This is a genomic window from Leclercia sp., assembly GCF_036780805.1.
In the GTDB taxonomy this organism is placed as follows: domain Bacteria; phylum Pseudomonadota; class Gammaproteobacteria; order Enterobacterales; family Enterobacteriaceae; genus Enterobacter.
The window spans coordinates 1-51,428 of record NZ_DAIQCE010000019.1; the positions used below are offsets into that span (position 1 = coordinate 1).

Annotated in this window: 40 protein-coding genes, 1 other RNA gene and 1 other annotated feature; of the genes, 18 read left to right on the top strand and 23 right to left on the bottom strand. The window is 57.9% G+C overall.

The window, feature by feature from the left end; genetic code table 11:
• Positions 1 to 301: 301 nt before the first annotated feature.
• The 3 genes from clpB to rluD form a co-directional block, all read right to left on the bottom strand.
• Positions 302 to 2,875, bottom strand: coding sequence for an ATP-dependent chaperone ClpB (gene clpB, locus V7Q49_RS22555; RefSeq protein WP_333855407.1), 2,574 nt, complete (start codon positions 2,873 to 2,875; stop codon positions 302 to 304).
• A gap of 129 nt (positions 2,876 to 3,004) precedes the next feature.
• Entirely contained in the window at positions 3,005 to 3,736 is a 732-nt protein-coding gene (yfiH, locus tag V7Q49_RS22560; RefSeq protein ID WP_333855409.1) for a purine nucleoside phosphorylase YfiH, read from the bottom strand.
• The gene (gene rluD, locus V7Q49_RS22565) at positions 3,733 to 4,713 is read right to left on the bottom strand and encodes a 23S rRNA pseudouridine(1911/1915/1917) synthase RluD (protein ID WP_231313846.1); all 981 of its coding nucleotides are present in this window, start codon (positions 4,711 to 4,713) and stop codon (positions 3,733 to 3,735) included. The genes yfiH and rluD overlap by 4 nt, the downstream gene beginning before the upstream one ends.
• 130 nt (positions 4,714 to 4,843) lie before the next feature.
• Between rluD and bamD the strand changes: the two genes are divergently transcribed.
• The 4 genes from bamD (at position 4,844) to pheA (ending at position 7,621) form a co-directional block, all read left to right on the top strand.
• Positions 4,844 to 5,581: an outer membrane protein assembly factor BamD gene (gene bamD, locus V7Q49_RS22570; RefSeq protein ID WP_333855412.1), complete on the top strand. Its 738-nt coding sequence runs from the start codon at positions 4,844 to 4,846 to the stop codon at positions 5,579 to 5,581.
• Between the two features lie 271 nt (positions 5,582 to 5,852).
• Positions 5,853 to 6,194 carry a ribosome-associated translation inhibitor RaiA gene (gene raiA / locus V7Q49_RS22575; protein WP_032613238.1) on the top strand — a complete coding sequence of 114 codons (342 nt, stop codon included), beginning with the start codon at positions 5,853 to 5,855 and terminating at the stop codon, positions 6,192 to 6,194.
• Positions 6,195 to 6,304: 110 nt separating this feature from the next.
• Positions 6,305 to 6,430 (top strand) — a sequence feature (Phe leader region).
• Positions 6,306 to 6,353: a hypothetical protein gene (locus V7Q49_RS22580; RefSeq protein ID WP_193767862.1), complete on the top strand. Its 48-nt coding sequence runs from the start codon at positions 6,306 to 6,308 to the stop codon at positions 6,351 to 6,353. Its footprint overlaps the feature before it by 48 nt.
• Positions 6,431 to 6,460: 30 nt before the next feature.
• Positions 6,461 to 7,621 (top strand): bifunctional chorismate mutase/prephenate dehydratase, encoded by a 1,161-nt coding sequence (pheA, locus tag V7Q49_RS22585; RefSeq protein WP_333855415.1) that lies wholly within the window; start codon positions 6,461 to 6,463, stop codon positions 7,619 to 7,621.
• Here pheA and V7Q49_RS22590 read toward each other — a convergent pair.
• Genes V7Q49_RS22590 through aroF form a run of 3 tightly spaced genes read right to left on the bottom strand, consistent with a single transcriptional unit; the run spans position 7,618 to position 10,753 of the window.
• Complete coding sequence (locus V7Q49_RS22590; protein ID WP_333855417.1) at positions 7,618 to 8,490, bottom strand: SMP-30/gluconolactonase/LRE family protein; 873 nt, start codon at positions 8,488 to 8,490, stop codon at positions 7,618 to 7,620. The genes pheA and V7Q49_RS22590 overlap by 4 nt on opposite strands.
• A 60-nt stretch (positions 8,491 to 8,550) precedes the next feature.
• Positions 8,551 to 9,672, bottom strand: a complete 1,122-nt coding sequence (gene tyrA / locus V7Q49_RS22595) for a bifunctional chorismate mutase/prephenate dehydrogenase (RefSeq protein ID WP_106995035.1) — start codon at positions 9,670 to 9,672, stop codon at positions 8,551 to 8,553.
• A gap of 10 nt (positions 9,673 to 9,682) precedes the next feature.
• Complete coding sequence (aroF, locus tag V7Q49_RS22600) at positions 9,683 to 10,753, bottom strand: 3-deoxy-7-phosphoheptulonate synthase AroF (protein WP_142486760.1); 1,071 nt, start codon at positions 10,751 to 10,753, stop codon at positions 9,683 to 9,685.
• A 556-nt stretch (positions 10,754 to 11,309) separates the two neighbouring features.
• Between aroF and V7Q49_RS22605 the strand changes: the two genes are divergently transcribed.
• Together V7Q49_RS22605 and V7Q49_RS22610 are read left to right on the top strand one after the other, a co-directional pair.
• The gene (locus V7Q49_RS22605) at positions 11,310 to 11,705 is read left to right on the top strand and encodes a DUF2382 domain-containing protein (RefSeq protein ID WP_333855420.1); all 396 of its coding nucleotides are present in this window, start codon (positions 11,310 to 11,312) and stop codon (positions 11,703 to 11,705) included.
• Between the two features lie 34 nt (positions 11,706 to 11,739).
• The gene (locus tag V7Q49_RS22610) at positions 11,740 to 12,753 is read left to right on the top strand and encodes a YsnF/AvaK domain-containing protein (protein WP_333855422.1); all 1,014 of its coding nucleotides are present in this window, start codon (positions 11,740 to 11,742) and stop codon (positions 12,751 to 12,753) included.
• 136 nt (positions 12,754 to 12,889) lie between these two features.
• On the opposite strand, the gene V7Q49_RS22615 is transcribed toward V7Q49_RS22610, so the two are convergent.
• The 7 genes from V7Q49_RS22615 to ffh all read right to left on the bottom strand — a co-directional run bounded on the left by V7Q49_RS22615 (position 12,890) and on the right by ffh (position 18,464).
• Positions 12,890 to 14,227 carry a PepSY-associated TM helix domain-containing protein gene (locus V7Q49_RS22615; protein ID WP_333855424.1) on the bottom strand — a complete coding sequence of 446 codons (1,338 nt, stop codon included), beginning with the start codon at positions 14,225 to 14,227 and terminating at the stop codon, positions 12,890 to 12,892.
• 60 nt (positions 14,228 to 14,287) lie between these two features.
• Positions 14,288 to 14,701 carry a DUF2946 domain-containing protein gene (locus V7Q49_RS22620; RefSeq protein WP_333855426.1) on the bottom strand — a complete coding sequence of 138 codons (414 nt, stop codon included), beginning with the start codon at positions 14,699 to 14,701 and terminating at the stop codon, positions 14,288 to 14,290.
• Between the two features lie 105 nt (positions 14,702 to 14,806).
• A complete protein-coding gene (gene rplS, locus V7Q49_RS22625) occupies positions 14,807 to 15,154 on the bottom strand; it encodes a 50S ribosomal protein L19 (RefSeq protein WP_006178051.1) in 348 nt (115 codons plus the stop codon).
• Positions 15,155 to 15,195: 41 nt separating this feature from the next.
• A complete protein-coding gene (gene trmD / locus V7Q49_RS22630) occupies positions 15,196 to 15,963 on the bottom strand; it encodes a tRNA (guanosine(37)-N1)-methyltransferase TrmD (protein ID WP_106994998.1) in 768 nt (255 codons plus the stop codon).
• A 30-nt stretch (positions 15,964 to 15,993) separates the two neighbouring features.
• Positions 15,994 to 16,530 carry a ribosome maturation factor RimM gene (rimM, locus tag V7Q49_RS22635; protein ID WP_404527133.1) on the bottom strand — a complete coding sequence of 179 codons (537 nt, stop codon included), beginning with the start codon at positions 16,528 to 16,530 and terminating at the stop codon, positions 15,994 to 15,996.
• A gap of 15 nt (positions 16,531 to 16,545) precedes the next feature.
• Complete coding sequence (gene rpsP / locus V7Q49_RS22640; protein WP_003863133.1) at positions 16,546 to 16,794, bottom strand: 30S ribosomal protein S16; 249 nt, start codon at positions 16,792 to 16,794, stop codon at positions 16,546 to 16,548.
• Between the two features lie 308 nt (positions 16,795 to 17,102).
• Complete coding sequence (gene ffh, locus V7Q49_RS22645) at positions 17,103 to 18,464, bottom strand: signal recognition particle protein (RefSeq protein WP_333855441.1); 1,362 nt, start codon at positions 18,462 to 18,464, stop codon at positions 17,103 to 17,105.
• Between the two features lie 166 nt (positions 18,465 to 18,630).
• On the opposite strand from ffh, the gene V7Q49_RS22650 reads away from it, so the two are divergent.
• Together V7Q49_RS22650 and V7Q49_RS22655 are read left to right on the top strand one after the other, a co-directional pair.
• The gene (locus V7Q49_RS22650) at positions 18,631 to 19,422 is read left to right on the top strand and encodes a cytochrome C assembly family protein (RefSeq protein ID WP_333855443.1); all 792 of its coding nucleotides are present in this window, start codon (positions 18,631 to 18,633) and stop codon (positions 19,420 to 19,422) included.
• A gap of 18 nt (positions 19,423 to 19,440) precedes the next feature.
• Positions 19,441 to 20,727, top strand: coding sequence for an HlyC/CorC family transporter (locus V7Q49_RS22655; protein WP_333855478.1), 1,287 nt, complete (start codon positions 19,441 to 19,443; stop codon positions 20,725 to 20,727).
• Between the two features lie 53 nt (positions 20,728 to 20,780).
• On the opposite strand, the gene grpE is transcribed toward V7Q49_RS22655, so the two are convergent.
• Positions 20,781 to 21,374 carry a nucleotide exchange factor GrpE gene (grpE, locus tag V7Q49_RS22660; RefSeq protein WP_333855445.1) on the bottom strand — a complete coding sequence of 198 codons (594 nt, stop codon included), beginning with the start codon at positions 21,372 to 21,374 and terminating at the stop codon, positions 20,781 to 20,783.
• Between the two features lie 121 nt (positions 21,375 to 21,495).
• Between grpE and nadK the strand changes: the two genes are divergently transcribed.
• The 3 genes from nadK to bamE all read left to right on the top strand — a co-directional run bounded on the left by nadK (position 21,496) and on the right by bamE (position 24,614).
• Entirely contained in the window at positions 21,496 to 22,374 is an 879-nt protein-coding gene (nadK, locus tag V7Q49_RS22665; protein WP_077227861.1) for an NAD(+) kinase, read from the top strand.
• A gap of 85 nt (positions 22,375 to 22,459) precedes the next feature.
• Complete coding sequence (recN, locus tag V7Q49_RS22670; RefSeq protein ID WP_333855448.1) at positions 22,460 to 24,121, top strand: DNA repair protein RecN; 1,662 nt, start codon at positions 22,460 to 22,462, stop codon at positions 24,119 to 24,121.
• Between the two features lie 151 nt (positions 24,122 to 24,272).
• Positions 24,273 to 24,614, top strand: coding sequence for an outer membrane protein assembly factor BamE (gene bamE, locus V7Q49_RS22675; protein ID WP_333855450.1), 342 nt, complete (start codon positions 24,273 to 24,275; stop codon positions 24,612 to 24,614).
• Between the two features lie 55 nt (positions 24,615 to 24,669).
• Here the strand turns inward: bamE and V7Q49_RS22680 are convergent, their stop codons facing one another.
• Entirely contained in the window at positions 24,670 to 24,957 is a 288-nt protein-coding gene (locus V7Q49_RS22680; protein ID WP_333855452.1) for an RnfH family protein, read from the bottom strand.
• Entirely contained in the window at positions 24,947 to 25,384 is a 438-nt protein-coding gene (locus V7Q49_RS22685) for a type II toxin-antitoxin system RatA family toxin (RefSeq protein ID WP_333855454.1), read from the bottom strand. Before V7Q49_RS22685 ends, V7Q49_RS22680 begins: the two co-directional genes overlap by 11 nt.
• A 156-nt stretch (positions 25,385 to 25,540) precedes the next feature.
• On the opposite strand from V7Q49_RS22685, the gene smpB reads away from it, so the two are divergent.
• Positions 25,541 to 26,023 carry an SsrA-binding protein SmpB gene (smpB, locus tag V7Q49_RS22690; protein ID WP_039030084.1) on the top strand — a complete coding sequence of 161 codons (483 nt, stop codon included), beginning with the start codon at positions 25,541 to 25,543 and terminating at the stop codon, positions 26,021 to 26,023.
• Positions 26,024 to 26,113: 90 nt separating this feature from the next.
• Positions 26,114 to 26,477: a transfer-messenger RNA gene (gene ssrA / locus V7Q49_RS22695) on the top strand.
• Between the two features lie 115 nt (positions 26,478 to 26,592).
• On the opposite strand, the gene V7Q49_RS22700 is transcribed toward ssrA, so the two are convergent.
• Positions 26,593 to 27,594, bottom strand: a complete 1,002-nt coding sequence (locus tag V7Q49_RS22700; RefSeq protein ID WP_333855457.1) for a zinc-binding alcohol dehydrogenase family protein — start codon at positions 27,592 to 27,594, stop codon at positions 26,593 to 26,595.
• A gap of 108 nt (positions 27,595 to 27,702) precedes the next feature.
• Here V7Q49_RS22700 and V7Q49_RS22705 point away from each other — a divergent pair, with 108 nt between their 5' ends.
• Both V7Q49_RS22705 and V7Q49_RS22710 read left to right on the top strand, forming a co-directional pair.
• Positions 27,703 to 28,605 (top strand): LysR family transcriptional regulator, encoded by a 903-nt coding sequence (locus tag V7Q49_RS22705; protein ID WP_333855459.1) that lies wholly within the window; start codon positions 27,703 to 27,705, stop codon positions 28,603 to 28,605.
• 69 nt (positions 28,606 to 28,674) lie between these two features.
• A complete protein-coding gene (locus V7Q49_RS22710; protein ID WP_333855461.1) occupies positions 28,675 to 29,529 on the top strand; it encodes a PA4780 family RIO1-like protein kinase in 855 nt (284 codons plus the stop codon).
• Between the two features lie 131 nt (positions 29,530 to 29,660).
• Here V7Q49_RS22710 and V7Q49_RS22715 read toward each other — a convergent pair whose 3' ends face one another.
• From V7Q49_RS22715 to V7Q49_RS22725, 3 genes are all read right to left on the bottom strand, one after another.
• The gene (locus V7Q49_RS22715) at positions 29,661 to 30,311 is read right to left on the bottom strand and encodes a LysE family translocator (RefSeq protein ID WP_333855463.1); all 651 of its coding nucleotides are present in this window, start codon (positions 30,309 to 30,311) and stop codon (positions 29,661 to 29,663) included.
• A 241-nt stretch (positions 30,312 to 30,552) separates the two neighbouring features.
• A complete protein-coding gene (locus V7Q49_RS22720; RefSeq protein ID WP_333855464.1) occupies positions 30,553 to 31,401 on the bottom strand; it encodes an HNH endonuclease signature motif containing protein in 849 nt (282 codons plus the stop codon).
• A gap of 378 nt (positions 31,402 to 31,779) precedes the next feature.
• The gene (locus V7Q49_RS22725; protein ID WP_333855465.1) at positions 31,780 to 32,190 is read right to left on the bottom strand and encodes an ASCH domain-containing protein; all 411 of its coding nucleotides are present in this window, start codon (positions 32,188 to 32,190) and stop codon (positions 31,780 to 31,782) included.
• A 145-nt stretch (positions 32,191 to 32,335) separates the two neighbouring features.
• On the opposite strand from V7Q49_RS22725, the gene V7Q49_RS22730 reads away from it, so the two are divergent.
• The gene (locus V7Q49_RS22730; RefSeq protein WP_333855467.1) at positions 32,336 to 32,896 is read left to right on the top strand and encodes a YceI family protein; all 561 of its coding nucleotides are present in this window, start codon (positions 32,336 to 32,338) and stop codon (positions 32,894 to 32,896) included.
• Here the strand turns inward: V7Q49_RS22730 and V7Q49_RS22735 are convergent.
• Genes V7Q49_RS22735 through V7Q49_RS22745 form a run of 3 tightly spaced genes read right to left on the bottom strand, consistent with a single transcriptional unit; the run spans position 32,891 to position 34,750 of the window.
• Positions 32,891 to 33,691, bottom strand: a complete 801-nt coding sequence (locus V7Q49_RS22735) for an anti-sigma factor family protein (protein WP_333855469.1) — start codon at positions 33,689 to 33,691, stop codon at positions 32,891 to 32,893. The genes V7Q49_RS22730 and V7Q49_RS22735 overlap by 6 nt on opposite strands.
• Entirely contained in the window at positions 33,688 to 34,239 is a 552-nt protein-coding gene (locus V7Q49_RS22740; RefSeq protein WP_333855480.1) for a sigma-70 family RNA polymerase sigma factor, read from the bottom strand. The genes V7Q49_RS22735 and V7Q49_RS22740 overlap by 4 nt, the downstream gene beginning before the upstream one ends.
• A complete protein-coding gene (locus V7Q49_RS22745; RefSeq protein ID WP_333855471.1) occupies positions 34,226 to 34,750 on the bottom strand; it encodes a tetratricopeptide repeat protein in 525 nt (174 codons plus the stop codon). The genes V7Q49_RS22740 and V7Q49_RS22745 overlap by 14 nt, the downstream gene beginning before the upstream one ends.
• A gap of 741 nt (positions 34,751 to 35,491) precedes the next feature.
• Between V7Q49_RS22745 and V7Q49_RS22750 the strand changes: the two genes are divergently transcribed.
• Both V7Q49_RS22750 and V7Q49_RS22755 read left to right on the top strand, forming a co-directional pair.
• Complete coding sequence (locus V7Q49_RS22750) at positions 35,492 to 38,293, top strand: Ig-like domain-containing protein (RefSeq protein ID WP_333855472.1); 2,802 nt, start codon at positions 35,492 to 35,494, stop codon at positions 38,291 to 38,293.
• An 834-nt stretch (positions 38,294 to 39,127) separates the two neighbouring features.
• Positions 39,128 to 51,428, top strand: a 12,301-nt coding sequence (locus V7Q49_RS22755; protein ID WP_333855474.1) for an Ig-like domain-containing protein, incomplete at its 3' end; no start/stop codon positions are given.

The following is a 51,428-nucleotide window of genomic DNA, read 5'->3' on the forward strand; positions in this document are numbered from 1 at the left end:
ATTGTTAAAGAGCAGTGCAACGCGGCTTTCGCTCACCGTTGCGAGGTGGCGTATAATACGCTTTCCTCTTTCAGAGTCAAGCGATTATTTTCGCTTTTCTCTGCTGACCCGGCGGCTTGTCTGCCGTTGTTCCGTGTCAGTGGAGGCGCATTATAGGCAGTTCTTTTGGGCTGGCAAGTCTAAACGTGAAAATTATTTACTGACCGCTCACTTTCCAGGCAATTCCGCATCCAAACCTCTATTTTTGCCTGGTTTTTAAACAAAAACGAGCCCGTGGGGGCTCGTTTTTGCCTTTTGTGACTTACTGCACTGCCACGATCTGGTCTTCTTTTTTCACCAGCTGTATCGTTTTGCCCGGGACCAGCTTCCCGGAAAGGATTTGCTGAGCCAGCGGGTTTTCAATCTGTTGCTGAATAGCGCGTTTTAGAGGACGAGCGCCGTACACCGGATCGTACCCATTTGCACTCAACAGTTGCAGCGCGTCATCCGCAATCTGCATTTCATACCCGCGCTCTTCCAGACGTTTATACAGACGCTGCAGCTGAATGCGGGCAATCGACGCAATGTGTTTTTCACCCAGCGGATGGAAGACCACCACTTCATCGATACGGTTGATGAATTCAGGACGGAAGCTGTGGCTAACCACTCCCAGCACCAGATCCTTCATATGACCGTAATCCAGTTCGCCGAAACGTTCCTGAATCAAATCGGAACCGAGGTTCGAGGTCATAATGACAACCGTATTACGGAAATCGACCGTTCTCCCCTGCCCGTCCGTCAGGCGTCCGTCATCCAGCACCTGCAGCAGAATATTGAACACATCCGGATGCGCCTTCTCCACTTCATCCAGCAGGATGACGGAATAAGGACGACGACGAACCGCTTCTGTCAGATACCCGCCCTCTTCATAGCCGACATAGCCCGGAGGTGCCCCCACGAGACGCGACACGGAATGCTTTTCCATAAACTCGGACATGTCGATGCGCACCATCGCATCATCACTGTCGAACATAAAGTTCGCCAGTGCCTTACAGAGTTCAGTTTTACCTACACCGGTCGGCCCCAGGAACAGGAAGGAACCAATCGGACGGTTAGGATCTGACAAACCCGCACGGCTACGGCGAATGGCGTTCGATACGGCTTCTACCGCCTCATCCTGGCCAATCACGCGATGATGAAGGTCTTCTTCCATACGCAGTAATTTGTCGCGCTCACTCTCCATCATTCTGGCAACCGGGATCCCGGTCCAGCGCGCCAGTACCTCAGCAATCTCCGCATCCGTCACTTTATTACGTAACAGACGCATGGTTTTGCCTTCCGCCTGAGTTGCCGCCGCCAGCTGTTTTTCCAGCTCCGGAATTTTGCCGTACTGCAGTTCAGACATTTGCGCCAGATCGCCTACGCGACGCGCCTGCTCGATGGCAATCTTCGCCTGCTCCAGCTCGGCTTTAATAGTCTGAGTGCCGGAAAGGGATGCTTTCTCCGCTTTCCACTCCTCTTCTAAGCCGGAATATTGACGCTCTTTATCTGCAAGCTCTTCATTAAGCATATCCAGGCGCTTCTTACTCGCTTCATCTGACTCTTTCTTCAGCGCCTGCTGCTCAAGCTTGAGCTGAATGATTCGCCGATCGAGCCTGTCCAGCTCCTCGGGTTTCGAGTCAATCTGCATACGAATACTGGAAGCCGCTTCGTCGATAAGATCGATCGCTTTGTCAGGCAGCTGCCGATCGGCAATATAACGATGCGAAAGCGTCGCTGCCGCCACGATGGCCGGGTCGGTGATCTGCACATGGTGGTGCAGTTCATAGCGCTCTTTCAGGCCACGCAAAATGGCGATGGTATCTTCCACTGTCGGTTCAGCCACAAACACTTTCTGGAAGCGGCGTTCCAGAGCGGCATCTTTTTCAATGTACTGACGATACTCATCAAGCGTAGTGGCCCCAACGCAGTGCAGTTCACCACGCGCCAGCGCCGGTTTCAGCATATTCCCGGCATCCATGGCACCGTCCGCTTTACCGGCACCCACCATGGTGTGCAGCTCATCAATAAACAGGATGACGTTGCCTTCCTGTTTCGCCAGATCGTTGAGCACGCCTTTCAGACGCTCTTCGAACTCTCCGCGGTATTTCGCACCGGCCACCAGCGCGCCCATATCCAGCGCGAGTACGCGACGGCCTTTCAAACCTTCCGGGACTTCACCATTAACGATACGCTGCGCTAAGCCTTCGACAATGGCGGTTTTACCGACACCCGGCTCACCGATCAGTACCGGGTTATTTTTGGTCCGGCGCTGCAGCACCTGAATCGTACGGCGGATCTCTTCGTCACGGCCAATAACCGGGTCAAGCTTGCCCTGCTCGGCGCGCTCGGTCAGGTCGACCGTATATTTTTTTAATGCCTGACGCTGGTCCTCGGCCCCCTGATCGTTCACGCTTTCCCCTCCGCGCATCTGTGCAATCGCCTGCGTCACGTTGGCGGTGGTTGCGCCGGCCGTTTTCAGCAGGTCGGTCAATGTGCCGCGTGATTCAAGCGCCGCCAGAACAAAGAGCTCTGACGAAATAAAGTTGTCGCCGCGTTTCTGCGCCAGTTTGTCGCAAAGATTTAATACGCGAACCAGATCCTGGGACGGTTGTACATCGCCGCCCGTGCCCTCTACCTGGGGTAGACGGCTCAAGGCCTGATCGATGGCGGTACGTAACTGGCCCGCATTAATGCCGGCAGACGTAAGTAAAGGACGAACCGATCCCCCTTCCTGATTCAGTAAGGCGCTCATGAGATGAAGAGGTTCGATAAATTGGTTGTCGTGCCCCAGTGCGAGTGACTGGGCATCAGCGAGAGCAAGCTGGAATTTATTAGTAAGACGATCCAGACGCATAACTCCTCCCATAACAGGTCAAAATTGCTACTGGAGATTAAATGAGGTCATCCCTCAATTATTCAAGGTGAATGACCTGAATTATGCGAAAAGAAAACGGCGCGTGCCGGATCGTCTTGATTCTATAGGTTATATCAGCCAGATGAAACTTGCCATACGCCCGGTCGTCTTGTCGCGGCGGTAAGAAAAGAAATCACCCTTTTCGGTGAAGGTGCAGCGATCGCCGCCATAGATCTGGCTAATACCGAGATGGGTCAGGCGTTGACGGGCAAGCTGATAGATATCAGCCATGTACTTCTCCCCCGCAGGGCGAAAAGCACTCTCTGCCTGCGGATCGTGCGCCATAAAAGCTTCACGCACTTCCGGCCCCACTTCAAAGGCCTGCGGACCAATCGCCGGGCCGAGCCAGGCAAGAATGTTGTCCGTGCTATCCGCAAAGCAGGCCACGGTCTCTTCAAGCACGCCGGCACACAATCCACGCCAGCCAGCATGGGCGGCGGCCACTTCGGTGCCCGCACGGTTGCAGAAAAGTACCGGCAGGCAGTCGGCGGTCATAACGGCGCAGACTGTGCCCGGAGTATTGCTGTAAGAGGCATCCGCGCGTTTCGAGGTGTAGGGTTCGCCGGTAAGACTGAGAACAGCCGTACCATGAACCTGCTCAAGCCAGACCGGTTTCGACGGCAACTGGCCTGCAGCAAACAACCGCTTGCGATTCTCTTCGACATGGTTGAGATCGTCGCCACAGTGTGCGCCCAGGTTTAATGACTCCCAAGCCCCCTCACTCACGCCACCCCTGCGGGTGGAACTGCAGGCCGCCACGCCTTTCGGCGCTGGCCACTCCGGGACAATCAGTTTGGTCATAACCAGTCCACGTCGTCCTTATGCTCTTCGAAGTCGGCGCGCATGGCGTCGATAAGATCCACCATATCCTGTGGGATTGGCGCATGCCACTCCATCTCGATGCCGGTGATCGGATGATAGAGACGCAGCATGGTCGCATGCAGCGCCTGGCGGTCGAATTTACGCAGCATCGCGATAAATTCCTCGGAGGCTCCTTTCGGCGGACGCGGACGACCACCGTACAGCTGATCGCCCACCAGCGGATGGGTGATATGTGACATATGCACACGGATCTGGTGAGTACGACCGGTTTCCAGACGCAGACGCAAACGCGTATGGATGCGGAAATGTTCCATGATGCGATAGTGCGTGACCGCCGGTTTGCCCATCGGATGAACGGACATATGGGTACGCTTGGTCGGGTGGCGGCTGATAGGTTGTTCAACCGTGCCCCCGGAGGTCATATGACCGATCGCCACCGCTTCGTACTCACGGGTGATCTCACGCAGCTGCAGTGACTCAACCAGACGCGTTTGCGCCGGAATAGTCTTCGCAACAACCATCAGGCCGGTGGTGTCTTTATCCAGACGGTGAACGATCCCCGCACGCGGTACGTCGGCGATGGGCGGATAGTAGTGCAGCAGCGCATTCAGCACTGTGCCATCAGGATTGCCTGCCCCAGGGTGGACAACAAAGTCACGTGGCTTGTTGATCACCAGAATGTCGTCATCTTCGTAGACGATATTTAGCGGGATATCCTGAGGTTCGAAACGGACTTCTTCTTCGATATCAGCATTGATGGCGACCACTTCCCCACCCAACACTTTCTCTTTTGGCTTGTCCCAGATCTTGCCGTTTACCAGCACGCGCTGGTCAAGAATCCATTCTTTTATGCGTGAACGCGAATAATCAGGGAACATTTCGGCCAAAGCCTGATCTAAGCGTTGTCCGAGCTGTTTTTCGGAGACTGTTGCGGTGAGTTCTACTCGTTGTGCCATAGACTGCTTCTTCGTTTAACGTTGGGTTTTACGGCTTTGCCGTTTAATATAGTGTGCTATTGTAGCTGGTCTTAATCGGGAGCAGGAAAGAGATTCTCCCGGACAAACATTTGAGGAAAGTCAAAACGTCATGACGCGCATGAAATATCTGGTGGCAGCGGCCACGTTGAGCCTGGCTTTGGTAGGCTGCTCCGGTTCGAATGAACAGGTCCCTGACAATCCGCCGAATGAAATCTATGCGACTGCTCAGCAAAAGCTGCAGGACGGTAACTGGAAACAGGCGATAACGCAACTGGAAGCGCTGGATAATCGTTATCCATTTGGCCCGTATTCCCAGCAGGTACAGTTGGATCTGATCTACGCCTACTATAAAAATGCCGATCTGCCACTGGCCCAGGCGACTATCGATCGCTTCATGCGTCTGAATCCGACCCATCCTAATATTGATTACGTCATGTATATGCGCGGCCTGACCAACATGGCCCTGGATGACAGTGCGCTGCAGGGCTTCTTTGGTGTTGACCGTTCAGACCGTGACCCTCAGCACGCCCGCGATGCGTTCAATGACTTCTCCAAACTGGTACGTGGCTATCCGAACAGTCAGTACGTGACGGATGCCAGCAAACGCCTGGTGTTCCTGAAAGACCGTCTGGCGAAATACGAATACTCCGTCGCGGAATACTATACCCGCCGCGGCGCATACGTTGCCGTCGTGAACCGCGTGGAAGGCATGCTGCGTGATTATCCTGATACTCAGGCAACACGCGATGGTCTGAAGCTGATGGAAAATGCCTACCGCGAGCTGCAGATGACATCCCAGGCTGACAAAGTCGCGAAGATCATTGCCGCTAACAGCAGCAGCTCCTGATCCTTCAGTAAGATGCAAAACGGCAGCCCCAGGGCTGCCGTTTTTTTATTCGTTTTCGGACTAAGCTGAACCGGTTTAGCCCGCACCAATCCTATCAACTATGGCTGCAATTTCTGCCGGCGACAAGGTAAAAGTTACTTCTTCCTGTCCTGCCTCACAAAAAGAATCCGTTGACAAAAATGGACATTAAAATGTGATTTAGATCACACAAATTGACATTGAGAACGGTATGCTGGAATCACCAAGACGGGAAAGACAAGAGGTAAAATTTATGACAATGAACATTACCAGTAAACAAATGGAAATTACTCCGGCAATCCGCCAGCACGTCGCAGACCGTCTCGCCAAACTGGATAAATGGCAAACACACCTGATTAACCCACATATCATTCTCTCTAAGGAGCCACAGGGTTTCATCGCTGACGCAACTATCAATACTCCAAACGGCCACCTGGTCGCCAGCGCGAAACATGAGGATATGTACACCGCAATCAACGATTTGATTAACAAGCTGGAACGGCAGCTCAATAAAGTGCAACACAAAGGTGAAGCCCGTCGCGCCACAACATCGGTGAAAGACGCCAGCTTCGCAGAAGAAGTTGAAGATGAATAATCCTTTACATTGAGTCTATCGCCAACGCGCCTTCGGGCGCGTTTTTTGTTTTTTATTGACAGGGTGAAAACAGTACGGGTACTTTAAGTCTGTCTTCTGAAGGAATCATCCATGACCGTTAAACCGTTTTTCTTCGCATTCTTTTTTACCTTCCCCTGATTGGGAGGCGTTTCGTCGTGTGATAAAGAATGCGAAGACGAACAACAAGGCCTCCCACACCGGGGGGCCTTTTTTATTGATAACGATAATATGATTAAGGCAACGCTATGACACCGGAAAACCCGTTACTGGATCTGCGCGATAAGATCAGCGCTCTGGATGAAAAATTACTTTCGCTGCTGGCCGAACGCCGTGCGCTGGCCGTCGAGGTAGGAAAAGCAAAGCTCGCGTCGCATCGTCCGGTACGCGATATCGATCGGGAGCGCGATCTGCTGGAACGCCTGATTAGCCTCGGCAAAACGCACCATCTGGACGCACACTACATCACCCGCCTGTTCCAGCTGATCATTGAAGATTCCGTCCTGACGCAGCAGGCATTGCTGCAGCAGCATCTGAACAAGACCAACCCGCACTCGGCGCGTATTGCCTTCCTTGGGCCGAAGGGTTCCTATTCCCACCTTGCCGCGCGTCAGTACGCTGCCCGTCACTTCGAAGAGTTTATTGAGAGCGGCTGCGCGAAATTCGCGGATATCTTTAATCAGGTAGAGACCGGGCAGGCGGATTACGCTGTCGTGCCGATCGAGAACACCAGTTCGGGCGCCATCAACGACGTATACGATTTGCTTCAGCACACCACCCTGTCGCTGGTTGGCGAGATGACGGTCCCCATCGACCACTGCGTGCTGGTATCCGGCACCACAGACCTCGACAAAATCGAGACCGTCTACAGCCACCCGCAACCCTTCCAGCAGTGCAGCCAGTTCCTGAACCGCTATCCAGGCTGGAAAATTGAGTATACCGAGAGCACTTCGGCGGCCATGGAAAAGGTCGCGCAGGCCAACTCCCCAACCGTGGCCGCACTGGGCAGCGAAGCCGGCGGCGCGCTGTATGGCTTACAGGTGCTGGAACGTAACCTGGCGAACCAGACGCAAAACATCACCCGTTTCATCGTCCTGGCGCGTAAGGCGATCAACGTTTCCGATCAGGTTCCGGCCAAAACCACGCTGCTGATGGCGACCGGTCAGCAGGCCGGTGCGCTGGTAGAAGCCCTGCTGGTGCTGCGCAATCACAATCTGATTATGACCAAACTGGAATCGCGCCCGATCCATGGCAACCCGTGGGAAGAGATGTTCTATCTCGATATCCAGGCCAACCTGGAGTCTGCATCCCTGCAGAAAGCCCTGCGCGAACTGGGTGAAATCACCCGTTCGATGAAGGTCCTGGGCTGCTATCCGAGCGAAAACGTGGTCCCGGTTGATCCAGTTTAACGCGCAATAAACGGGCCCTTTTTCACGCCTGCCACGCTGACGGGCAGGGTGAAAATGGCGCCGGAAAGAGGATATGCCGCCACTTCCTCCGGCTCCATATTCTCGCGGGTGGTGGTGATAAACAGTGTTTGCATATCATCGCCACCGAAACAGACCATCGTCGGGTAGCGCACCGGCAACCGGTACTCTTCCAGCTGTTCGCCCTGCGGTGAAAAACGGGCGATCCGCCAGCCGTCGAACAGCGCACTCCAGTAGCATCCTTCTACGTCCACTGCCGCACCATCCGGGATCCCCTCCCCCGGCTGGAACCGACGAAAGACCTCCCGTTTACCCGGCTCGCCCTGCTCATCCAGCGGCGTGCGGTAGATCACCGCATTAGGAGTATCGGAGGTGTACATCCAGCGCCTGTCGTCGCTGAATGCCAGACCGTTATGGCCGTGGATATCACACTGGATCACCTCCGGCGTCAGGTCGTTATCGATCCGCATCAGCAGAGCGCCGTTGTAGTCTCCCGGCGCCCAGAAGGTGCCTGCATAGAAGCGGCCAAAGTGATCGGTTCCCCCATCATTAAAACGCGCCAGCTGCGGGTTCGACGGATTATCACAGACTTTGCGTTGCAGCAGCCCGTGCTTATCCGCCAGCCAGATGCCCGTGCGCATGGCGACAATAAAGCCCCCACCCTCACGCAGCGCAAAGCAGCCTACCTCTTCATGGAAGGATAAAACCGTATGTTCACCGGTGGGCAGATGGTAGCGGTGGATCTCACCCTCCAGAATATCCGCCCAGTAGAGGGCGCTTTCCGCATCGCTCCAGGTCGGGCACTCAGGTAAGTACCCCGTATAGTCAAACAAGACGCGTGGTTCAGCCATGACAGATCCCCAAAATAAAAAAAGCCAGCAGTGCTGGCTTTCAGTATATACATCATCAGATTACTGGCGACTGTCATTCGCCTGTCGCAGCAGAATGCGACTCTCGCTCTGGAAGCGCTGGGCATAATCGCCAAACCAGTGCTCCACCTTACGGAAGCTGTCGATAAACGCCTGTTTATCGCCGTGCTCCAGCAGAGTGATCGCCTCACCAAAACGCTGGTAGTAACGCTTGATCAGCGCCAGATTATTGCCCGAAGACATAATGATATCTGCATACAGCTGCGGATCCTGAGCAAACAGTCGACCGACCATCGCCAGTTCGAGGCGATAGATAGGTGACGACAGCGACAGCAGCTGCTCCAGCTGAACATTCTCCTCCGCCAGGTGCAGGCCATACGCGAAGGTCGCGAAGTGGCGCAGCGCCTGGATAAATGCCATGTTCTGGTCATGTTCGACGGCGCTGATGCGGTGCAACCGCGCGCCCCACACCTGAATCTGCTCCAGGAACCACTGATAGGCTTCCGGCTGACGGCCATCACAGTAGACAACCACCTGCTTCGCCAGGCTGCCGCTGTCCGGGCCGAACATCGGGTGCAGCCCCAGCACCGGGCCGTTATGCGCGGCCAGCATTGCCTGCAGCGGGCCATTTTTTACCGAGGCCAGATCGACCAGAATGCAGTCTTCCGGCAGCGGTGGCAGTTTTGCAATAATCTCTTCAGTGACATGGATCGGAACGCTGACAATGACCATGCCCGCATCGGCAACCATCGTCTGCGCCTGCGCCCAGTCCTCTTTTTCGAGGATGCGCACCTGGTAGCCAGAGAGCGTCAGCATCTTCTCAAACAGACGCCCCATCTGCCCGCCGCCGCCGACAATCACTACAGGGCGCAGGGTCGGACAGAGGGTTTTGAAGCCTTTGTCGTTTTCGCTGGAGTAAGACTCACGCATCACCCGGCGCAGTACATCTTCAATCAGATCCGGCGAGACGCCCAGCGCCTGGGCCTCTTTACGCCGGGACGCCAGCATAGAAGCCTCGCGCTCCGGGACGTAAATCGGCAGGCCGTATTTACTTTTCACTTCGCCAACTTCAGCGACCAGCGCCATCCGGCGCGCCAGCAGATCCAGCAGCGCCTTATCCACCTCGTCAATTTGATCGCGCAAGGCGGTCAATTCAGCAACCATAACAAACCTCTTAAGCCAGACGCGTCGCCAGCTGGCCGTTCAAATCTTTGTGGATCTCACGCAGCAGCGCGTCGGTGGTTTCCCAGCTAATGCAGGCATCCGTCACGGAAACCCCATGCTTCATGGCGCTGCGCGGCTGTTCAGATGACTGATTGCCTTCATGGATGTTGCTTTCAATCATCAGGCCAATAATAGAACGGTTGCCATCTTTAATCTGCGCAACGACGGATTCCGCCACCGCAGGCTGACGACGGTAATCTTTATTCGAATTACCATGACTGCAATCTACCATCAGTGCCGGGCGCAGTCCTGCCTGTTCCATCTCTTTTTCACACTGGGCCACATCTGCCGGGCTGTAGTTAGGCGCTTTGCCGCCGCGCAGGATGACGTGACCATCCGGGTTGCCCTGGGTCTGCAGCAGGCAGACCTGGCCGGCCTGGTTGATGCCGACAAAACGGTGCGGCATGGCGGCGGCACGCATAGCGTTGATGGCGGTCGCCAGGCTACCGTCGGTACCGTTTTTGAAGCCAACCGGCATAGAGAGGCCCGAGGCCATCTCGCGGTGGGTCTGCGATTCGGTGGTGCGTGCGCCGATGGCGGACCAGCTGAACAGATCGCCCAGGTATTGCGGGCTGTTCGGATCCAGCGCTTCCGTTGCCAGCGGCAGCCCCATATTCACCAGCTCTACCAGAAGATTACGCGCAATCTTCAGGCCAGCTTCCACATCAAACGAGCCATCCATGTGCGGATCGTTAATTAACCCTTTCCAGCCGACAGTGGTGCGGGGTTTTTCAAAATAGACGCGCATGACCAGGTAGAGGCTATCGCTGACCTCCTCGGCCAGAGCTTTAAAACGGTGCGCATATTCGATGGCAGTTTCTGGATCATGAATGGAGCACGGACCACATACCACCAGCAGACGCGGATCGCGCCCGGCAATAATGTCGGAGATGGTCTGGCGGGAGTGCGCGATTTGCGCCTCTTGCTCAACGCTCAGCGGGAATTCCGCTTTCAGTTGATCCGGAGTGATCAGAACATGTTCATCACTAATATGTACGTTATTCAGCGCGTCTTTTTGCATGATTGCGATCCTGGAAGCTCGTTTGCGATAGTTGTGTCCTCGATGAGGAAGCCCAACGATACCACACAGAGTAAAGATTGCAATCCACATTCCGTAAATATTACGTTACACAGCCACAAAAAGACGCATAAAAAGGTAAAATCGTAAACATAACATTACACATAGTTGGTTGACCTGTTAAATTTAAGCTCGCCCTTTTGCTCATAAAAAAGTACTACGTTACACAACAGAGATCCGTTCACATTATTGATTGTTTTTAATGAAAGAAATCCTGCGAACATTATCCACCTGTCGTTAATAGTGACAAATACCAATAAGATACTTGCGATATATAGCAACCTTCTGGCGAGGAAAATTTACGGAATATTCTTATGCCAGTTACGTAAATTAGATCCCGTCGCATAAATTTACTTATGTTAACAATTTACCTGGACTTTTTTCGGGCCCAGTTTTTTTTTGATCTATGCTTAATTAAGATTGGTAAATACTTTCATAAGCCTACCTTGGTTAATCCTGTTTAAGGCTTTTATTTTAATAGTAATGTCTTGGGTAAAACATGACGGATAAATACGATGACGAAAAAAAGCGGGACACAGTTACCCTCGCAGAAGAGCGTGTTGAGCTGAGTACCAAGAAAGTTGTAGATCGACGCGTCCGTATCACCCGCGCCACGCGGGTCGACGAGAAAAACATTACCGCCGAATTGACGCAGCAGAATGCGGACATCAAGCGCATCGCCAAAAACGAAGTGGTGGAAGCGCAAAATATTCCTCAGATCCGGCAGGAAGGCGATGTAACAATCATCCCAATTATTGAAGAGCGTGTTGAAATAATTAAACATTACGTTCTTACCGAAGAAATCCACGTTATTAAGAAACGCAGCACCGAGAGACATCAGGAAATTATCACATTGCGTTCGCAGGAAATTATTATTTCAACGGAAGATGAATGACATCCTTTACGACTTAACATGAGGAATATGAAATATGGCACATGAAAAAATCGTTACGGCGTTCACCCAACCGCAGCAGGCGGAAGTTGCTAAACAGAAACTTATTGCCGAAGGTATTCCAGAGGATGACATCGATATTATTGCGGGCGAAAGATTACATGTTGAAGACAAAGAGATTCGCCATCCAAGCTTCTGGCAGCGTCTGTTCGGTGATGATGTCGATGATAACTATGCAGCGGAATACAGCAAAGCCATCCAGGCAGGTGGGGTACTGCTGACGGCTCGGGTTGATCAGGATGACGCAGGCAGAATTGAAAACCTGCTGGATAACTATTCAAATGATTACGCTGTAAACAGCGGCTCAGGTAGTGATCTCTATGGTAAAAATTTCCTCGGTGAAACGAATGATGTGGGTAACCGCACTTCAGGACAGTCTGGGGTGAACACGGCCGATCCTCTTTTAGATGAAGATATCGAGACCAACAGACCGCTGCCTGGCGATGCTGACTATGTCAGCGGAGGCACTGCTTCATCGGATGTCGCAGGACGTGTCTCAGATACGACCTCAAGAGATTACGCGGCGTCAACGGATTATCCGGAGCGTGTTTCAGATGATATCCAGGCTAATCCGTCTTACAGAGAAGATGATAGCCGTGAAACGCTGAAGCTGGCCGAAGAGCAGATCGACGTGAGTAAACGCCGTGTGAGCGATGGTAAAGTTCGTCTGCGCCGCTATACGGTTGAAGATGAGGTCTCGAGAGATATCTCCCTTACCGCCCAGCATGCCAGCGTTTTCCGTTCTGCCATTAACGAACCGGGTTACCTTAACGATGTGGACTGGTCCGAGAAGACGCTTGAAGTCGAAGAGTCCCATGAAGAGCCGGTGGTGGATAAAACCACTCATGTCCGCGAAGAAGTCGGCTTGCGTACAGAAACCACAGAGCGTGCTGAAACGGTGAAAGACACGGTTCGTCGACAGGAAGTTGAAGTCGATAAAAACGACCTTGAAAGCGATCTCAATAAAACAAAGTACCCGCCAAAAGAGTAATACCTGGAAGGCGCGTTAACTGGGTTTCATTACCCAATGGATGACCTGGAAAATACGCTACAAAAAAGGGGGTTAGCATGATGCTAACCCCCTTTTATCTACACGTTTTCTGATGTTGTGAAAGGACGGTAGTCGTTCAGACGCGCTTTAATACGAGCACGTCAGCAATAACGAACAGCAGCAGGCTGCAACCCATCACCGGCATTGACAGCCCCAACAGAATGCTAACGGCAACGCACACAGCGCGGCCCCATACTGGCAACGCCAGCCAGCTCTGACACAGCGTCTTCGCTGGATCTATTGCCATCTGTCGGGGCCTGCGCATCCACCACATCCGGTAGCCCCACACAATCATGACGCACAGCGCGAGACCAAAGGCGATCAGCAGCAGCTGGTTTGGCAGGCCAAACAGCACGCCCATGTGGAAATCCACTCCCCAGCGGGTCAATTTGGCCATCAGCGGGTAATCGACAAACCGGGTGCGATCGACCACGGTCAGGGTCGCGGGGTCCACAGCAACGGCATCAACCTGCGTCGGCCAGCTGCGATCGATCTCCGTCACCGTCCACGCCATTGCCTCACGCTTTGCCGGGCGTATCTCCAGCTTCGTGGCATCAATCCCCGCCGCATTGGCCGCCTGTAGCACACCGTCATAGAGGGCAAGGTCAGGTTTCATCTCCGGCATGGACATGGTCATGTGATGACCGTGGTGCTCAGCATGCGGATCGGCTTTTTCGGCCGGGCCCTGCAGCTGCGTGTTCACCTGCGGCGTGAGCCAGTTCATCTCTGCCCGCAGTTTATCCACATTACCGCCCGCCCACTGGGACCAGGTCAGGCCGGTCGCCGAGAAGAGCAGCATGCCCACCAGCAGGGTCCAGCCGAGGGAAACGTGCAGACGTCGGCGGTTCTGAAAACGGTTGTTGATGCGCCGTTTTGGCCGGGTATAGAACCACAGGGCAATCCCGCCCAGCGCGGCGATCCACATCCAGGACGCGGCCAGCTCGCTGTAAAGTCGTCCCACATCCCCCAGCAGCAAAGACTGATGCAGATAATCGATTTTCTGACGCAACGGCAGGATACCGCTGGTGCCGTAGACGGTCATATCTCCGCGCACCTCAAGGCTGACCGGATCGATAAAGATGGCCCGGTTCTCCGAGGCTTTCAGCGCCGGGTCAATGTACATCACCCGGGTGGTGTCCCCTGCGGTCAGCCCCGGACGTACCGCTTGCAGCCGCAGCTCCCCGCCGGTGACGTTTTCCGCCACCGCGATCTGCTCGGCAAGCGGGCGCGCTGTGCCCTGAGTCTCGCTGAACAGCGCGTGGTGATAAAGCGCGTTTTCCAGCTGCGGCGTGGCGACATACAGCGTCCCGGAGAACGCGGCGATAAAGATAAACGGCCCGACAAACAGACCAATATAGAAGTGAAGACGACGCAGCAGGTTGCCCCAGGCTGCGCGCGGAGTGCAGGTAGTCATGCTTTCCCTTTTTAAGGCAAAAGTTATCGATACACCGGGGTGTACGTTTTTTTACGTGGATTAAGCAGACAGGTGCGGCGGCGCGCGGGTATCGGGACAGAGCCAGGGGAAGAAATGCCAGTGGTATACGGCCGGTCGCGGCGGCGTGAGGCGCTGTCGGAGTAGGACCGCGCATAGCAGCAGCACCAGCGCCAGGATCACCCCCGGCACGTGAGCCAACAGCACGCAGTAACCGCAGGCTTCGGCATGGTCGACCGGCATACTTTCTGGCGGTGAAGGGTGGTGCTCCGCCATCATGCTCATGTCGTGATGCATGCCGGGCATCGCATTCATGGGATCTTTTTGCAACGAGACAGAGACCAGTGGCGCAAAGACGATCATCAGGATCGCAAATAACGCGAGGCCTGCCGCGATACGTTGCCACTGTGCCTGATGCTGTTTAGTCGTCACTTCCCCTCCGTCAGAGCGGGGCATTGTAAACGATTTATGACGGATACGTTAATGTGCAGCGCACTCGGGGATAAAAAAAGGGCCAGCCTTTCGGCCAGCCCTTTTTACAGGATGTTGCTTAAGCGAATCTTAGTTCAGACGCTCTTTGATACGAGCAGACTTACCAGTACGCTCACGCAGGTAGTACAGTTTAGCTTTACGTACAGCACCACGACGTTTAACAGCAATGCTGTCAACTACCGGAGAGTGAGTCTGGAAGACACGCTCAACGCCTTCGCCGTTGGAAATTTTACGAACAGTGAATGCAGAGTGCAGACCGCGGTTACGAATAGCGATAACCACGCCCTCGAATGCCTGCAGACGTTTTTTGGAACCTTCAACAACCCATACTTTCACTTCCACGGTATCACCCGGACGGAAGGAAGGTACGTCCTGCTTCATCTGCTCTTGTTCAATTTGCTTAATAATGTTGCTCATAATTTAATCTCTTATCCTGGGTAAACTGATATTCGGGGGCCTCAGGCCATCCCATCATGTTTCTGCTGCTGGTGCGCGTGTTCTTTTTTGAACTCGGCCAGCAACTTTGCTTGCTCTTCAGTCAGAGCCAGGTTTTCCAGAAGTTCAGGTCTTCTAAGCCAGGTACGGCCCAGCGACTGCTTCAGGCGCCAGCGACGAATCTCGGCATGGTTTCCCGACAGTAATACCGGCGGTACCTCCATCCCTTCTAACACTTCAGGACGGGTATAGTGTGGACAGTCCAGCAATCCGTCAGCAAAAGAGTCTTCTGTTGCTGATGCTTCATGGCCCAGAACTCCCGGAATGAACCGGGAAACGGAGTCAATCAGCGTCATTGCCGGTAACTCACCACCGCTGAGAACGTAATCGCCGATAGACCATTCTTCGTCAATCTCGGTTTGGATTACGCGCTCATCTATCCCTTCATAGCGACCGCACACCAGAATCAGCTTTTGATTCGTTGCCAGTTCGCTGACGCCCGCTTGATCAAGCTTGCGTCCCTGAGGTGACAGATAAATCACCTTTGCGCCTTCACCTGCCGCGGCTTTTGCTGCTGCGATGGCATCCCGCAAGGGTTGTACCATCATGAGCATCCCCGGTCCGCCGCCGTAAGGACGTTCGTCCACGGTACGGTGCCGGTCGTGGGTGAAGTCACGTGGACTCCAGCTCTCGATGCTCAGCAGGCCATTTTTTACTGCCCGGCCAGTTACCCCGTAATCAGTAATCGCGCGGAACATTTCAGGAAACAGGCTAATAATGCCAATCCACATAGCGCCGTCTTTTACCGTTTTCAGGAGAATTTAAAAACCAGGATCCCAATCTACTTCGATAGTTCGAGTAGCGAGATCGACTTTCTTGATAACCTGCCCATCGAGGAACGGAACCAGCCGCTCCTTGATACCGAACGCATCTTTCAGGTTTGCCTTAATGACGAGAACGTCATTGGATCCGGTTTCCATCATATCGATGACTTTCCCCAGACCGTAACCTTCGGTAGTGACTACCTGGCAACCGATAAGGTCTTTCCAGTAGTAACCCTCTTCCAGTTCAGGCAACTGCGACGAATCCACGACAATTTCACAATTAGTCAGCGCATTCGCGGCATCGCGATCGTCAACGCCTTTCAGCTTGATAACGATGTCCTGATTGTGGTGACGCCAGCTTTCCAGCTCGACCTCTTGCCACTGACCCGCCTTCTGGATAAACCAGGGCTGATAGTCAAAAATGCTTTCGGCGTCTTCGGTGGAGGAAAACACTCTGAGCCAACCACGGATACCGTAGCAAGAACCCATTTTTCCCAATACAATCGGTTCAACAGGTGCTTTTTTGCTCATCATGACCACCGTGACAGATTAAGCTGCTTTGTTTGCTGCTTTGATCAGCGTAGCAACGCGATCGGAAACGGTAGCGCCCTGGCCAACCCAGTGAGCGATACGATCCAGATCCAGACGGGTTTCTTCTTCTGCGCCAGCGGCCAGTGGGTTGAAGAAACCAACGCGCTCGATGAAGCGACCGTTGCGTGCATTACGGCTGTCAGTAACAACAACCTGGTAGAACGGACGCTTTTTCGCGCCGTGACGTGCTAAACGAATAGTTACCATAACATCCTCTTGTGTGAATAAAACACCGGGCCCCATCGAGGGAAGGAGCCCGGCGTCATATTAAAAGCCCGAAAATTTTACTGATTTCTGGGGAAAATGCAATCAACAGTTGATAAGTCTGCTGTAAAAGGCCGTCGGCGGTGCAGCCAGTTTGGCGTCGGCGAGCGCGCAGAAAGCGGAGCGTACACGTAGTACGTGAGCATTTACTCGCTCCGCTCGCCCTTCGGGCCGCCCTAAAGGGCGTTCAAAACACGATAGTGTTTTGTCGAGCACTCCCCGGCGTCAAAATGGCAAACAAGCCAGGCCGATCAACGACCAGGGAATCCTGGCGGCATCATGCCTTTCATGCCGCGCATCATCTTCGCCATACCGCCCTTCTTCATCTTCTTCATCATGCGCTGCATGTCGTCGAACTGTTTCAGAAGACGGTTAACGTCCTGCACCTGCATGCCGCAACCGGCCGCAATACGGCGTTTACGGGAGCCTTTGATGATTTCTGGCTTGGCACGCTCTTTCAGCGTCATCGAGTTGATGATCGCTTCCATGCGCACCAGCACTTTGTCGTCCATCTGCGACTTCACGTTGTCCGGGATCTGGCCCATGCCCGGCAGCTTGCCCATCAGGCTCGCCATACCGCCCATGTTCTTCATCTGGCGTAGCTGCTCCAGGAAATCGGTCAGATCGAAGCCGTCGCCTTTTTTCAGCTTGGAGGCCAGCTTCTCGGCCTGCGCACGGTCAACCTTGCTCTCGATATCTTCGATCAGCGACAGCACGTCGCCCATGCCGAGGATACGGGAAGCAATACGGTCCGGGTGGAACGGCTCCAGCGCTTCGGTCTTCTCGCCGACGCCGAGGAACTTGATTGGCTTGCCGGTGATATGACGGATAGAGAGCGCCGCACCGCCGCGGGCGTCGCCGTCCACTTTGGTCAGTACCACACCGGTTAACGGCAGCGCTTCATTAAAGGCTTTGGCGGTGTTTGCCGCATCCTGACCGGTCATGGCATCGACCACAAACAGGGTTTCTACCGGATTGATCGCGGCATGGACCTGTTTGATTTCGTCCATCATCGCTTCGTCAACGTGCAGACGACCGGCGGTATCCACCAGCAGCACGTCGAAGAATTTCAGCTTCGCTTCTTTCAGCGCCGCGTTAACGATGTCGATCGGCTTTTGCGACACGTCAGACGGGAAGAAGTCGACGTCAACCTGTTCAGCCAGGGTTTCCAGCTGCCTGATCGCCGCCGGACGATAAACGTCGGCAGAGACGACCAGCACTTTCTTCTTGTGCTTCTCGCGCAGGAATTTACCCAGCTTAGCAACGCTGGTGGTTTTACCCGCACCCTGCAGACCGGCCATCAGCACCACTGCCGGTGGTTGCGCCGCGAGGTTCAGGCTCTGGTTCTCTTCGCCCATCGCCGAAACCAGTTCGTTACGCACGATTTTGACGAACTCCTGACCCGGGGTCAGGCTCTTGTTCACTTCATGACCAACCGCTTTCTCTTTAACGCGGTTGATGAAATCACGCACGACCGGCAACGCGACGTCTGCTTCGAGCAGCGCCATGCGCACTTCGCGCAGCGTCTCTTTAATGTTGTCTTCGGTAAGGCGTCCACGGCCGCTGATGTTGCGCAGCGTGCGCGACAAACGATCGGTTAAATTATCAAACATTGTCTCTCGCCTGGGATAGAAACGTGAGGTCGCTGGCGCGACACGTACACAGAATTTTGCCGCAGTATAACATGAAGGCGCCTTTGTTGTTATGCAACGGTTGGAGCACGCCTCACGTAACGTTATACTGCCTCTCTTTCTCATCAGGACAACTGTCGACACCTCTATGCCTGTTTTCGCACTGATCGCTCTTGTGGCGTACTCTGTCAGCCTCGCGCTGATCGTTCCTGGCCTGCTACAAAAAAACAGCGGCTGGCGGCGAATGGCTATTTTGTCGGCTGTCATCGCGTTGATAAGTCACGCCTTTGCGCTCGAAGCGCGTATTCTGCCAGGCGACGGCAGCGGGCAAAACCTGAGCCTGCTGAACGTCGGGTCGCTGGTCAGCCTGATGATCTGTACGGTGATGACCATCGTGGCCTCAAAAAACCGCGGCTGGCTGCTGCTGCCGATTGTCTATGCCTTTGCGCTGATCAACCTCGCCTTTGCCACCTTCGTGCCGAATGAGTTCATCACTCATCTTGAAACCACGCCGGGGATGATGGTGCATATTGGCCTGTCGCTGTTCTCATATGCGACGCTGATCATCGCCGCCCTGTACGCGCTCCAGCTGGCCTGGATTGACTACCAGCTCAAAAATAAAAAGCTGGTCTTCAGTAACGAAATGCCGCCGCTGATGACCATCGAACGCAAGATGTTTCATATTACCCAGGTCGGGGTAGTACTGCTGACGCTCACGCTGAGTACCGGCCTGTTTTATATGCACAATCTCTTCAGCATGGAGAATATCGATAAGGCCGTGCTCTCCATCATCGCGTGGTTTGTCTATATTGTCCTGTTATGGGGCCATTATCATGAAGGCTGGCGCGGTCGCCGCGTGGTCTGGTTCAACGTTGCGGGAGCAGGCCTCCTGACACTGGCTTATTTCGGTAGCCGCGTCATCCAGCAGATCGCCAGCTAAGTAACCAAGGAGTTCCCCCTGGAACACATCTCTACTACCACGCTGATCATCACCCTGATCGTCATGGTGGTCATCTCCGCCAATTTCTCCGGCTCGGAGACCGGCATGATGACGCTGAACCGCTACCGGTTACGTCATCGCGCCAAACAGGGTAACCGGGCCGCTCGTCGCGTGGAAAAACTGCTGCGTAAACCGGATCGCCTGATAAGCCTGGTGCTTATCGGCAACAACCTGGTCAACATTCTTGCCTCCGCGCTGGGCACCATTGTCGGCATGCGTCTGTACGGCAACGCCGGGGTCGCCATCGCCACCGGGGTGCTGACCTTTGTGGTGCTGGTTTTTGCCGAAGTCTTGCCGAAGACCGTCGCCGCGCTCTACCCCGAGAAGGTCGCCTATCCCAGCAGCTTCCTGCTGGCACCGTTACTCATTCTGATGATGCCCCTGGTCTGGCTGTTAAACGGCGTGACGCGCGTGCTGATGCGCATGGTGGGCATTAAGGCGGATGTGACGATCAGCAGCGCCCTGAGCAAAGATGAATTGCGCACCATCGTGCATGAATCCCGCTCGCAAATCTCCCGCCGCAATCAGGATATGCTGCTGTCGGTGCTGGATCTGGAAAAGGTCAGCGTCGACGACATCATGGTGCCGCGCAATGAGATCGTCGGTATCGACATTAACGATGACTGGAAGGCGATTGTTCGCCAGCTGACCCACTCCCCGCATGGCCGCATCGTGTTGTACCGTGATTCGCTGGATGACACTATCAGCATGCTGCGCGTGCGCGAAGCCTATCGGCTGATGACCGAGAAAAAAGAGTTCACCAAAGAGGTGATGCTGCGGGCGGCGGATGAGATTTACTACATACCCGAAGGCACCCCACTCAGCACCCAGCTGATCAAATTCCAGCGCAATAAAAAGAAAGTGGGTCTGGTGGTCGATGAGTATGGCGATATCCAGGGGCTGGTGACGGTGGAGGATATTCTGGAGGAGATTGTGGGCGACTTTACCACCTCCATGTCCCCTTCCCTCGCCGAAGAAGTCACGCCGCAAAACGACGGCTCGGTGCTGATTGACGGCAGCGCGAACGTTCGTGAACTCAACAAAGCCTTTAACTGGCAGATGCCGGAAGCGGAAGCCCGCACCATTAACGGTATGATTCTGGAAGCGCTGGAAGAGATCCCGGCGTCGGGTACGCGGGTGCGTATCGGCCAGTACGATATTGATATCCTGGACGTGCAGGACAATATGATTAAGCAGGTAAAAGTATTGCCGGTGAAACCGCTCAGGGAGAGCGTAGCGGAATAAGCGGGTGTAGGCCGGGTCAGGCGAAGCCGCCACCCGGCACTACGGGAGGCCAATTACGCCCTGGCTTTCGCCACGGAGACCATCGCTGCGCGAATAGTACGACCGTTCAGGGTATAGCCTTTCTGCATCACCATCAGCACGTTACCGGCAGCAACGTCTTCAGACTCCACCATCGCAATGGCCTGATGCACGTTTGGATCCATCGGCACGTTGGTGTCGGCAACCACTTCAACGCCAAACTTCTTCACCACGTCGAGCATGGATTTCAGCGTCAGTTCGATCCCTTCAACCATCGGGGCCAGGTCCGGGTTCGCTTTATCCGCCACTTCCAGCGCGCGATCCAGGCTGTCGATCACCGGCAGCAGTTCGTTGACGAACTTCTCCAGCGCAAATTTATGCGCCTTTTCAACGTCCAGCTCGGTACGGCGACGCAGGTTTTCCATTTCCGCTTTGATACGCAGGATGCCATCGCGCTCGCGGTTCTGGGCTTCAACTACCTGAGCTTCCAGATTCGCAATTTTTTCATCGCGCGGATCCACCTGCTCAGCACCAGCCTCAGGCTCTGTCGCCTCAACCTCTTCGTGCTGCTCCGTGATAATTTCTTCCGGGGCTTGCCCCTCAGGCGTTTTCTGTTCTTTACTACTCATGAATTTCTCCGCGTTTTTCTGCATTCAACTCGCTAACTTCGCTTATTATGGGGATCAGTTTCCGGGATTCAAGGGAACAAGCCACATTGTCATCATTCATTCGCACAAGGACCTACAGAAAATGAGCAACCATTTCAAGTGTATTGGGATTGTCGGTCATCCACGTCACCCTACTGCGTTGACGACACATGAAATGCTGTATCGCTGGCTGTGCGCGAAAAACTACGATGTGATTGTTGAACAGCAGATTGCCCAGGAACTGCAGCTTACCAATGTGAAGACCGGCACGCTGGCGGAAATTGGTCAGCAGGCCGACCTGGCGGTGGTGGTCGGCGGCGACGGCAATATGCTCGGCGCAGCGCGCACCCTTGCCCGTTACGATATTAAAGTCATTGGCATCAACCGTGGCAACCTGGGCTTTTTGACCGACCTCGACCCGGATAACGCCCAGCAGCAGCTCGCTGACGTGCTGGAAGGCCACTACATCAGTGAAAAACGCTTTTTGCTGGAAGCGCAGGTGTGCCAGCAGGATTGCCAGAAACGGATCAGCACCGCCATTAACGAAGTGGTACTGCACCCGGGAAAAGTGGCCCATATGATTGAGTTCGAAGTCTACATCGACGAAATCTTTGCCTTCTCGCAGCGCTCCGATGGGCTGATTATCTCTACCCCCACCGGCTCGACGGCCTACTCGCTTTCGGCGGGCGGCCCGATCCTCACCCCGTCGCTGGATGCCATCACGCTGGTGCCAATGTTCCCGCACACCCTCTCGGCCCGCCCGCTGGTGATCAACAGCAGCAGCACCATCCGTCTGCGCTTCTCACACCGCCGTAACGATCTGGAGATCAGCTGCGACAGCCAAATCGCGCTGCCGATCCAGGAAGGGGAAGATGTGCTGATCCGCCGCTGCGATTATCACCTCAACCTGATCCACCCGAAAGACTACAGCTATTTCAATACATTAAGCTCCAAGCTCGGCTGGTCGAAAAAATTGTTCTGAATTAGCATCCAGCGCTTTACTGGATAAAAAACCAGTTTATACTGTACACAAACACAGTTATGGTTTTTCATACAGGAAAACGTTTATGCTGGCACAACTGACCATCAGCAACTTCGCCATCGTTCGTGAGCTCGAAATTGATTTCAACAGCGGAATGACAGCTATCACCGGGGAAACCGGTGCCGGTAAATCCATTGCGATTGATGCGCTCGGGCTGTGCCTTGGCGGTCGTGCTGATGGCAACATGGTTCGCGCCGGTGCAAGTCGCGCCGATCTCTGCGCCCGTTTCTCCCTGAAAGATACCCCTGCCGCCCTGCGCTGGCTTGAACAGAACCAGCTTGAAGATGGGCGTGAGTGCTTACTTCGCCGTGTTCTCAGCAGCGACGGACGCTCCCGTGGCTTTATCAACGGTACCGCGGTGCCGCTGTCCCAGCTGCGCGAGCTGGGTCAGCTGTTAATCCAGATCCACGGGCAGCACGCCCATCAGCAGCTCATCAAACCTGAACAGCAGAAGTCGTTACTCGACGGCTATGCCGGTGAATCCGACCTTATGCAGCTGATGGCGGCGCACTATCGTCAGTGGCATCAAAGCTGCCGAGAGCTGGCGCAGCATCAGCAGCAGAGCCAGGAGCGCGCGGCCCGCGCCGAACTGCTGGCCTATCAACTGAAAGAGCTGAACGAGTTTAGTCCGCAGCCGGGTGAGTTTGAGCAGATCGACGAAGAGTACAAACGTCTCGCCAACAGCGGTCAGTTGCTCTCCACCAGCCAGCAGGCGTTGAACCTTATGGCCGACGGCGAGGATGTGAATCTGCAAAGCCAGCTCTATACCGTGCGCCAGTTGGTGACCGAGCTGGCGGGCATGGACAGTAAAGTGTCCGGCATGCTGGATATGCTGGAAGAGGCGGCCATTCAGATCTCCGAAGCCAGTGACGAGCTGCGCCACTACTGCGAGCGTCTGGATCTCGACCCCAACCGCCTGTTCGAGCTGGAACAGCGCATTTCGCGCCAGATTTCCCTGGCGCGTAAGCACCACGTTTCGCCGGAAGAGCTGCCTGCCTTCCATCAATCTCTACTCGATGAGCAGCATCAGCTTGACGATCAGGCCGACTCGCTGGAGACCCTCTCTCTGGCCGTCAGCGTGCATCATCAGCAGGCCTTGCAGACCGCTACGCAGTTGCACAATATCCGTCAACGTTACGCGCAGGAGCTGAGCCAGCACATCACGGAGAGCATGCATCTGCTGTCGATGCCGCACGGTGTTTTCACCATCGATGTGAAGTTCGAAGCCAATCACCTGACGGCCGAAGGCGCAGACCGCATTGAATTCCGCGTGACCACCAACCCGGGCCAGCCGCTGCAGGCGATATCCCGCGTCGCGTCCGGCGGTGAGCTGTCGCGTATCGCCCTGGCGATTCAGGTGATCACGGCGAAGAAAATGGAAACCCCGGCGCTAATCTTCGATGAAGTGGATGTCGGTATCAGCGGCCCGACCGCGGCGGTAGTGGGTAAACTGCTGCGTCAGCTTGGCGAGTCCACCCAGGTGATGTGTGTGACCCACCTGCCGCAGGTTGCCGGTTGCGGCCACCATCACTTCTTTGTCAGTAAAGAAACCGACGGCGAGATGACCGAAACGCACATGCAGCCGCTGGACAAACGCGCCCGTTTGCAGGAGCTGGCCCGTCTGCTGGGCGGCAGCGAAGTCACCCGCAACACGCTGGCGAACGCGAAAGAACTGCTGGCTGCCTAAACTTTTTCGGTATCTCAGGGTCATACAGAACAATAAAAACGCCGACAGACCGGACGCCAGAGGTTTTAATGTGGTGAAAGGTCTATTATCATCGGCATATTACATATGAGCCGTCGCGTATTGCCCGGGCCCGAAAAGGAATCAAATCACTATGCGCTGTAAAACGCTGACCGCTGCCGCAGCGGTTCTTCTGATGATGACCGCAGGCTGCTCCACTCTGGAAAAAGTGGTTTACCGCCCTGACATCAACCAGGGGAACTATCTCGCTCCTAACGATGTGTCTAAAATTCGTGTCGGTATGACGCAGCAGCAGGTTGCCTATGCCCTGGGCACACCGATGATGTCCGATCCGTTCGGCACCAACACCTGGTTCTACGTGTTCCGCCAGAAGCCAGGCCATGAAGACGTGACCCAACAGACCCTCACGCTGACCTTCAACAGCAGCGGCGTGCTGACCAACATCGACAACAAACCCGCGCTCACCAAAGAGTAAGGTTTCAGAAATGCAAAAAGGTGCTCAATGAGCACCTTTTTTGTTTTAACGCGGCTTATTTAGCGGACTTCTCCGCACGCTGGCGACGCAGCTCTTTCGGGTCGGCAATCAGCGGGCGATAGATCTCAACCCGGTCGCCGTCTTTTACGCTATCGGCCAGTTTGACCGGACGACTGTAAATCCCGACTTTGTTTTTTGCTAGATCGATATCGCTGCGCAGCGTCAGCAGACCAGAGGCGCGAATCGCCTCTTCAACGGTGGCGCCCTCTTCCAGAGTCACACGCTGGAGATACTGTTTCTCCGGCAGCGCGTAAGCTACTTCCACCACGATGTTAGCCGGCACTGTAAACCTCTTTGGCGCGCACCGTGAAGGCCTGGACCATATTCGCCGCCAGCTCTTTAAAGACGCGTCCAAACGCCAGCTCAATCAGGGCGTTGGTAAACTCAAAGTCGAGATGAAACTCGATCCGGCAGGCGTCGGCACTGAGTGGGACAAACTTCCATCCGCCCATCAATTTTTTGAACGGGCCATCCACCAGCTGCATCAGAATGCTCTGGTTATCGGTCAGCGTGTTGCGGGTGGTGAACGTTTTGCTGATCCCGGCTTTCGAGACATCCACCGCCGCCGTCATTTGCGTCGGGCCTGAGTCCAGCACGCGGCTCCCGGTACAACCCGGGATAAACTGCGGATATGACTGAACGTCATTCACTAACTGGTACATCTGTTCCACACTGTAAGGGACAAGCGCAGTACGACTAATCTGAGGCATAACATTTTTCCTGATCAAACAACCAACAAATAATAACATTTATCACCTGTTAAAAAAACGCTGAGCCTCATCTCGTGCTAATATAGCGCGTTAGACCTCACAGGACGCAATGAGGTGACTTTTTGACATCAGATTACCTACGGCTTCACGACACTTATGACGAAGAAAAAAGCACATAAACCTGGCTCGGCAACCATTGCGCTCAACAAGCGTGCCCGCCACGAGTATTTCATTGAAGAAGAATTCGAAGCTGGCCTTGCGTTGCAGGGCTGGGAAGTTAAATCGCTGCGTGCGGGTAAAGCCAACATCGGTGATAGCTACGTGATCTTCAAAGACGGCGAAGCCTTTCTGTTTGGCGCAAACTTCCAGCCGCTGACGGTCGCCTCTTCGCACTACGTCTGCGATCCCACCCGCACCCGTAAGCTGCTGCTGAACAAACGCGAGCTGGACTCCCTTTTCGGGCGTATCAACCGCGAAGGTTATACCGTGCTCGCCCTGTCGCTGTACTGGAAGAACGCCTGGTGCAAAGTAAAAATCGGCGTGGCAAAAGGTAAGAAGCAGCACGACAAACGTAACGACGCCAAAGATCGCGAGTGGCAGGTTGATAAAGCGCGCATCATGAAGCACGCAGGCCGTTAATTTCCGGATACTTATTGAGCGATTCAATAAGTTAGCGTTCCGGACTGGTATCCGGGCTGCAAATTCTGGTATACTTGCTGTAACACTATTGGGGCTGATTCTGGATTCGACGGGATTTGCGAAACCCAAGGTGCATGCCGAGGGGCGGTTTGCCTCGTAAAAAGCCGCAAAAAAATAGTCGCAAACGACGAAAACTACGCTTTAGCAGCTTAATAACCTGCTAAGAGCCCTCTCTCCCTAGCTTCCGCTCTTAAGACGGGGATCAAAGAGAGGTCAAACCCAAAAGAGATCGCGTGGAAATCCTGCCTGGGGTTGAAGCGTTAAAACTAATCAGGCTAGTTCGTTAGTGGCGTGTCTGTCCGCAGCTGGCGTGCGAATGTAAAGACTGACTAAGCATGTAGTACCGAGGATGTAGAAATTTCGGACGCGGGTTCAACTCCCGCCAGCTCCACCAAAATTCTTTGTTGATGGTCACCAGAGCCTGATACGAAGTCCTGAAAGCCCGCACGGCGCAAGCCTGCGGGCTTTTTTGTATCCTCAATTTATCCAGCGAAAGCCATTAGCCCCCGTCAAAACCCCTCCAGCACAATCTTCCCAACCGCACGCCCGGTTTCTAACTGTGCATGAGCCTTCTGCACGTTCGCCGCCGTGATCGCCCCGTAATGCTCACCCAGCGTGGTAGTAATCACCTGCTCATCAATCAGCTCCGCCACGCGGGTCAGAAGCTGGTGCTGGGCGATCATATCCCGGGTTTCAAACATTGAGCGGGTGAACATAAACTCCCAGTGCAGGGAGATGCTCTTCGCCTTCAGCGGACGGGCATCCAGCGTCTCGGGATCGTCAATCAGCGCCAGTTTGCCCTGCGGTGCCAGGGCCTTAATAATCTCTGCATAGTGCGCTGCGGTGTGGTTCAGGCTGGCGACGTGGGTCACCTCTTTGATGCCTTGTGCGGCCAGCGCTTCTGACAGCGGCTTGCTGTGATCGATAACATAATGCGCCCCTGCCTCCCGCACCCACTGCTGGCTTTCGGGCCGCGACGCCGTGCCGATAACGGTCATTTTTGTCAGCTTGCGCGCCAGTTGAACGAGGATCGACCCCACGCCGCCCGCGGCACCCACGATCAGCAGCGTATCGCCTTCGTTGCCCTGCTCCTGAACGCCCAGCCGATCGAACAGCATCTCCCAGGCGGTGATTGCCGTTAATGGCATTGCGGCGGCGGCCGCGTTATCCAGGGTTTTTGGCTTCAGGGCCACAATGCGCTCGTCCACCAGTTGATACTCGCTGTTGCTGCCCGCCCGGCCCAGCGCCCCGGCATACCAGACCTCGTCGCCCGGCGCGAAAAGGGTCACCGACTCGCCCACCGCGCTCACCACTCCCACCGCATCCCAGCCGAGAACGCGCGGCGTATCCCCGGTAAAACCGGCGCGAACCTTGGTGTCCACCGGGTTGACGGAGATGGCTTTCACTTCAATCAGCAGATCGTGCCCTGTCGCCGTCGGCTGGGGCAGTTCAATCTCCTGCAGGGCGTCGATGTTATGTGGTGCAGAACGGGTAATAGCAATGGCTTTCATAATGTCTCCGGCGTTTTATCCACTGTGTCGCAATAATTTGATGGTAAAGCGAAGCTGTGACGGGAAAAATAGCCTCGCGGAGACAAGACTTATACTCGGGAGATGAAAATGGTGCGGCTTGAGGATCTGATACTGTTCGTTCGCGTTGCTGCCCTGAGCAGCTTCAGCGATGCGGCGCGTGAAGCGGGTATCCAGCCGGCGCAGGTCAGCGCCGCCATCAAACGGCTGGAGTCGTCGCTGGCCATCCGGCTGTTTGCGCGCTCCACCCGCAGCCTGCGCCTGACCCCGGAAGGCGAAGCCTGGCTTCCCTACGCGCGACAGATGCTGGATGCCATGTACGCCGGGATGCAGAAGATCCAGACTCCGGAAGAGGAGATCTCCGGCACGTTGCAGATAGCCGTCCCGTCGGATTTAGGCCGCAACTTGCTGCTGCCGGTGTTTCAGGCGTTCGACGACCGCTACCCGGCATTACGGCTGCGCATATTTTTCTCCGACCAGGTTGCCGATGTCTTTAAGGATCCGGTGGATATCGCCTTTCGTTACGGCATGCCGGAAGATGCCTCCTATATCGCCCTCCCCGTCGCCCCCGACAACCGCCGCGTGCTGGTAGCCTCGCCGGAGTGGGTCGCCCACCACGGTGACTTGCACCATCCCGATGACCTGAGCCGGGTCAACGCCCTCACCTTTGTCCTGCGCGGGCGCTTGCACGATCGCTGGACGTTCTCGCGTGACGGCGAGATGCACAGCGTGAACGTCAGCGGCAGCATGATGAGTGACGATGCCGAGGTGATCCGCCGTCTGGCGGTCGCCGGGGCGGGGGTGGCGTACAAATCCTGGCTGGATGTCGCGGAAGATGTCCGCGCCGGTCGGCTCCAGGTTTTAATGCCAGAATATAAGGGTGAGAGCGTGCCGCTGAATATGATCTGCCCGCACCGCAAACAACTCTCCGCGGGCGTCAGGTTGCTGTATGACGCGGTAAAAACGTGCTGTGAGGGGCAACTCTCATTTTAATCGTCGCTTTTAATCTTTTTGGCTGCGTTTCTGGTACGAAAAGCGGCAAAAATGCGCTATAAAAGCCGCATGAAAATCCCAAACAGACTCCAGCCCCTGGTCGATGACGGCCTGATAGATAACGTGCTTCAACGCCTGAAAAGCGGCAAAGAGGCTGACGTTTATACTGTCCTTTGCGGGGACCAAATCCAGTGTGCCAAAGTGTACAAGGAAGCGTCACAGCGCAGCTTTAAGCAGGCCGTGCAGTATCAGGAAGGCCGCAAAGTCCGCAATACACGTGACGCGCGCGCCATGCAAAAAGGCTCAAAGTTCGGCCGTAAGCAGCAAGAAGAGGTCTGGCACACGGCAGAGGTCGATGCGTTATTCCGTCTGGCTAACGCCGGGGTTCGCGTGCCGCAGCCCTATATGTGTCTGGACGGCGTGCTGCTGATGGAGCTGGTCACCGACGGTGAAGGTGCCGTTGCGCCACGCCTGAGCGATGTGTCCTTAACGGAAGAAGAGGCAGTAAAAGACTTCAACACCATGATCCGCAATATCGTGCGCATGCTGTGTGCCGGTATTGTTCATGGCGACCTGTCAGAGTTTAACGTGCTGCTTGATGCCCAGGGGCCGGTCATTATCGACCTGCCGCAGGCGGTGGACGCCGCCGCCAACAACCATGCCCAGTCGATGTTTGAACGCGATGTGAATAACATCACCGAGTATTACGGACAGTTCGCCCCGCAGCTGCTGAAAACGCGCTATGGGAAAGAGATCTGGATGCTCTATGAAGACGGCAAATTAACCCCAGAAACTCCGCTCACCGGACTGTTTGTTGAAGAGACGCATACCGTGGATATGGATTCCCTGCTGGATGAGATCGTTTCGGCAGAAGATGAGTACTACGAACGCCAGCGTGCCGTCAGAGAGCGCGAAGAGGACTAAGGTGTGAAATCCTCTATTTGAATGCTTATGGAGAAATAACGCGCCAGCCAGCGTAAGTAACGTCAAAAAAACGTGAAACCTCCGCCAGTTAAATTCCGGCTGGCGGAGCTGATCGGTAGCCTGTCACAGGCTTACTTCATCGCAGTCGTAGAGGCGCTACCGCCGAACAGCATTCTCAGCCCCAGTCCGATCATCACCACCCCGGTGAACCGCTCCTGCCATTTGAGGAAGCCGGGGTGTTTACCCAACCATGCGCCAAAGGTGCCAGACGCCATCGCCACCGAGCCCAGGGACAAAATTCCTGCCAGCTTCTGGATCGAGCCCAGAATCAGCAGCTGTAACCAGATTGGCCCCACCGCCGGGTTAACAAACTGCGGCAGAAACGCGAACATAAAGAGCAGCGATTTCGGGTTAGTCAGGCTGTTGATCGCCCCCTGCTTTACCGCTTCACGTCCGGTGATCTGCACCGTCTTCCTTAATTTCGTATCCGCGCCCGCGCTGAGCAGCATCTTGATCCCCAGCCAAATCAGGTAGGCCGCCCCGGCCCAGCGCAGCAGATCCAGCGCCACTGGCCACGCGTGGACCACAGACACCAGGCCCAGCACCAGGAAAGAGACCTGCACGACCCCGGCAACAAACACATTGCCCAGCACCGTCAGGAAGGCGATACGCCGCCCCTGCCCTATCCCCCGGGCAATGGTCAGCATCATGTCCGGGCCGGGTGAGATCTCTAATAGCAAGAGCGCGAACAGGAAAGTGATAAAGGTTTCAGCGGTTGGCATAGTCGAATGTTCACAGAGTCATGTGCTGACAGAATAACGATCGGTGGCAAACAACCCAACAACTTTTACTGTCCGTAGGTCGGGGTGCGGCTGCCCGGCGGCGCTTCGCTTGCCGGGCCTACAAGGTCAAAGACGGATTTCGTAGGCCGGGTAAGGCATAGCCGCCACCCGGCATTGCAGTCGTGCAGCGTGTTACTACTTCATAGCAGTAGAGGCGCTAACATTGTTAGCTTTTGAAGCGTTATTCTTCACCTTGTTTTTGTACAAACCACTGCCAGTGGGTAAGCAGAAAATGTTTATTAACGGGCTTCTGTAGTTTTTCAGGTGTGATTTCAGTTAAATGAAATTCAGCCAAATCGCTATCCTGCTGAAGGGATGACAGACTGAAGTGCAACATCATCGTGTCGGGATTAATTGCACAATGCCCTTGATCAAAGAGAGCATGGATATCCCGTCGCAACAACAGGCCATTAGAAACGTCAGGAATACCTCGATCGCTGTGTGGGATAATGTGTGCAGCTTCGGTACGCCATCGCAATGTGGCACCCGTTACGACACAACGCCCGTAACAGTTTACTCTGACGGCTTCCGCGAAGGGGGACTGGTCTGGGCGTGTCCGGATAACTCTCTCCGAACCTTCACGGAAGGTCGCGGGAAACGCGTCCGCGTCCGACTCCGGTTCGTCGATTTGAGGTTCCGATGAGGAGAGGACGGTGACATAGGTTCGTCCATGTCCGCTGTACTTTCCACCATTGAAGGTTTGGGAATTGGTGTTTGTGATCCCCTGAAACTTCAGATTGTCAAAGACAGCAATCTTCTTGCTCTTACCCTCAGGTGACTGAAGGTTAATAAAGCGTCCGGTATATATTTTGTAGGTCTTATCGGACTCTTTTACACGCAACACCACATGATCAAAATGCCGCTTCTGATCGATTAACCAGTAACCCGACATTCCGGTACCTGTAGAAAGGTTTAATTCGAGTACTCCTTTTCCATCAGCGTAATTCGTGCAAATAGAGAGTATCTCACCTGTTAACCCCAGTTCTTCAATAGAGGTAAAGCGGGTCGGTGTAGCCGATAAATCGTTCATGAAGAGAGTATTTCCTATGGTAGGGCTACCAGCCCGCGATGGGATGAACCATGCTTGTCTGGCAAAATGATGGTTAAGCCTGAAATGTATCAATTAAGAAATATAAAAAACAGATTATTCATAGAGTTGAATGTCATAGTGTGAGAAAGGTCTTTTTACGCTGAAGACAATAGTGGCTCTGCATTGATATCAAAAGTACATCTACTTTTTTAATTTCTTAAACGACACGACCACCAAATAGCGTCGTTTGTTGATATTCCATCGCCTTTGCATGTTTATTTCACTTAAATCAAAATAATTTCCTAAGAGAATATTTTGCTTTAAATATTCCAGGCCCCCGACCTGCTTCCTCAAGGGAGAGGGGGCCTTTCGTGCACATCACACCACCTCTACCACTTTAAACTCTTCCGCCACCAGCTCCATATCCTCTGCATACACCCCTTCTCGGGTGAAAAACGCTTTATGTTCCTCGCGCCAGTATGCCAGGCTCAAATCCCCTTCCCCCTCCTGGCGGGCAAAGGCTTCGGTCACCTCAGAGAAGCACACCAAGCGCAGAGACACCATTCGGATAACGCAGACCGGCGCGCCCTGGCCGTTCAGAATAATATGGTAACTTCCGGGACCGGGGGCGTCCTCATCGGCATTAAAGGAGGCCAGCGAGCCGCAGGAGGCGGTCTTGATCCCTTTAACGACCAGCTCCGCGAGTTCGTTGGCCATCTGAGGGCTATCGCCGAAGGCCCATGCCCGGGCGCCAGGATATTTCAGTTTCACGCTATCCAGCAAATCCATCGTAAAATCCTTTGAGATCAAATTTTAATGGCTCACTGTAGCACGATTTGATAACCCTCCTTGCCGATGCGCTTTCATCTTTCTACGCTTATCTCACGCTGGGCCCTATGTCGAATAAACCTGCGCTCTATGAAAGGGAGACCTTATGCTGCGCCTTCTTCTCCTGCTGGTGGTCACGCTTATTTGCCCGTCGCTTTTTGCGGCGCCGATCGTGCACACGATTGACACGGACAAGACCGCCATCAGGCTGTCGTGGCGCGCTTTTGGCGGCATTCCGTCGTGGGCGAATCTGAAGGGAGTGACGGGAACGGTCACGCTGAATCCGGACAATGAATTTGACGATCGCATCAACGTCACCGTTCCGGTAGCGACGCTGCAGGCCTCCAACAACCTGCTCACCTGGCAGTTGAAGAGCAATATGTTTTTTGATGCTGCCCGCTACCCGACCATCACCTTTTCCAGCACCCGGGTGGTGAAGCTCGGCCCGGATCGCTACCGCGCCTTTGGTAACCTCACCGTCCGGGATGTCAGCCGGCCGGTGATCCTCGATGCCCGGCTCGATCGCCTGTCAGGAGAGGCGATCGCCCTGCATGCCACAACCGCCATCTCACGATCGGCCTATAAAATGGATCGCTTTGCGCTGGTGGTGGACGATCGGATCGCCATTGCCATTGAGATCCAGACGAAGCCCGGCTCGGCGTTATGACAGCGCGGCCTGCAGCTGGCGGGCCGCTTTCTCTAACTGCGCAGCGGGCGTGCGGCCAATCAGGGCAAACTGATAGCCCCGGGCATGCCACCAGGCGATATGCATCCCGTAACGCTGTTCGGTGGCAATCGCGGTTGCACGCCCCTGCCCGAGCGCCGAGACGCACAGCGCCAGCGGGCCATAATCGGCCTGGTTCCAGGCAATCTGGGCGATGGCGGTATGTTCATAGCGCAGAATACGCACCATCTTCAATTCGCTGTTTTGCAGGGCCAGCTGCTGCTCGTGCAGCTGCAGCCCCACATCCTGGGCGATGCGGGCCAGGCCGCGGCGCAGCAACGGGGGCGAGCTGTCGGCGTCGAGCAGCGTTTCCGCGCTGTAAAGCGACATGTAATGCGCCTCCAGATCGCGGATGCTGGCGTTCTCATCGCGCTCCTCCGGCCCTTCGCCTGACAGGGTGCGCGCCAGATAACCCACGCCCGTGCCGGTCAGCAGAAAACAGACCGAGGCGGCAATCAGCGCCCGGCGGCTGACTCCCGCACGTGGCGGCTCCTGTTCGCTGAGGTGGGCCGCCAGCCGGGCCTGCATCCGCGCAGCGGGGGCCTCGTCCAGCAGAAGGGAAAAGGCCTGACGATAATCCTGGTTACTCTTCATCAGCTCTGCGGTACGCCCCGCGAGCTGGTCGTCGCTGCGCAGCTGGCGGGCAAACTGCCCGGCATCGCTCTCCTCCATCTCGCCATCCAGCCAGGCCACGATGGCCTCATCGCCGTAAGGGGGGCTAAAGCGGATCGTTTTCACCAGCGTTTCTCCTGTGCAGCAGGCGGGACGGGCATCGTTTTTGCCAGCGTCGCCCGGGCGGTGGCCAGACGGCTCATGATCGTGCCCACCGGCACCGATAAGATCCCGGCCGCCTCCTGATAGCTAAAGCCTTCAACGTAGACCAGGAAGAGCGTATTGCGCTGCGCCTCCGGCAGGGCGTTAACCCGACGCATGATCTGCTGATAACGCTGCCGATCCTCGTCCTGCTCGTGAGTGTCGGGGGCCAGCAGATCCTCGGTATCGACAAAGCCCTGCCCCATCCGCACGCGGCGTGCGCGCAGATCGGAGATCCAGATCGAATGGAGGATCGAAAACAGCCACCTGTCGAGGCGCGTGCCCGGCGCAAACTGCGCGCTCTTTTCCAGGGCACGCACGCAGGTGGCCTGCACCAGCTCCTCGGCCATATCCCGGTTGCGCGACAGCACCAGGCCGTAGCGCCAGAGGCGATTCAGATGTACAGCAAGCTGCTGACGAACGTCGCTGGTGGTGATTTTTCGATCCTCACGCCCGGTTTCAGGATTCAGGATGCCCGTTAATGGCCGCCTGCAGATCGCGGTACTCTTCACAGTCCTGGCCACAGATGGCGGCAATCGCTTTCAGCTGCTCCCCGGCGAGATCGGGACGGCCTTTCACCATCCAGGCTTCGCCAAGATACTCACGCGCTTTGGCGTAATTCGGGGCCAGGGCCAGCGAACGCTGATAGTAGCCAATCCCCTCGTCGGTGCGCCCCAGCTTGCGGGTGGCATAGCCGCGATAGTTCCAGGCCTCCGCCGTGTTGCCGTCTTTCAGGCTGTCGAGCAGGTTAAGGGCCGCCTGATACTCGCCTTTTTTCGCCAGATGGTACGCGTAATTAGTTTTATCCAGATCGCTGAGGCTGCCGGACTTATCCGGCACGCATTTTTTGCTGACGCTGTCGTACACCTGTCCTTTCGGACAGTCCGGGGTGGTCTTGTCGGTATTATTATCGCCCATCGCCAGCGCCAGAGGCGCCTGGACGAGAACGATCAGCATGAAACAGGCAGAGGTGAGTTTACGCATGGTGGTGACTCCGGTTAGCTTCACAGGGAACATCCAACAGATAAACGCGTACAGCCTCGACTTTATTCGAAAATATTTATTAATAATTGATCCGGAAACTTCCGCGGTTGTGTTCTACACTGCGCAACTAAAAATAATACTCCCGGGAAAAATAATACTAATGTCGTAGGGCCATATACGGATGCGCCTGGTATAAGGTTAAAAAACCATACTTTTGTATTATTACCATTCAGAACAACCAGACTAATAGCCTCACCGGCAAAGATTGCAATCCCGCCAATAATAAAATACGGGTAATTATTACTCGCCCACATTTAATTAACTAAATTGAAGATATTCTCGCAGAAAATTGTGATCGGCCGCAATTTTCACGGTCTTCACTTCGCCTGAAGGAAACCCCACCAACCCTTGCACCACAAGGCCTGTAGCAAAAACACCTTCCACAATATTCTCTTTTATGAGACAACAGCAGGCGTTATCAATCGCCAGAAATTTATTTCACCGCTTCGTCATTTGCGCTTTTAGTGCTTTCTGGCTATATCATTTTTAAGCTCTAATGAGACGATCGCAATATTAATAACAGGGATGGCATACATCACGCCTGGCATGGGCCGCTTTAAAAACATTACAGCAGGTCACTATTTCTGACAAATAGTGTCTCTTTCGGGACGCTTAAACTCTGCTGAGAATAAATGAATTTAAACACACAGCATTTCTTTCACTCTGTTGGGAGTCATACACATGAGCAAATTCACTGTCATCTCCAGACTGACGCATCAAGAAACGGTAGCAGAAGGAAACCAGATCATACTGGGCGAAGATTCCGTGGTGAAGCTTCAGGCCGGCAGAGGTGATATTGCCAGCTATTACCGCACCAACAACGATCTGCTCGTCAGGATGACCAACGGCGAAAGCGTGACGCTGAAAAACTACTTCGTCAACAAACACCAGCTGGTGCTGGATGAAAACGGCGCCCTGTGGTGGATCGACGATCCGCTGGCGGTAGAGCGTTACCAGTCGATCCCCTCAACCGATGCGCTGATTGCCGGCAACGTCAGTAACTCATCCGGGGATACCCCGATCTGGCCGTGGGTGCTGGGTGGCGTGGCGGCGGCAGGGGGTATTGCGCTGGCAGCCGGTGGCGGCGGTGGTGGTGGCGGTGGTGGCAGCAAGCGGATCGATCCGGGCCCGGTGCCACTCGATACCACACCGCCTGACGCGCCCACTAACCTGCATTTCGCCAACGGCAACACCCAGCTGATCGGCAATGCCGAAGCCAACAGCACCGTCACCATCACCGATGCCGACGGCAATGTGGTGGGCAAAGCGAAAACCAACGGCAACGGCGAATTTACCGTCGAGTTGGGCGTCCCCTACACCAACGGCGAGACCCTGACGGCCATCGCCACCGACAGTTCCGGTAACGTCAGCCCGTCAACCAGCATTACCGCCGCGGATACCACCCCACCGGAAGCGCCGATGATAATCCTCGCGGACGATGCTGTCGGCAGCCTGACCGGCGCGCTGAACAGCGATGATACCACCGATGACCCCCGCCCGGTCTTCAGCGGCAGCGGCGAGGCCGGCACCACCCTCACCCTCTACGACAACGGTAAGTCTATCGGCAGCACGGTGGTAAACAGCGACGGCAGCTGGAGCTTCACCCCTGCCAACAATCTCGCAGACGGTTTCCACGTGATTACCGCGACCTCCACCGACGCCGCGGGCAACGTCAGCCCGGAATCAACGGTGTTTAACCTCACCATTGATACTGTCGCCCCGAATGCGCCGGTACTGGAAGTGACGGACGACGAGGGCACCATCCAGGGTCTGCTGACCAGCGGTGGGTTTACCGATGACAACCAGCCGGAGCTGGGTGGCCAGGGCGATCCGGGCAGCACCATCGCCATCTATGACAATGGCCTGCTGATAGCGGAGGTAGACGTCGAAGACGACGGCACCTGGAGCTACACCCCGCCGGTGGCCCTGGCGGATGGGCTGCACAGCATCACCCTGACGGAAACCGATGTGGCGGGCAACCTGAGCCCCACTTCCGCACCGTTCGAATTTACCATCGACCGTACCCCACCGGCCGCCCCGACCGGGCTGGTGCTTAATACCGCAGGGACCATCCTTACCGGCACGGCGGAAGCCAACTCGACGGTCACGGTGAGCAACGATCTGGGCGACATTTTAGGCACGGCAACAGCGGATGCCAACGGGGCGTTTTCAGTGACCCTGAGCGCGGCTCAGCTCAACGGCGAGACGCTGAGCACAGCGGCCACCGACAGAGCGGGTAACGAAGGGCCTGCAGCAGACCTGATTGCCCGGGACATCACCGCGCCGGCGGCACCCACCGACCTGGTGGTGGCCACGACGGGCGATAGCCTGAGCGGTACAGCCGAAGCCGGGGCGCAAATCACCATTTTCACCGCCACGGGTACCTCCCTCGGTACCGGTACCGTGGGCCTCGACGGCAAGTTCACCGTCAGTATCGCCCCCAATCAGCTTAACGGCGAAGTGCTGACCGTTTATGCCACCGACGCCGCCCAGAACAAAAGCGGGCCTGGCCAGGCCACCGCCACGGACTCCACCGCGCCGGACGCCCCTGCACATCTGGCGATCGCCGCCGATGACGTGACGCTCAGCGGCACCGCGGAAGTGGGCAGCACGGTGGTGCTGATGGAAGGCACCACGAAGCTCGGTGAAAAGGTGGTTGACGCATCAGGCAACTTCTCCTTCACCATGGCGACCGCCAAGCTGAACGGGGAGATCCTGAGTGTTACCGCCACCGATCACGCGGGTAATACCAGCGATGCCAGTTCGATAGAAGCCAGGGACATTACCCCTCCGGCCACGCCGATCATCACCGACGTGTGGGATGACGTCCCCAGCGTTATCGGTACTATCGTGAACGGGGCGACCACCGACGACCGCACCCCGCTGATCTCCGGCACCGGTGAGCTTGGCACCAAAATTTTTGTCTACAGCGAGAATATCCAGATCGGTATGACGGAGGTCGATACAACGGGCCACTGGTCGTTCCAGGTCCCGGCAAGTCTGACGAACGGGCTTCACTCTCTGACCGCCGATGCCGTTGACCGCCGCGGCAATCACAGCGTGATGTCCGATAGCTGGTCGATTAACGTCGATCAGGCGGCCCCGAACCCACCAACCACGACGGTAGCAACCGCGGCCTTCGCCCAGAGCGAGGAGCCGGTGGTCAGCACCCTGAGTGCCAGCACCACGGGCGAAACGCTGATCTATAACGTGCTCAATGACACCGGGGGCGACCACGTCAGCCACTTCTCGCTGGCGGCGGGGGATAAAATCGACATCAGCGAGCTGCTGGTCGGCTGGAACGGCGATCGCGCCACGCTCGGGGATTATATCCACGTCAGCAACAGTGAGGGCAGCACCGTGATCAGCATCGACCGGGACGGGGCCGGCACCAGCTATGCGCCAGCGACCCTGGTGACGCTGGATGACGTCCAGACCACCTACGAAGAGCTGGTCAACCAAAACCACATCATCACCGGTTAGAGAGGTCGGCCCCCTCTCCCTCAAGGGAGAGGGTTGGGGTAAGGGGGAGCAGGCCGCACTGCAATAACACATCGCCGGGTGGCGGCTACGCCTTACCCGGCCTACACATTCAAATACCCGCCCGGCAATAACCCCAAACTTAATGCCATTAATATTTTGACCTCGCCACCATAATATTTTTCTACCAAATACCGTTATTGCCCTAACTTAAACCATGCTCTAAATAGCAGAGCATTTTAATAATGCAACTCCACTGCATTAATATTAAAATACAGGCTTAAATATATCATGTTCAATATCTCCTTTATTCTGGCTTAATTATTTACACAGCCACGCTAAAATATAACCCTAGCCAGTCCAGACATGCCGATTATTACTAACCCATTAAATTTACGTCAGAATAAATGCCATTACCCCCTACCCAACCCGCCGCACCAACCCGCCGCACCAACCCGCGCCACGCCTGGCACCCTCATCTAAACCCGCACACAAATAATATCTTCAATGACACTAACCCTTTATTAACCGGTGCTTAATTTGCACGTTTACTACTTTCTGGCTATATCAAACTTAGTCAATCCGAAATTGTTACCAATATTAAAGACAAGGATTTTACCGCCGAGAAATATATCCCCAATCGACTTACCCCCTGAATATCAAGGGCAAAAATACGCTGCCACCATCGCTTTATCGGCAGCTCTTAATAACTTTTAAATAATTACCCTGGGTCATTGTTCAAAATAAACAGTTTCCCTATGGGTGGCGCTCAATCTGCGCAATAGAAATGGCTTAAACCGCTCGCCATTTCATTGCCCTCTGCCGGGAGTAATACACATGAGTAAAATCACTGTCATCTCCAAACTGACGCACATGGAAACGGTAACAGACGGGTCACAGGTGACGCTGGCCGACTCCTCCATCGTTAAAATCAACGCCCAACGCGCCGACATTCTCGACTATGAGCGCAGCGGTAACGACCTGATCGTTAAGCTGGCCGACGGCGAAACCCTGACCCTCAAAAATTTCTTTGTGGCCGGCGAGCAGGGGATCAGCCAGCTGGTGCTGGAAGAAAGTAACGGTGCCCTGTGGTGGATTGCCGATCCCATCGCGGCAGAGAGCTACCAGTCGATTGCCTCCGTTGATGCCCTGCTGGCAGGCACCACCACCGCGTCGGCAGGTGAAACGGCGATATGGCCGTGGGCGCTGGGTGGCGTGGCGGTGGCGGGCGGCATTGCGCTGGCCGCAGGTGGCGGCGGTGGCGGCGGCGGTGGCGGGAGTGACAGTGAAAATGGCAGTGGTAGCGGCAGCGGCAGTGACGGGGGCAATGGCAATGGCAGTAACCCAACGCTGCCGGGCACCGTTCCAGACGACACCACGCCTCCGGGCGCAGCGACCAACCTCAGATTCTCCGCAGATGGCACCCAGCTTAGCGGGAGCGCCGAAGCCAACAGCACCATCACCGTCACTGATGCCAACGGCAACGTCATCGGCCGAGGCCAGACCAACGGCAATGGCGAATTCACCGTCGATCTGGACAAGCCCTACACCAACGGCGAAACCCTGACCGCGACGCCGACCGACGAGGCAGGCAACACCGGTCCGGGCACCCCGGTAACCGCCGCGGATACCACCCCGCCGCAGGCTCCGGCGCTTAACAGCGTTGTCGATGATGTGGGCAGCGTGACCGGGTCGCTCACCAGCGGCCAGACCACCGATGACGCCCGCCCGACCTTTAGCGGCAGCGGCGAACCCGGCAGCACCATCACGGTTTACGACAACGGCGCAGCCATCGGCACCGCCCAGGTCAACAGCGACGGCAGCTGGACCTTCACCCCGGGCACCGCGCTGGGCGAAGGGGCACACCAGATCACCACCCGGGCCACCGACGGCGCGGGCAATACCGGCCTGGCCTCGCCGGCATTCGGCTTTACCGTGGATACCCTCGCCCCGAATGCCCCTTCCGGCGTGACGGTCACTGACACCACCGGTACGGTGCAGGGCGTCCTCACCGCCGGGCAAACCACCGATGCCAACCGCCCTGCCCTGAACGGCACCGGGGAAGCGGGCAGCCTCATTACGATCTATGACAACGGGCAGGCCGTGGGCCAGACCACGGTGGCTGCCGACGGCACATGGCGCTTTACGCCAGACACGCCGCTGGCCGATGGTGCACACGCCATCACCCTGACGGAGACCGATCTGGCGGGCAACATCAGCGCCCCTTCCGCCCCGTTTGCCTTCACCGTTGACCGCACGCCGCCGGACCAGCCGACCATCAGCCTGATCCCGGGCGGCACCGAGGTCACCGGCAGCGCCGAGCCGGGCAGCACAATCACCATCACCGACAGTAACGGGAAGAAGATTGGCACCGGCCAGACCGACGCCAACGGCGACTACCGCGTTCCCCTCGACGAGCCACAACGCGAAGGAGATACCCTTCAGGTGGTGGCCTCCGATGCCGCCGGAAACCAGAGCCCGCCAGCAACGGGCATCGTTGGCGATATCACCCCGCCTGACGCGCCGACCGGGCTTGCGATCACCCCTGAGGGCACCGTCGTCACCGGCAATGCGGAAGCTGGCAGCACCGTCACCATTCGCGATGGCGACGACGTGATCGGCAGAGGCGTTGCTGGCCCTGACGGTAGCTTCGAAATTATCCTTACCACCCCGCGCCTGAACGGACAGGAACTGGCGGTCACCGCCACCGATGCGGCGGGCAATACCGGGCCGGAAGGCAGCGTGACCGCACCGGACGTCATCCCACCGCAGGCCCCGGTCATCACCAGCGTGGTGGATGACGTGGAGGGCATCACCGGCGTGGTCCGCGACGGGCAGATCACCAATGACACCCGCCCGGTCATCACCGGCACCGGCGAACCGGGTGCGACCATTCATATCTTCAACGGCGAGGCTGAAGTGGGCAGCGCCGTCGTGGATCAGGACGGCAACTGGTCGGCTGAAGTGCAGCTGAGCAACGACGGCGGCTATGTTCTGACGGCACAGGCCGTGGACGGCAATGACAACCGCAGCGGCGCGTCCAACAGCTGGAGCATCATCCTTGATGCCACCCCACCGGCCACCCCGGCGATCGCCCAGGTGATCAACGATCTGCCCGAGACCGCCGTAGCCATCGCCAATAACGGCACCACCAACGACAACCGCCCGACCCTGTACGGCACCGGCGAAGTGGGTTCGACCATCAGCATTCGCGTGGATGGGGTTGAGGTGGGTACCGCCCAGGTGGGCGCCGGCGGGGAGTGGAGCTTCACCCCGACCGCCGCCCTTCTGGATGGTCAGCATGCGATCACCACGGTGGCGAAAGATGCCGCCGGTAACAGCAGCCCCGCCTCCGACGCCTTCACCCTGACCATCGATACCGTGGCACCTGGCGTCCCGGTCATTACCCGGGTGGAAGACAACACCGGCACTCTTCAGGGGGATGTCACCAGCAACGTGCCGACCGACGAAACCCGTCCGGTGATCCACGGCACCGGCCCGGCGAACTTGCAAATCAATATCTATGAAGGCACCACCCTGCTCGGCACCACCACCAGCAATGCGGATGGCGTCTGGAGCCTGCAGCTCGCCACTCCGCTGGTTAACGGCACCCACGTTCTCACTGCCACCGTCAGCGATGCGGTGGGCAACACCGCCACCTCCGGCAGCTTTAACCTGGTGGTCGATACCCTCGCCCCGGCCACACCGGGCATTCCGGCGATCACCGTCAATCCTGAGGGTGGTACACAAGAGACCCTGACCTCCGGCGGCAGCACCCGCGACACCACGCCGACCCTGAGCGGCACCGGGACGGCAGGCGATATCGTCACCATCTACGACGGCAGCACCAAAATCGGCGAAACCACCATTCCGGCGGGGGGCAACTGGAGCTGGACCCCGCCTGCCGGGCTGCCCAATGGCACCTACGATCTCAGCCTGACCGTGACCAACAAAGACGGCGCGGGCAACGAGAGCGCCCCGTCCCAGTCGGTGACCATCACCATCGATACCGAGGCACCGGGGCAACCTGATGCGCCAGTGGTCACCGATAACGTCAGCGAAATCACCGGCCCGGTGGGCAACAACGGTGCCACCAACGATACCCGTCCGGTGCTGAGCGGCACCGGCACGCCGGATGACATCATCAGCATCTACGACCAGACCACCACCGGCAACGTCAAGGTGGGCGAGGTGGTGGTGGACATCAACGGCAACTGGACATGGCGCGCCGATGCGCCGCTGGCGGAAGGGACGCACGGCTTTAGCGTTATCGCCACCGACGAAGCGGGCAACGCCTCGGTGGTGTCAGACACCATCACCGTGACCGTCGACAGCCGCGTGCCGGAGATCCCGACGATTGTCAGCGTCAATGACAACCTCGCCGCGGGCGGCAGCACCAACGACACCACCCCAACCGTCACCGGGACCGGTGAAAACGGCACCACGGTGATCCTCTACAGCAACGGCGTCGAAGTGGGACGCGGGCTGGTGAGCAACGGCAGCTGGACCATCACCGCCAGCGCGCTGAAGGATGGCCCCACCACCCTGACCGTGGCGGCGCTGGATGCCGCCGGGAACGCCAGCAGCGCCGGAAGCGACTTTGCCTTCACCCTCGATACCGTGCCGCCGGGCAACCCGCAGCTGGTGGCGATCTCTGACAGCACCCTCGCCAACGGCACGCTGTACGTGAACAACGACACGCCAACCCTGAGCGGCACCGGCGAGCCGCTGAGCACGATCACCATCTCGGTTGACGGCAATCCTGTTGGCCAGGTGCAGGTCAACGAGCAGGGGCAGTGGACCTTCCCGCTGCCGGTCGGCGCCGGGCTGCCGGATGACACGCACACCCTCACCCTGGTGGCGAAGGATGCCGCAGGCAACACCAGCGAAAGCAGCCCGGTCAGCGTGGTGGTCGATACCGACGCGCCGGATAGTCCGGTCGTCACCGAGGTCGTCTCCGGCGGTACGCCGCTGACCGGCACCGCCGAGGCAGGTGCCACCGTGACGGTACGTGGCCCGGACAACGTGGTGCTGGGCACCGGCGTAGCCAACGCCCAGGGGCAGTTCTCGGTAGCCCTGAACCCGCCGCAGAACAACGCCACTGAACTCACGCTGGAAGCACGCGATCCCGCGGGGAACGTCAGCGATCCAACCCGCTTTGAGGTGCCTGAAACACCCGCCCTGCCAGCCGCGCCGACCATCGATGCCATTCTGGATGACAACGGTACCGATGGCAGCATCAACGTCAAAGGCGGCAGCTCTAACGACGCTACCCCAACCCTGACCGGGACCGCGATCCCGGGCAGCATTGTCACTGTCTACCTGGACGGCAGCACCACGGCGCTGGGCACCGCCACCGCTGACGCCACCACCGGGGCCTGGTCGTTCCCGGTCGCCGCCCTCGATGAAGGCAACCATAGCTTCAGCGTCACCGCCTCCCTCGACGGGGTGACCAGCAGCCCGTCGCCGGAAGCGACGGTCAATATCGATCTCACCCCACCCACCACGCCGACCTTTGGCAGCGTGGTGGATGATGTTGGCCCGCAGACCGGCACGGTAGTGAGCGGCAGAGCGACCAACGACGATCTGCCGACCTTCAACGGGACGGCCACGCCGGGAGATGTGATCCGCCTGTACGCCGACGATACCCTGATCGGTACCGCCACGGTGGGCAACACCGGAGCCTGGAGCATTACCCTGACCGACGCGCTGGATGATGGCACCTACGCCCTGACCCTCAGCGCCACCGATCCGGCCGGGAACGAAAGCCCACGCTCGGAACCGTTCTCCCTGGTGGTGGATACCACCGCGGGTGAAGTGGTGATCGCCGGGGCCAATGATGACGTAGGTCCGGTGACCGGCAACGTCGCCAACGGCGGCAGCACCAACGACAACACCCCGACCCTGACCGGTACCGCGGAAGCCAACAGCAGCGTCGCCATCTACGACGGCAACAGGCTGATGGGCACCGTCACCGCCAGCGCCACCGGTACCTGGAGCTTCACCCCCACCACCGTGCTGGCGGAAGGTCAGCACATCTTTACCGCCGTCGCCACCGACAGCGCGGGCAACGTCACCCCAGTCTCCGGGTCGTATATCCTGACCGTCGACATGACGCCACCGGCCACGCCGATCATCACCAGCGTTAACGACGACGTGCCGGGCTTTACTGGCCTGTTAACCAATGGGCAGGTCACCAACGACGTGCGTCCGGAACTGACCGGCACCGGCGTGGCGGGCAGCACCGTCCACATTCTGGATAACGGTGTGGAGATCGGCACCGCGCTGGTCAGCGCCAGCGGCAGCTGGAGCTTTACCCCGACCAGCGATCTGGCCTCCGGACCACACGCGCTGCGGGTCAGCGCCACCGATGCCGCAGGCAACGTCTCCGGCACCTCGCCAGCGTTCTCGCTGAACATCGACATCACCGCCCCGCTGGCACCGGTTCTGCTCACCGCGGTGGATGATGTCGGCACCGTGACCGGCACGCTGAACAGCGGCGATGTCACCAACGACGCGCGGCCAACCCTGACCGGCAGCGGCGAGGTGGGCGCAACGATCCACATCATTGTCGACGAGCGGGAGATCGGCACCGCGGTGGTCAACGCCGCGGGCAGCTGGACCTTCACCCCGGAGACGGCGCTGGATGAAGGCACCCGCAGCATCCGCTTCACCGCCACCGATACCGCCGGGAACACCGGCCCCGCCAGCGCTCCGTTTATCCTGACGGTGGATACCCTGGCGCCGGCGGCCCCCATCCTGACCGCCATTAGCGATAACGTGGGCACCCTGCAGACGCCCATCACCACCTCCGGCCAGGCCACCGACGACGCCACACCAGGGCTGACCGGCACGGCAGAAGCCAATGCCACCGTCACTATTTATGACAACGGGGCCCTCGTCGGCACGGTGCAGGCCAGCGAAACCGGCGACTGGAGCTGGACCCCAACCACGGCGCTCGGCAACGGTAGCCACACCTTTACCACCAGCGCCATTGACGCGGCAGGCAACCTCAGCGCCACCTCCCCGGGCTTTACGCTGATTGTCGATACCCTGAAACCGACCCCGCCAACCATCGCCCTGGCGCTTGACGACGTTGGCCCGGTGACCGGCCCGCTCACCAGCGGCCGCACTACCAACGACCCGCAGCCGGTGCTCACCGGCACCAGCGAACCGAACGCCCGGGTGCAGATTTTTGAAGGCACCACCCTGCGCGGCGAAGGCGTGGCGGACGGCAGCGGCAACTGGTCAATCGAGATAAACACCCAGCTCGACGATAGTCAGCACAGCTTTACCGCGGTAGCGACTGATGCGGCAGGCAACGCCAGCGATCCGTCCACGCCGTTCACCCTGACGGTAGACACCCTGGTGCCCGTCGCGCCGGTGCTGGCCTCGGTCACGGATGATGTGGGCGAGACGGTGGCCCTCACTAACGGCCAGCTGACCAACGACGCCAGACCGACGCTCAGCGGTACGGCGGAAGCGGGCACCACGGTGAACGTCTACGACGGCACGACCCTGCTGGGTACTGCCACCGTCGGGGCCAACAACGCCTGGAGCTTCACCCCGCAGAGCCCGCTGGCCGACGGGGCGCACACCCTGACGGTGACCACCACCGATGCGGCAGGCAACGTCAGCCCGCCAACGGCCGGGTTTACGATCAACGTCGACGCCACCGCCCCGCTCGCCCCGGCCATCACTTCGGTGGTGGATGACGTCGGCTCGGTGCAGGGTCCGGTGCTCAACGGCAACCCAACCAACGACACCCGTCCAACCCTCAACGGCACCGCCGAAGCCAACGCCATCGTGCGCATTTACGACGGCGAAACCCTGGTGGGCGAGACCACCGCTAACGCGGAAGGTCAATGGACCCTGGCCCAGACCACCGTCGCCCTCGACGACGGAGTACATAACTTCACCGCCACCGCCACCGATGCGGCGGGCAACCTCAGCGCCGCGTCGCCGGTGACCTCTGTCACCGTCGACACCCTCGCCCCGGGGGCACCGAACGGCTTCACCATCCTTAATAACGGCAATACCCTCACCGGCCAGGGCGAAGCGGGCAGCACCATCACCGTGCGCGACGGCAACACGGTGATCGGTACCGGGGTGGTCAATGATGCAGGCAGCTTCTCCATCACCCTCACCACCGCGAAATCGAACGGCGAACTGCTGACGGTGACCGCCACCGACAGAGCCGGAAATACCGGCGCGGAAGGCCAGATCGCCGCCCCGGACACCACGCCGCCGGCCGTTCCGGCCATTACCGACGTGGTGGATAACGTCTCTGACGTCACCGGCACCGTCACCGACGGGCAGATCACCAACGATTCGACGCCGCTGCTCCGCGGCACCGGGCCTGCCAACACCACCATCGAGATCTACAGCGGCACGGACCTGATCGGCACCACCCAGACCAGCGCGGGCGGCAACTGGGAGCTCCAGCTCAACACCGCATTGCCTGACGGCGGCCACGTTCTGACGGCGCAGTCTGTGGATGCCGCGGGCAACCACAGCGCCGCCTCCAACAGCTGGAGCATTCTGGTGGATGCCACCGCCCCGGATGCCCCGGTGATCACCCACGTGATCAACGATCTCTCCGGCAGCGCGGTGGCGATTGCCAACAACAGCCCGACCAACGACACCCGTCCAACCCTGAACGGCACCGGGGAAGCGGGAGCCACCATCAGCATTCGGGTGGATGGCGTGGAGGTAGGCACCACCCAGGTGGGCGCAGGCGGCGAATGGAGCTTCACCCCTGAGGACGCCCTCAGCGAAGGGCCGCATGCGATCACCGTGGTGGCGAAGGATGCCGCCGGAAACACCGGGGAGCCGTCTGAGGCCTTTAACGTCACCATCGACACCGTGCCGCCCGCCGCCCCGGTCATCACCCTGGCCGTGGACAGCACCGGCAGCGTCATCGGCGACGTGGTCAGCAACCAGCCGACTGACGAAACCCTGCCGCTGATCCGCGGCACTGGCCCGGCCAATACGCAGATCAGCCTCTATGAAGGCACCACTCTGCTCGGCACCGCCACCACCAGCGCGACCGGGGCATGGAGCGTGCAGCTCGCCACCCCGCTGGGGAACGGCACCCACGCCCTGACCGCCACGGTCAGCGATGCGGCGGGCAACACCGCCATCTCCGGCACCTTTAACCTGGTGGTGGATACCGTGGCCCCGGCCACGCCGGACATCCCGGATATCACCGTCAACCCTGACGGCAGTGAAGAGACCGCCATTACCGGCGGGGGCAGCACCCGCGATACCACGCCAACCCTGAGCGGTACCGGGACGGAAGGCGACATCGTCACCATCTATGACGGCACCACCAAAATCGGCGAAACCACCATTCCGGCGGGCGGGATCTGGACCTGGACGCCGCCTCAGGCGCTGCCGAGCGGCACCTATAACCTCAGCCTGACCGTGACCAGCAGCGACGGCGCGGGCAACGAGAGTGCGCCGTCGAATCCGGTGACCATCACCATCGACACCGAAGCCCCGGACGCACCGGCGCTGCCGGTAGTGACCGATAACGTCAGCGACATTACCGGCCCAATCGACAACCTGGGCGCGACCAACGACACCCGTCCGGTACTGAGCGGCACCGGCACGCCGGATGACGTGATCAGCATCTACGACCGGACCAGCCCGACAAGCAACGTGCTGGTGGGTGAGGTGGTGGTCGATATCAACGGCAACTGGAGCTGGCGTTCCGATACGCCGCTGGCCGAGGGGGATCACAGCTTCACCCTCACCGCCACCGACCCGGCGGGCAACATCTCGGTGGTGTCGGACGCCATGACCGTAACCGTCGACAGCCTCGTGCCTGAGATCCCGGTCATCACCAGCGTGGCGGACAACGTCGGGCCGGTCACCGGCACCATCACGGCGGGCAGCAGCAGCAACGATACCACCCCGACCGTCACCGGCACCGGGGAGAACGGCAGCACGGTGATCCTCTACAGCAACGGCATCGAGGTGGGCCGCGGCCTGGTCAGCGGCGGCAGCTGGACCATCACCACGCCGGTGCTGAAGGATGGTGCGACCACCCTGACCGTAGCGGCGATGGATGCCGCCGGGAACGTCAGCAATGCGGGGAGCGACTTCGCCTTCACCCTCGACACCGTACCTCCGGCTATTCCGCAGCTGCTGGCGATCTCTGACAGCACCCTCGCCAACGGCGCGCTCTACGCCAACAGCAGCACCCCGACCCTGAGCGGGACCGGGGAGCCGCTGAGCACCATCACCGTCTTTGTAGATGGTCAATCTCTGGGCCAGGTGCAGACCAACGCCCAGGGGCAGTGGACCCTGCCCGTCGCCAGCGGCACGCCGCTGTCCGATAGTCCGCACACCTTCACCCTGGTGGCGAGCGATGCCGCGGGCAATATCAGCGAAGGTAGCCCGGTGAACCTGATTGTTGATACCCAGGCGCCGGGTGCGCCTGTGGTCACCGACATTGTCTCCGGCGGTACGCCGCTGACCGGCACCGCCGAAGCGGGCTCCACCGTGACGGTACGTGGCCCGGACAACGTGGTACTGGGCACCGGGGTCACCAACGCCCAGGGGCAGTTCTCGGTGGCTCTGACTCCGCCACAAAGCAGTGAAGTTACCCTCAGCCTGACCGCCAGCGACGTGGCGGGCAACGTCAGCAATCCTTCGACGTACAACGTTCCGGCAACGCCTGCGCTGCCGGACGTCCCGACCATCGATGCCATTCTCGATGACAACGGCACCGGCGGCAGCGTCAACGTCAAGGGGCTGAGCTCCAACGACGCTACCCCAACCCTGACCGGGACAGCGATCCCGGGCAGCCTGGTGACGATTTATTTGGACGGCAGCACCACGGCGCTGGGCACCGTCACCGCCGACGCCACCTCCGGGGCCTGGTCGTTCCCGGTCTCCACTCTTGGGGAAGGCAGCCACAGCTTCAGCGTCACCGCAACCGTCAACGGCCAGACCAGCGGCCAGTCGCCGGGCGCGACGGTTAATATCGACCTCACCCCGCCAGCCGCGCCTGCCTTTGGTACGGTGGTGGATGACGTGGGTACCGTCACCGGGGCGGTGGTGAGCGGCAGACCGACCAACGACAGCCAGCCAACCCTGAACGGCACGGCAACGCCGGGGGATGTGATTAACATCTGGTCCGGCGATACCCTGCTGGGAAGCGTCCCGGTAAGCACCACCGGGGCCTGGACCTTTACCCTGCCTCAGGCGCTGGACGACGGCACCTATACCCTTACCCTCAGCGCCACCGATCCGGCGGGCAACGAGAGCCTGCGCTCGGATCCGTTCTCGCTGGTGGTGGATACCGTCTCCTCTGCCCCGGTGATTACCGGAGCCAACGATGACGTGGGCCCGGTGACCGGCAACGTGGTCAGCGGCGGCGTCACCAACGACAACACCCCAACCCTGTCGGGCAGCGCGGAAGCGGGCAGCAGCGTCGCCATCTATGAAGGCACAAAACTGCTTGGCACCGTGGTGGCGAACGCCAGCGGGATCTGGAGCTTCACCCCAACCGTGGTGCTGGCCGAAGGCGACCACAGCTTTACCGCCATCGCCACCGACACCGCAGGCAACGTCAGCCCGGCCTCCGGGGCGTACACCCTGACCGTCGACATGACCCCTCCGGCTACCCCGGTGCTGGTCAGCGTTAACGACGACGTGGCGGGCAATACCGGCCTGCTGGTCAGCGGCCAGCTCACCAACGATGCCCGTCCGGAACTGACCGGCACCGGCGTGGCGGGCAGCACCGTGCATATCCTGGATAACGGTATCGAGATCGGCACCGCGCTGGTGAACGGTACCGGAGGCTGGAGCTTTATCCCGACCAGCGATCTGGCCCAGGGCCCACACGAACTGCGCGTCAGCGCCACCGATGCGGCGGGTAACGTTTCGGGCACCTCTCCGGCCTTCTCGCTGAGCGTCGATACCGTCGCCCCGCTGGTCCCGGTGCTCAGCAGCGTGGTGGATGATGTCGGGACGATTACCGGCCCGATAAATAACGGCGGCATCACCAACGACAACCGGCCAACCTTTAACGGCACCGGCGAAGTGGGTGCCACCATCCACATTCTTGTTGACGGACAGGAGATCGGCTCCGCCCTGGTCAACGCCGCGGGCAACTGGAGCTTTACGCCTGACACCCTCCTTGAGGACGGGCTGCGCAGCGTGACCTTTACCGCCACCGATCTCGCTGGCAATACCGGGCCTGCCAGCGGGGCCTTTACCCTGACGGTGGATACCGCGGCACCGGTGGCACCGACCATCGTCTCCGCCGCCGACAACGTGGGCATCATCCAGACGCCGCTCACCGTCTCCGGCCAGGTGACCGACGACACCACCCCAACCCTGTCGGGCCGGGCCGCGGCTAACGCCACTGTCACCCTTTATGACAACGGCGTCTCCCTCGGCACCGTGCAGGCCAGCGCCGCAGGCGACTGGACCTTCACGCCGGGCACCGAGCTGGGCAACGGCAGCCACACCTTTACCGCCAGCGCCACCGACGCGGCCGGCAACCTCAGCGAGGTCTCGGCGGGCTTCACGGTGATTGTCGATAACCTTAAACCGCTTGCCCCGGTCATCACCCTGGCCCAGGACGATGTGGGCACTATCACGGGTGCCCTGATCGGCGGCCAGCGCACCGATGACACCCTGCCGGTGCTGACCGGCACCAGCGAAGCGAACGCCCGGGTGCAGCTCTTTGAAGGCACCACCCTGCTGGGCACCGCCACCGCCGACGGCAGTGGCAACTGGACGATTGCGCTGACCACGCCGCTCACCAATGCCCAGCACAACTTTACGGCGGTGGCGACGGATGCGGCTGGCAACGTCAGCGATGCATCCGCCACCTTCAGCCTGACGGTGGATACCCTGCCGCCAGCGGTGCCGGTGCTGGTCTCGGTGGTGGATGATGTCGGCACCGTCGTGTCGCTCACCAGCGGCCAGTTGACCAACGACGCCAGACCGACCCTCAACGGCACGGCGGAAGCGGGCTCGACGGTGAAAGTTTACGACGGCGATGTGCTGCTGGGCAGCGTAGTGGCCGACGCTAACAGCGCCTGGAGCTTTACCCCGGCCACGCCGCTGGCCGACGGCCTGCACAGCCTGACGGTGACCGCCACCGACGCGGTGGGCA

Coding starts and splice junctions, on each gene's coding strand:
- clpB (WP_333855407.1), bottom strand. CDS start 2,875: ATGCGTCTGGATCGTCTTACTAATAAATTCCAGCTTGCTCTCGCTGAT.
- yfiH (WP_333855409.1), bottom strand. CDS start 3,736: ATGACCAAACTGATTGTCCCGGAGTGGCCAGCGCCGAAAGGCGTGGCG.
- rluD (WP_231313846.1), bottom strand. CDS start 4,713: ATGGCACAACGAGTAGAACTCACCGCAACAGTCTCCGAAAAACAGCTC.
- bamD (WP_333855412.1), top strand. CDS start 4,844: ATGACGCGCATGAAATATCTGGTGGCAGCGGCCACGTTGAGCCTGGCT.
- raiA (WP_032613238.1), top strand. CDS start 5,853: ATGACAATGAACATTACCAGTAAACAAATGGAAATTACTCCGGCAATC.
- pheA (WP_333855415.1), top strand. CDS start 6,461: ATGACACCGGAAAACCCGTTACTGGATCTGCGCGATAAGATCAGCGCT.
- V7Q49_RS22590 (WP_333855417.1), bottom strand. CDS start 8,490: ATGGCTGAACCACGCGTCTTGTTTGACTATACGGGGTACTTACCTGAG.
- tyrA (WP_106995035.1), bottom strand. CDS start 9,672: ATGGTTGCTGAATTGACCGCCTTGCGCGATCAAATTGACGAGGTGGAT.
- aroF (WP_142486760.1), bottom strand. CDS start 10,753: ATGCAAAAAGACGCGCTGAATAACGTACATATTAGTGATGAACATGTT.
- V7Q49_RS22605 (WP_333855420.1), top strand. CDS start 11,310: ATGACGGATAAATACGATGACGAAAAAAAGCGGGACACAGTTACCCTC.
- V7Q49_RS22610 (WP_333855422.1), top strand. CDS start 11,740: ATGGCACATGAAAAAATCGTTACGGCGTTCACCCAACCGCAGCAGGCG.
- V7Q49_RS22615 (WP_333855424.1), bottom strand. CDS start 14,227: ATGACTACCTGCACTCCGCGCGCAGCCTGGGGCAACCTGCTGCGTCGT.
- V7Q49_RS22620 (WP_333855426.1), bottom strand. CDS start 14,701: ATGCCCCGCTCTGACGGAGGGGAAGTGACGACTAAACAGCATCAGGCA.
- rplS (WP_006178051.1), bottom strand. CDS start 15,154: ATGAGCAACATTATTAAGCAAATTGAACAAGAGCAGATGAAGCAGGAC.
- trmD (WP_106994998.1), bottom strand. CDS start 15,963: ATGTGGATTGGCATTATTAGCCTGTTTCCTGAAATGTTCCGCGCGATT.
- rimM (WP_404527133.1), bottom strand. CDS start 16,530: ATGATGAGCAAAAAAGCACCTGTTGAACCGATTGTATTGGGAAAAATG.
- rpsP (WP_003863133.1), bottom strand. CDS start 16,794: ATGGTAACTATTCGTTTAGCACGTCACGGCGCGAAAAAGCGTCCGTTC.
- ffh (WP_333855441.1), bottom strand. CDS start 18,464: ATGTTTGATAATTTAACCGATCGTTTGTCGCGCACGCTGCGCAACATC.
- V7Q49_RS22650 (WP_333855443.1), top strand. CDS start 18,631: ATGCCTGTTTTCGCACTGATCGCTCTTGTGGCGTACTCTGTCAGCCTC.
- grpE (WP_333855445.1), bottom strand. CDS start 21,374: ATGAGTAGTAAAGAACAGAAAACGCCTGAGGGGCAAGCCCCGGAAGAA.
- nadK (WP_077227861.1), top strand. CDS start 21,496: ATGAGCAACCATTTCAAGTGTATTGGGATTGTCGGTCATCCACGTCAC.
- recN (WP_333855448.1), top strand. CDS start 22,460: ATGCTGGCACAACTGACCATCAGCAACTTCGCCATCGTTCGTGAGCTC.
- bamE (WP_333855450.1), top strand. CDS start 24,273: ATGCGCTGTAAAACGCTGACCGCTGCCGCAGCGGTTCTTCTGATGATG.
- V7Q49_RS22685 (WP_333855454.1), bottom strand. CDS start 25,384: ATGCCTCAGATTAGTCGTACTGCGCTTGTCCCTTACAGTGTGGAACAG.
- smpB (WP_039030084.1), top strand. CDS start 25,541: ATGACGAAGAAAAAAGCACATAAACCTGGCTCGGCAACCATTGCGCTC.
- V7Q49_RS22700 (WP_333855457.1), bottom strand. CDS start 27,594: ATGAAAGCCATTGCTATTACCCGTTCTGCACCACATAACATCGACGCC.
- V7Q49_RS22705 (WP_333855459.1), top strand. CDS start 27,703: ATGGTGCGGCTTGAGGATCTGATACTGTTCGTTCGCGTTGCTGCCCTG.
- V7Q49_RS22710 (WP_333855461.1), top strand. CDS start 28,675: ATGAAAATCCCAAACAGACTCCAGCCCCTGGTCGATGACGGCCTGATA.
- V7Q49_RS22715 (WP_333855463.1), bottom strand. CDS start 30,311: ATGCCAACCGCTGAAACCTTTATCACTTTCCTGTTCGCGCTCTTGCTA.
- V7Q49_RS22720 (WP_333855464.1), bottom strand. CDS start 31,401: ATGAACGATTTATCGGCTACACCGACCCGCTTTACCTCTATTGAAGAA.
- V7Q49_RS22725 (WP_333855465.1), bottom strand. CDS start 32,190: ATGGATTTGCTGGATAGCGTGAAACTGAAATATCCTGGCGCCCGGGCA.
- V7Q49_RS22730 (WP_333855467.1), top strand. CDS start 32,336: ATGCTGCGCCTTCTTCTCCTGCTGGTGGTCACGCTTATTTGCCCGTCG.
- V7Q49_RS22745 (WP_333855471.1), bottom strand. CDS start 34,750: ATGCGTAAACTCACCTCTGCCTGTTTCATGCTGATCGTTCTCGTCCAG.
- V7Q49_RS22750 (WP_333855472.1), top strand. CDS start 35,492: ATGAGCAAATTCACTGTCATCTCCAGACTGACGCATCAAGAAACGGTA.